Genomic DNA, 54,056 nt, shown 5'->3' on the forward strand with positions numbered 1-54,056 from the left:
CTTCCAGGGACAGGAACGCGCCCAGGGCGGGGGTGCCGTCGGCGCCGTAGACCATGGTCTCTTCACACCCCTCCACAATCACGGAGTCATCGACCCGATACCGATCACACATCGCGGCGACCGCGATCAGTTTCGCGACCTCGATCGCGGTCTCCTGTTCATGAACATGCCGTAACGCCGCCGCGGCCTCGGCGTACCCGGGTGGAGCTTTTATCGAACTCATGTTCCCATTCAAACCGAGCCCACCGACAAAAATTGCCCGAAACCCGCCCAGCGACGGAACCTGATCAAAAAGCGGATGGGTGACCCAGCAATGTCACCAGCCGCGAGCGCGCCACTCGGCCAGGTGCGGCCGTTCCTCACCGAGGGTGGTGTCGTCCCCGTGGCCGGGATGCACAATCGTGCTGTCCGGGTACACGTTGAAGATCTTGGTCTCCAGGTCGCTCATCAGGGACGCGAAATCGTGGGCATTCCCGGTCTTCCCGGGCCCGCCGGGGAAGAGACAATCACCGGCGAAGATCCGTGCCGGCCCCTCATCCGGGGCGTACGCCAGCATGATCGCGCCCGGGGTGTGGCCGACCGCACCGACGACATCGAGGTGGGCCCCGGCGGGCAGCTCGATCCGGCTCCCGGTCCAGACCGGCTCCTGGGAGGTTCCGGTGGCGGCCTCGATCGAGTCCCGGTCGGGCTCGCCGCACACCAGCCGGGCGCCGGTGGCCGCAGCGATCTCGGACAGCGCCTGGATGTGGTCAGGATGGCGATGGGTGGTGACGATGGTCTGCACCGGATGGTCCCCGAGGAAGGACGCGATCCGGGGAGCGTCATTGGCGGCGTCGATCAGCACCGAACTGTCGGGGCCGGAGATCAGATAGACGTTGTTGTCGGCGGGGTTGACCGAGAACTTGGTCAGGCTCAACGGCCCGTCCAACGACTGGGTCCACGACCCGGTTCCGGGTTCCACATGTCCGTGCGGCATCGCTACCTCCTGAGTTGTGCCGGCTGAGCTCGAACGCAGCTGTGCAGAACTCAGGCCACCGGGCGTCCGGCCAGATCCGTATAGGCAACGTTAGCTTTCCCCCAAGCGAACTCCACCCGCGGCTGCTCACCCACCTGGTACACCATGATCGTCAGCCGGGCGGTATCGCTGATTCCGTGTTCCAGCCGGAACGAGTGGATCACCTCGTACAGGCTGTTCGGGTCGATCGTGTCGAACCCGATCGGGGTGACGTAGTTCAGCCGCGGCGTGACCGCGCGAGTGGCGATCGGTGCGTCCCGGTCGATCCGGGGCGTACGGCTCAACTCGAAGGCCGGGCAGTCGACGGAGTTCCCGCACTCGCCCGGCACTTCGATGCTCACCTGATCGCCCGTGCCGCCGTACTGGATCGCAAAGTTGTTGATCGTGGTGCTGCCGGCGACCCGCCGCAGGTCGGTGAGGGCGGTCTGCAGTCCCGCGGCCGAACGGATGTCGATGCCCTGCTGGTAGGGCTGCAGATCCGGGTCGAGCCACACGTGCACCGAGGTGTCCAGGCAGTAGAGGCGATAGTTCGGGTCACTGCGGGTGGCCACGGCCTCGATGTGCAGGCCGCGCTCGGTGCAGTTCTTCGGTGCCTCGCTGGCTGCCAACCGGGTCGCCAGGCCTTCGAAGTCGAGGTTGCTCGGGGTGAAGGGGCGGGCCGTCGCGGGCAGGTCATGCCGGATTCCGAATTGCTCGGGCCCCTGGTAGCCCTCCAACTGGGCCCATTGCTGGGTGACCTGTTTCTTCACCACTTGCACGGTGACCTCGCGCCGACCCAGATCGACCCGGATCGCGGAGTCCTCGGCAGCGTCGGTCACCCGCTTGACCGCCTTGCGGCCCTGAGCAGGTTGCAGATAGTCCGGCGGGGCGGGCTCGGTGCATCCGGCCAGCAGAACACCGGTGAGTGCAAGGAGCGCGACGCCGAAACGGGGAAGAGTCACCGCCACGCTGGCAGCGTAACCGAGTCCCCTCCGCGAACCCGGCCGCCACGCCCGGCGATCCAGCACAACAGATCCGCGGTGGTTCCGGTTACCTCGACGGTGTCGCCGTGGCCGGCGACCGTCTGGCGCAGGTCCGAACTGGTCGACACCAGCCGCAGCGCGGGCATCCGCTCGCTCTGCAACCGGGACAGCGTCCAGGCCAGGCCGGCCGCGGCGACATGCTCGGGGATCCGGTCGGGCCGAAAACCGATGTCCAGGTCGACGTGATGCACCACCACCTCGGTGAGCCGGGCCAGCGGCAGCGCCCGGACCGGGATCGCCGCGCCGGAGCGCAGGGACACCTGCTGGTTCCAGTGATCCTCACCCAGCGTGTGGAACGCGTTGAACAACTGGTCGGCGCTGGTGTCCAGGTCGACCTGCAACTGCATCCCGGAGCGACCGGCCCCGTTGTCGATCAGCGTGTCCCGATCCACGGTGTACATCTCGGCCGGTACGCCGACCCGGACCCCGTTCACCAGCCGGGTGAAGGCGTCGGCGTTGCGGGCCAGATGGGTGGCGACATGGCCGCGGGACCAGCCGGGGAGCCGGGAGGGGCCCCGCCACTGGTCGTCGGTCACCGAGATCGTGTCCCGCAGCAGGACCGTGGTCGCCCGGTGCATCTCCTGCCGAACGGCCGTTACGTCTCTGGTGGCCGCCTCGAGTCGAGATGTCATAGCCCCCACGGTATGGGAGATGTCAATAACTGTCAGCGCCACCCCGTACTCTCGAACGCGTGGATGATCGCCTGATTGTACGGGGAGCGCGGGAGAACAACCTGCGCAATGTCTCCCTCGACCTGCCCCGAGACTCGCTGATCGTGTTCACCGGCCTGTCGGGTTCGGGCAAGTCCTCGCTGGCCTTCGACACGATCTTCGCCGAGGGGCAGCGGCGCTATGTGGAGTCGCTGTCCTCCTATGCGCGCCAGTTCCTCGATCAGGCCGACAAGCCCGACGTCGACTTCATCGAGGGCCTCTCCCCGGCGGTGTCGATCGATCAGAAATCGACCAGCCGGAATCCGCGCTCGACGGTGGGCACGATCACCGAGGTGCACGACTACCTCCGCCTGCTGTACGCCCGGGCCGGGCGGCCGCACTGCCCGGTCTGTGGGGAACCGATCGCGCGACAGACCCCGCAGCAGATCGTGGACCGGCTGATGGCGCTGCCGGAGGGCACCCGGTTCCAGGTGCTGGCCCCGGTGGTCCGCGGGCGCAAGGGCGAGCATCTCGAAGTCTTCTCCCAACTGGCCGGCGACGGTTTCGCCCGGGTCCGGGTCGACGGGACGGTGCACCAGCTCACCCATCCGCCGACGCTGAACAAACAGCAGAAGCACCAGATCGACGCGGTGGTGGACCGCATCGCGATCAAGCCCACCGCGAAGCAGCGGCTCACCGATTCGGTGGAGACCGCGCTGCGGCTGGCCAATGGGGTGGTCGGGGTCGAGTTCGTCGATCGGCCCGCCGACGATCCCGAGCGCGAGCGCCGCTATTCGGAGAAGATGGCCTGCCCCAACGAGCACGACATCTCGATCGAGGAACTCGAACCGCGTCAGTTCTCCTTCAACGCGCCCTGGGGGGCCTGCCCCGAGTGCACCGGCCTGGGCACCAAGATGGAGGTCGACCCGGATCTGGTCATCCCGGATCGGTCCAAGTCGTTGGCCGAGGGAGCGGTCGCGCCCTGGGCCGGTGCCCACGTGGCCGACTACTTCGGCAAGCTGCTGACCGCGATGGGCCAGGCTCGCGACTTCTCCATGGACACCCCCTGGGAGGCATTGCCGGCCACCATCCAGGACCTCATCCTGAACGGGGAGGAGGAACCGCTGGTCGTGCGCTACCGCAACCGGTACGGCCGGGAACGCTCCTACTCCGCCAACTTCGAGGGTGCGATCCATTTCGTGCACCGGCGCCACAACGAGGCCGACAGCGACGCGGCCCGGGAACGGTTCGCCGGCTACATGCGCGAGGTTCCGTGTTCGGCCTGCCACGGGGCCCGGCTCAAGCCGACCTCCCTGGCGGTCACCGTCGGCGGTCGCAACATCGCCGAGCTCAGTGACCTGTCGATCGAGGAGGCCGCCACGTTCCTGGGCGAGCTGGAGCTGTCCCAGCGGGAGGAGGCGATCGCCGCCCGGGTGCTCAAGGAGATCCGGGCGCGGCTGAAGTTCCTGCTCGACGTCGGCCTGGACTACCTGACGCTGTCCCGGTCGGCCGGCTCCCTGTCCGGCGGTGAGGCGCAGCGGATCCGGCTGGCCACCCAGATCGGATCCGGGCTGGTCGGGGTGCTGTACGTGCTCGACGAGCCCAGCATCGGCCTGCACCAGCGGGACAATCACCGGCTGATCGAGACGCTGGTGCGGCTGCGGGACATGGGCAACACCCTGATCGTCGTCGAACACGACGAGGACACCATCCGGGCCGCCGACTGGGCCGTCGATATCGGGCCCGGCGCCGGCGAGCACGGGGGGCACGTGGTGTATTCGGGTCCGGTCGCCGACCTGCTCACCTCGACCGAGTCCCTCACCGGCGCCTACCTGTCGGGGCGCCGCGAGATTGCGCTGCCGGCGTACCGGCGACGGGGGACGGGCAAGCAGATCACCGTGCACGGGGCGTACGAGAACAACCTGCGCGACGTCGACGTGTCCTTCCCGATGGGGAAGCTGATCGCCGTCACCGGGGTCTCCGGATCGGGCAAGTCCACCCTGGTGAACAAGATTCTCTACACCGCCCTGGCCAAGCAGATCTACCACGCCAAGGCCGTGCCCGGGCACCACCGGTCGCTGTCGGGGACCGAACTGGTCGACAAGATCATCCATGTCGACCAGTCCCCGATCGGGCGGACCCCGCGGTCGAACCCGGCCACCTACACCGGCGTGTTCGATCGGATCCGCAAACTGTTCGCCGAGACGCCCGAGGCGAAGGTCCGCGGCTACCAGCCCGGCCGGTTCTCCTTCAACGTGAAGGGCGGCCGCTGCGAGAACTGCATGGGCGACGGCACGATCAAGATCGAGATGAACTTCCTGCCCGATGTGTACGTGCCCTGCGAGGTGTGCCACGGGGCGCGCTACAACCGGGAGACCCTCGAGGTGCACTACAAGGGCAAGTCGATCGCCGAGGTGCTCGACATGCCGATCGAGGAGGCGGCGCACTTCTTCGATGCGTTCCAGTTGATCTCCCGGCACCTCAAGACCCTCAACGAGGTCGGCCTCGGCTATGTCCGGCTGGGGCAGCCGGCCACCACGCTGTCCGGCGGTGAGGCGCAGCGGGTCAAGCTGGCCGCCGAACTGCAGCGGCGGGCGACCGGGCGGACGATCTATGTGCTCGACGAGCCGACCACCGGGTTGCACTTCGAGGACATCCGGCGCCTGCTGGCCGTGCTGCAGAAACTGGTCGACCAGGGCAACACCGTGGTGGTGATCGAGCACAACCTCGATGTGATCAAGGCCGCCGACTGGATCATCGACATGGGTCCCGAAGGGGGCCGGGGCGGTGGCCAGGTGGTGGTCGAGGGCACCCCGGAGCAGGTCGCCGACTGTGCCGAGTCCTACACCGGCCAGTACCTCAGACCCCTGCTCGAGGGCCGTCGGGTGCCGCTGGCCGAGCCGGCCGAGGAATTGCCGCTGGAGGTCGCCGCGCCGCGCAACGGGGCGACGCGGAAGGCGACGACCACCGCGAAGAAGACCCCCGCAAAGAAGACCGCCGCGAAGAAGACGACCACCGGGAAGAAGGCGACCGCCGCGAAGAAGACGACGACCGCCCGGAAGACCACGGCAGCGAAGAAGACGACGACCGCCACGTAGCAGCGGCCGTCGCCGGTCAACCGACCTTGAGGTTGTCCCCGTCGACCACCACGGGGACGCTGGTCAGTCCCCTGGTGGCGGGTCCGAGCGTCCGGTGCCCATCGGTGATCGCGAACTCCGACCCGTGGCAGGCGCACACGATCGACTGACCCCGGACGAAGGTCACCATGCAGCCCATGTGCGGGCAGGTCTTGCTGAACGCCTTGAAATCACCCGAGGTCGGCTGGGTCACCACGTACGGGGATTGCAGCAGTACGCCGCCGCCGACCGGAACATCCGCCTTCGGGATCTCCACGGTCCCGGCCGGCGGAGTGCTGCCGTAGTCCACCGGGGGAGTGGGCTGGCGCCCCGCACAGGCCGTCAGCGCCACCCCGGCGGTCGCCACGGTAGCGATGCCGACCCCGCGCAGCACGGTACGCCGGCTCGGTCCGGTCCGCTCCGGTCCCTGCGGCGCCGCAGCGTCGGTGGTCGGTGCGGACTCGGGTACCTCGGACATCTGGACCTCCAGGGGGCTGACAACGATGCCGGTCCAGGCTACGTCGTGCCCCCAGCCGGAACGGACCGAAACCGTCTGTCGAGCCGCCTACTCTGGTGGGCATGGCTGATCCGAGTACCTATCGCCCCGCGCCCGGGGCGATCCCGACCTCGCCCGGGGTCTACCGGTTCCGCGACGAACACGGCGTGGTGATCTACGTCGGCAAGGCGATCAACCTGCGCTCCCGACTGAACTCGTACTTCGCCGATCTGTCCTCGCTGCACGAGCGGACCCGCCGGATGGTCACCACCGCCGCCAAGGTCGAATGGACCGTCGTCGGCAACGAGGTCGAGGCGCTGCAGCTGGAGTACTCCTGGATCAAGGAGTACGACCCGCGGTTCAACGTGAAGTATCGCGACGACAAGTCCTATCCGTGGCTGGCGATCACCTGGTCGGAGGAGTTCCCGCGGGTGTTCGTCGGCCGCGGCGCCAAACGCAAGGGCACCCGCTACTTCGGACCCTACGGACAGGCCTGGGCGATCCGGGAAACCGTCGATCTGCTGCTGCGGGTGTTTCCGATGCGCTCGTGCTCCAAGGGCACCTTCAACAACGCCCAACGCAGCGGCCGGCCCTGCCTGCTCGGCTACATCGACAAGTGCTCGGCCCCCTGTGTCGGCCGGATCAGTGCCGAGGACCATCGCGCGATCGTGGAGGACTTCAGCCAGTTCATGGGCGGGCATGCCACCCACCTGATCCGGCGGCTGGAGACCCGGATGCAGCTGGCCGCCGACGACCTCAACTTCGAACTCGCCGCCAAGTATCGCGACGACATCGCCGCCCTGACCAAGGCCATGGAACGCAACGCGGTCGTCCTCGGCGACGGGACCGATGCCGATGTGATCGCCCTGGCGGAGGACCCGCTGGAGGCCGCCGTGCAGATCTTCCACGTCCGCGGCGGCCGGATCCGGGGCGAACGCGGCTGGGTCGCCGACCGGGTCGACGACGCCGGCACCGCCGAACTGATCGAGACCTTCCTGGCCCAGCTCTACGTCGACGCCGAACCCGCCGCGATCCCGCGCGAGGTCCTGCTGCCCGAACTGCCCGCCAGCGCCGAGGCGATCGCCGACATGCTCAGCGAGCGGCGCGGCGGCCGGGTCCAGCTCCGTGCTCCGCAGCGCGGCGACAAACGGACCCTGCTCGACACGGTCGCCCGCAATGCCGCTGAGACGCTGATCCGGCACAAGACCAAACGGGCCTCCGACCTCACCACCCGGAACCGGGCCCTGGCCGAGATCGCGGAGGCGTTGGGGCTGCCCGAGGCCCCGCTGCGGATCGAGTGCTACGACATCTCGCACCTGCAGGGCACCGAGGTGGTGGCGTCCATGGTCGTCTTCGAGGACGGACTGCCCCGCAAGAGCGAGTACCGCCGCTTCATCATCAAGGGCTTCGAGGGCCAGAACGATGTCGCGGCCATGCACGAGGTGATCACCCGTCGGTTCCGCCGGCTGCACGACGACCGGGCTGCGCTGGCCGCCCGGGCCGATCTGGACGCTGCCGCCGCGCCCACCGGGGAGACGGGGGCCGACACCGCGCTGCTGGTCGACCCGCAGACCGGTAAACCGATCAAGTTCGCGTACGCCCCGGCGCTGGTCGTCGTCGACGGGGCCCAATCCCAGGCCGCCGCCGCACAGGACGCGCTGGACGAACTCGGCATCAGCAAGGTCGCGGTCTGCGGCCTGGCCAAACGCCTGGAGGAGGTGTGGCTGCCCGACGACGAATACCCGGTGATCCTGCCGCGCACCAGCGAGGGCCTCTACCTGCTGCAGCGCGTCCGCGACGAGGCGCACCGGTTCGCGATCACCCACCACCGGGGCCGCCGGTCCAGGGCCATGGTCGAGTCCGCGCTCGACGACGTGCCCGGCCTGGGCGAGGTCCGCCGCAAGGCCCTGCTCAAGGAGTTCGGCTCGCTGAAGAAGCTGCGCGCCGCGACCGCCGAGGAGATCGCCGCCCTGCCCGGATTCGGCCCCCGGACCGCCGAAGCGGTCGTCGCGGCCCTGGCCGGTCAGCAGCCCCAGCCCGCGGTCAACGTGACCACCGGGGAGGTCCTCGGATGAGCCGAGTCCATAATGGGCCTGTGACCCGACCCGACCCGCACCCGGTGGTGTCCGACCCCGCCGGACCCGATGCCCTCGCCGAGAATCCGCTGCCCGCCCCGCAGGTGCCGCCGGCCGCGGAACCGGCCCCGGATGACATTCGCGTCGTGGTGGTCACCGGCATGTCGGGCGCCGGCCGGCGTACGGCTGCCCACGCGCTGGAGGATCTCGGCTGGTACGTGGTGGACAATCTGCCGCCGGCGATGCTCGCGACGCTGTATCAGGTGGCCCGGGACGAGGGATTCACCCGGATCGCCACCGTGCTCGACGTGCGCAGCCGGGGCCTGTTCGACCAACTGCCCGATGTGTTCGCCGAACTGGAGGAGGCCGGGACCGTTCCCGAGATCCTGTTCGTCGAGGCGACCGATCAGATCATCGTGCAGCGCCAGGAATCCTCGCGTCGACCGCACCCGCTGCAGGGCGACGGGCGGCTGCTCGACGGGATCCGCGCCGAGCGCCAGCTGCTGGCCACGCTGCGGGCGGCCGCCGACCTCGTGATCGACACCTCGTCGATGAATGTGCACCAGCTCAATGCTCGCGTCTCGCACGCCTACGAGGGGGAGTCCTCCGAACGGCTGCGGGTGACGATCATGAGCTTCGGGTTCAAGAACGGGTTGCCGATCGACGCCGACATGGTGATCGACGTCCGGTTCCTGCCGAACCCGCACTGGGTGCCCGAACTGCGGCCGCATTCGGGGCTGACCGAGCCGGTCCGCGAGTACGTGCTCACCCAACCGGCGGCCGGGCCCTTCCTGGTGCAACTGGAGGCGCTGCTGCTGACCGTCGCCGAGGGCTACCTGAACGAGGGCAAGCGGTTCGCGACCATCGCGATCGGCTGCACCGGCGGCAAGCATCGCTCGACCGCGATGGCCGAGGAGCTGGGCCGCAAGCTGCGCGCGCGGGGAATGCCGACCAAGGTGCTGCACCGGGATGTGGGGAAAGAGTGAGACGACGTTTCGACCTGGCATTCGACCGGCTGCCGCCGGTCACCGCCTTCGGTGGGGGCCATGGCCTGTACGCGTCGCTGAGTGCGCTGCGACGGGTCACCGACCGGCTGACCGCCGTGGTCACCGTCGCCGATGACGGCGGCTCCTCGGGCCGGCTGCGCAAGGAGTTCAACTGCCTGCCGCCGGGCGATCTGCGGATGGCGCTGGCCGCCCTGTGCGGCGACGACAAGGACGGCCGGACCTGGGCCGATGTGCTGCAGTCCCGCTTCGTCAGCGACGGCCCGCTGGCCGGCCACGCGATCGGGAACCTGCTGATCGCCGGGCTGTGGCAGAAGTTCGACGACCCGGTCGAGGGTCTGGACATGGTGGCCGAACTGCTGAACGCGCGCGGCCGGGTGCTGCCGATGGCGTCGGTGCCGTTGGAGATCGTCGCGGAGGTGCTCGGGCTGGACCCGCTGCATCCCGATGAGATCTCCACCATCCGGGGCCAGTACAAGGTGGCGACCACCGCCGCCGAAGTGCGGGCGGTGCGGCTGGAGCCGAAGGATCCGCCGGCGCACCCGGAGGCGATCAAGGCGGTGCACGAGGCCGAGTTCATCGTGCTCGGTCCGGGGTCGTGGTTCACCTCGGTGCTGCCGCACCTGCTGGTCCCGGAGCTGGCCGACGCGATCGTCACCACTCGGGCCAAGCGCATCCTGAACCTCAATCTGACCCAGGCCGGTGAGACCCAGGGATTCACCCCGGCCCAGCACATCGAACTGCTGGCCGAACACGCGCCGACCCTGCGGCTGGACTATGTGGTCGCCGACACCCACTTCGTCGGCAACGACCGGCACCTGCAGTCGTACGCCGCCTCCTTCGGGGCCGAACTGGTGATCGCCGATCTGGCGATGCGCGACGGCACCGCCCGACACGATCCGCTGCGCCTGGCGTCGATCATGGCCGAAATCATGGGGGTGTGATTCGAGCCGCTAGGCTGAACGGCGGTGCGCCGCCGGGACGATCGAGAACAATGACTGGCCACGCAGGGAGGACTGACATGGCACTCACACAGCAGGTGAAAACCGAACTGGCCGCGCTGGAGGTCACCCTGCCGCACTGCCGCGCGGCCGAGGTCGCGGCGACCCTGCGGTACGCCGGCGGCCTGCACATCGCCGGCGGCCGGCTGGTGATCGAGGCCGAACTCGACCACGGGGCCGCCGCCCGCCGGCTGCGGACCGCGATCAGCGAAATGTACGGCCACGAGTCGGAAATGGTCGTGGTGAATGCCTCCGGCCTGCGCCGCGGCACCCGTTACGTCGTTCGGGTGATCAAGGACGGGGAGTCGTTGGCCCGGCAGACTGGGCTGATCGATTCCCATGGCCGGCCGGTCCGCGGTCTGCCGCCGCATGTGGTCGCCGGCGGCACCTGCGACTGCGTGTCCGCCTGGCGCGGGGCCTTCCTCGCGCACGGCTCGTTGACCGAACCCGGTCGCTCGATGTCGCTGGAGGTGACCTGCCCCGGGGCCGAGGCGGCCCTCGCCCTGGTGGGCGCCGCGCGTCGGCTGAACGTGGTCGCCAAGACCCGCGAGGTGCGTAACGTCGACCGGGCCGTGGTCCGCGACGGCGACGCGATTGCCTCGCTGCTGAAACAGATGGGCGTGGTCGACACCCTCAAGGTGTGGGAGGAACGCCGCACCCGGCGCGAGGTGCGCGCCTCGGCGAACCGGCTGGCGAACTTCGACGACGCCAACCTGCGCCGCTCCGCCCGCGCCGCGGTCACCGCCGGTGCCCGGGTGCAGCGCGCCCTGGAGATCCTCGGCGACGACGTTCCGGACCATCTGCTCGCCGCCGGCCGACTCCGGGTGGAACACAAGCAGGCCTCCCTGGAGGAGCTCGGGCAGCTGCACCAGCCGCCGCTCACCAAGGACGCCGTCGCCGGCCGGATCCGGCGGTTGCTGGCCACCGCCGATCGGCGCGCCGACGAACTCGGCATCCCCAACACCGAGGCCGGGCTGAGCCCGGAGCTGCTCGAGGACAACTGAGGGTTCCGCGCCCGGGCCCGGTCGACCCCGGCGCGGTCGGCGTCCCAGCAGGTGTCTCGCATCACACTTGCCACCCCCACCCAAAATGCGCACACCGGCTCGATAAAGTTGGCCCTGCCGAGACAATCGCAGAACCGGAGTCGTCTCCGGAACTCCCTCTCACAAGGAGCACAGCAGTATGACCGTTAAGGTTGGCATCAACGGATTCGGCCGCATCGGCCGCAACTTCTACCGCGCGCTCGTCGCCTCCGGGGCCGATGTCCAGGTGGTCGGGGTCAACGACCTGACCGACAACGCCACCCTCGCCCATCTGCTCAAGTACGACTCGATTCTGGGCAGGTTCGACGGCGAGATCAGCCACGACGACGAGTCGATCACCGTCAACGGCAACAAGATCATGGCGTACGCCGAGAAGGACCCCGCCCAGCTGCCGTGGGGAGCGATCGGCGCCGACATCGTGATCGAGTCGACCGGCCGCTTCACCGACGCCACCAAGGCCCAGGCCCATATCGAGGCGGGTGCGAAGAAGGTCATCATCTCCGCGCCGGGCAAGAACGAGGACATTACCATCGTGATCGGCGTCAATGACGGCGAATACGATCCGGCCAAGCACAACATCGTGTCGAATGCCTCCTGCACCACCAACTGCCTCGCCCCGATCGCGAAGGTGCTCAACGACGAGTTCGGCATCGTCAAGGGCCTGATGACCACCATCCACGCCTACACCGCCGACCAGAACCTGCAGGACGGCCCGCACAAGGATCTGCGCCGCGCCCGCGCCGCCGCCCTGAACATCGTCCCGACCAAGACCGGTGCCGCCGCCGCGGTCGCCCTGGTGCTGCCGGAGTTGAAGGGCAAGTTCGACGGGTACGCCTTGCGCGTGCCGACCCCGACCGGCTCGGTCGTCGACCTGACCTTCGAGGCCAGCCGCGAGACCACCGTCGAGGAGGTCAACGCCGCGGTCAAGAAGGCCGCCGAGGCCAACCCGCGGGTGATCGCGTACACCGAGGATCCGATCGTCTCCAAGGACATCGAGACCGATCCGCACTCGACCATCTTCGACTCCGGCCTGACCAAGGTCATCGGCAACATGGTCAAGATCGTCACCTGGTACGACAACGAGTGGGGCTACTCCAACCGGCTGGTCGACCTGGCCGTGCTGATGGGCGAGAAGCTCTGAGCGATTCGTTCGCGCACACCGTGAACCCATCAGAGCGGGGTCGTACGCCGTCCGGCGGCGGCCCCGTTCTGCTGTATCCGACAACCCCACACAGGAAGGCTGCACCGTGAAGTCCATCTCCGATCTCGGCGATCTCCAGGGCAAGAAGGTCCTGATCCGCTGTGACCTGAACGTCCCGCTCAAGGATGGGGTCGTCACCGACGACCTGCGCATCAAGTCCTCGGTCCCCACCCTCACCCAGCTCCGCGACGCCGGCGCGGCCGTGATCGTGCTGGCCCACCTCGGCCGGCCCAAGGGCCAGGTCAAGCCGGAGTTCTCCCTGGCCCCCGCCGCGAAGCTGCTGGGCGCCGAGCTCGGCACCGAGGTGAAGCTGGCCGACGACGTGGTGGGCGAGTCCGCCCGGGCCCTGGCCGCCGCGCTGCAGCCGGGCGAGCTGATGATGTGTGAGAACGTCCGGTTCGAGCCCGCCGAGGAGTCCAAGGACGAGGCCGAGCGCACCGAGCTCGCGCAGAAGTACGCCGCTCTCGGCGCCGACGTGTTCATCTCCGACGGCTTCGGTGTGGTGCACCGCAAGCAGGCCTCGGTCTACGACGTCGCCAAGCTGCTTCCGAACGCGGCCGGGCTGCTGGTGGAGAAGGAAGTGCAGGTCCTCAAGCAGCTCACCACCGAGACGAAGTCCCCGTACGTGGTGGTGCTGGGCGGCGCGAAGGTCTCCGACAAGCTCAAGGTGATCGACAACCTGCTGCAGAAGGCCGACACCCTGGTCATCGGTGGCGGCATGCTGTTCACCTTCCTCAAGGCGCAGGGGCTGGAGGTCGGCAAGTCGCTGCTGGAGGCCGACCAGGTGGACGCCTGCCGCGGCTACCTCGCCGAGGCGGAGAAGCTGGGCAAGCAGATCGTGCTGCCCACCGACATCATCGTGGCCCCCGAGTTCGCCGCCGACGCGACCCCGACCGTGGTGGCCGCCGATCAGATCCCGGCCGACCAGATGGGCATGGACATCGGCCCGGACACGGCCAAGGCGTTCGCCGAGATCGTGGCCGGGGCGCACACCGTGTTCTGGAACGGCCCGATGGGCGTGTTCGAGATGGCCGCCTTCGCCGGCGGCACCAAGGCCGTCGCCGAGGCGCTGACCAAGGTGCAGGGGCTGTCGGTGGTCGGCGGCGGGGACTCCGCCTCCGCGGTCCGCTCGATGGGCTTCACCGACGCCGACTTCGGTCACATCTCCACCGGCGGCGGCGCCTCGCTGGAGTACCTCGAGGGCAAGGAACTGCCCGGCCTGGCCGTCCTGGAAGGAAAGTGAGCCGATGACCGAACGCATGCCGATCCTGGCCGGCAACTGGAAGATGAACCTCGACCACGCCGAGGCGACCGTGTTGGTGCAGAAGCTGGCCTGGGACCTCAAGGACCATCGTTTCGACCCGGCGAAGGCCGAGGCCGTGGTGATCCCGCCGTTCACCGCCCTGCGTACCGTCCAGTCGCTGGTCGAGGGCGACCGGCTGCCGCTGAAATGGGGCGCCCAGGACGTGTCGCAGCATGACGACGGCGCCTACACCGGTGAGGTGTCGGCGACCATGCTGACCAAGCTGGGCTGCAGCTATGTGGTCGTCGGTCACTCCGAGCGCCGGCAATACCATGCCGAGACCAACGAGATCGTGCTGGCGAAGGCGCAGAAGGCGCTGGCGAACGGTCTCACCCCGATCGTGTGTGTCGGCGAAGGTCTGGACGTCCGCAAGGAGGGCCGGCACGTCGAGTACACCCTGGAACAGGTCGCCGGCAGCCTGCAGGGGATCATCAACGAGGATCTGGCCAAGGTGGTGATCGCGTACGAACCGGTGTGGGCGATCGGCACCGGCGAGGTGGCGACCCCCGAGGACGCCCAGGAGGTGTGTGGCGCGATCCGGCAGTTCATCGCCGAGGCGTTCCACCTGGACATCGCCAACGCGCTGCGGATCCAGTACGGCGGCTCGGTCAAGGGCAGCAACGTGGGCGAGATCATGGCCCAGCCCGACATCGACGGGGCCCTGGTCGGCGGGGCCAGCCTGAAGTACGAGGACTTCTCCAGCATCGTCCGCTTCTATCAGGACGCCTGACCCGTCCGACCCGCACCAACCGCACAGGGGCGCCCGAGAAATCGGGCGCCCCTGTGTGCTCCCCGGACGAATTTCTGTCGGAGCCGGTTGGCAGAATCAGCCCATGCGGCGATTCCTCAGCAGGTCCGACGGTCGATGGATCGCCGGTGGCGCGGCAGTGGTGGTGCTCGGCCTGGTCGTCGGGCAACTGATCGCCGGGGCACTCAGCAACGCGCTGGCGGTCCGGTTCGTCGACAAACAGGTGCCCGCCGAGCAGCCGACGGTCACCGACGCGCTCGAAGTCACCCCGCTGGCTCCGCTGGCCGGGGTGGAACTGCCGGAGAGCCTGATCGCCCGCCCCCGGCTCACTCTGGCCGACCGGCTCGTGCGGCAGGCCGTCGCCGGGCGTACGCCGGACCCGGCCCGGGCCCCGGTCACCGTCTCGGTGCGGTTCACCGACGCGGCGGCCGACGACGAGGGGTACGCCGTCGCGGTCACCGGGGACCGGATCACCGTGACCGGCAGCGAACTCGGCGCCGGCAACGGCCTGTTCCGGATCGCCGATCAACTCGCCGCGGGGCATCCGTGGTCGGCGCTCGGCACCGCGGGGGTGGTCCGCCCGGCGCTGGCCGACCGGTTCGTCGACACCGGCGCGGTCGGCGTACGCCCGGACCCGGCCGCCTACCGCCTGCAGCAGGACTACCAGCACGCCTCCGGGGCGCTGGAGGACGTGGTGCTGGCCGAAGCCCCCTATGTCGACGAGGCCGCCCTGGCCCGGGTCGACGCCGAGTGGCGCGACTACATCGACCACGTGGTTGCCTACGGCTACAACGGGGTGGTGATCGGCGGCTTCCTGGAGTACGTCAACTTCGACCGACTCGGCGACGGGCAGCAGATCTACCCCGCCGACAGCCCGTACCGGGCCCGGCACAACGCGATGAAGCACCGGGTCGGGGCGATGTGGCGCTACGCCCACGAGATGGGCCTACGGGTGGTGTTCAAGTCCGACATGTTGGCACTGACCGGGCCGCTGCAGGCGTACCTGGAGCGGGAGACCGGGATGAATCCGAGCGACCCAAGGTTATGGGCGGTCTACCGGGCCGGGCTCGACGAATTCTTCGCCGACTTCGACTGGGTGGACGGGTTCATGATCCGGATCGGGGAGGGCGGCTCGATCTACAACCACCCCGGCTGGGACTACTTCTCCCGGCTCGCGGTCACCGACGCGGCCGGCGTCCGCACCATGCTGGACACCTTCACCGGGGTCGCCGCCGAACACGGGGCGACCATCTACTTCCGCACCTGGTCGGTCGGGGTCGGCGACATCGGTGACATGCACACCAACCCCGCGACCTATCAGCGCCTGCTCGGGGACTTCCAGCGGGACAATCTGGTCGTCTCGACGAAGTTCGTGAGCGGGGACTTCGACTCCTGGCTGCCGCTGAACCCGACCCTGCGGGTGGGGCAGCAGCGCCGCCTGATCGAAATGCAGGGCCGCCGGGAGTTCGAGACCTTCAGCGCCGTCCCCGACGACATGGGCCCCGCGCATCAGCAGGCGCTGCGGGAACTGGGGGCCGCGAACCCGCACATCGACGGGTTGTGGCTGTGGACCCAGGACGGCGGGCCGTGGCGCGCCGGGCCGATGTCGCTGTACCTGAAGGACGGCAACTGGAAGCTGTACGACCACAACGTCTACACCGCCGCCCGGCTGGCCTGGGACCCGGACACCGACCTGGGCCGGGCCAGTAGCGACTGGATCCACCGCAGCTATTCCCACGACCCCGCGACCGTGGCCGCGATCGGGTCGGTGCTGCACGATTCCCGCGCCGCGATCCTGGACGGGCTCTATCTGCGCCCGTACGCCGAGAAGCAGGTCTTCGCCCTCGGCCTGGAACCCCCGCCGATGATGTGGATCTTCAAATGGGACATCGTCTCCGGGGACGCCGCGGCCCTGTCGGCGGTCTATGTCGGCTCCCGCGGGCGGGTGGACGAGGCGATCGCGGCGGGGGAGGGGGCCGTCACGACCGCCGAACGGATGCGGGCGGCGTACGCCCGGGCGGACCGGGCCACCTTCACCGACCCGGCCGACCACGACCGGCTCGCCGCCGCGCTGGACTACGAGGTGGATCTGCTCCGTACGCTGCAGACCTGGCGGGTGCTGTTCCTGCGCCACTACGAATGGCTGGACACCGGCTCCCCGGCCGCCCAGCGGGCCTGGCAGGACGCCGTCCCGGCCTACCGGGCCGCGGTCGCCGCCCACGAAGCCCGCTGGGGCGGCAACCTGGATCTGCCGCCGTACAACTTCTTCGCTGCCGACATCGGGCTGACCCACCTCGAGCGGACCCCACCGGCCCGGTTCGCGGCGGTGGCCCTGCTCGCGCTGGGCATCGGCGCGCTGCTCGTGGTGCCGTCGCTGCGCCGCGGCGCGTTCACTCCGTGGCGGGTCGCCGGACCGGCACCGGGCCGGGCCGAGCGGATCGCCACCTGGGCGGTCCCGGCGGTGCTCGCGATCGGCAGCCAACTCGTGTTCAGCGCCGCGGCGTCGCCGTGGTACCTGGTGGTCAGTCTCGGCTTCCTCGGCTGCACCGCGCTCGTCCCGCGGCTGCTGGTCGCCCGGACCGGGGCGGACCCGCACGCGCTGTGGAGCGCCCTGGGCGGGTCCTGGCTGCTCGGCGCACTGTTCTTCCTCGGCGCCCTCGCCTGGCGCGGCCCCGGCGGCTACTGGCTGCGCCTGTTCACCGCCGACACCGTCCGCAGCAGCTACGTCACCCTCGCCACGGCCCTGGTCGCGTGGTGGCTGTACGCCATCGTGGCCGGGCTGCACACGGCGTACGGGCTCCGGGTCCGGCAGGGGATCGGGGCGATCCTGGGCGGCTTCGGGCTACCGGTGGCCCTGGTCGGGGCGCTGCTGGCCGCCGTCGGCCTGGAACGGGGCCTGACCACGCTCAACGACGAGATGGCGATCCTGCCGCTGGGGCTGTCCCGGATCCTCGGGCTGACCGTGCACCTGGGGATTCCGTCGGCGCTGCCGACCTGGCTGGTGGGAACCGGTGCCGGGCTGCTGATTCTCGGCGCCGCGCTGGCGGTGGGCCGGACCGGAAATCGGCGGGGCGCGGCCCGCGGCCGGAAGGGAGAAAACGCCCGTCACAGCGGGCCCGGCGCGTTTGGTTCTGCGGGAGTGCAGGGTTAAAGTTGCGCCGTGATTCTTGTGCCCATGATGAGCTGGCCGGTGCTGACGGTGTCGATCGTAGTGGTCGTCCTCAGTGTGATTCTGGCCCTGATGATCCTGTTGCACAAGGGCCGCGGCGGCGGTCTGTCCGATCTGTTCGGTGGCGGCATGTCAACCTCGCTCGGCGGCACCTCGATTGCCGAACGCAACCTGGACCGGATCACCACGATCATCGGGGTGCTCTGGGTCCTGGCCATTATCGGGCTGCTGCTGCTGTATCGCTACTACCCCAACGCGGTCTGAGTACAACCCAGTTCCAAACCGTGCCCGCAGACCCGGGGCACGCGTCCCTCGTGCCCGATCGGGCCCCTTCACACTAGGAGAAAAATGGCAGGTGGTAGCGCCATCCGTGGCTCGCGCGTAGGTGCCGGACCGATGGGCGAGGCCGAGCGCGGTGATGTCGCCCCCCGGCTGTACGTCTCGTACTTCTGCGCCAACGGCCACGAGACCACGCCCGCATTCGCCGCCGACGTGCAGGTGCCCGAGTCCTGGGACTGCCCCCGCTGCGGCCTGCCGGCCAACACCGACTCCAGCAACCCGCCGCCGCCCCCGCGGACCACGCCGTACAAGACGCACCTGGCGTACGTGAAGGAACGGCGCAGCGACGCCGAGGCAGCCGACATCCTCTCCGAGGCGCTCGATGCGCTCCGGGCCCGCCGCGCCCGCGGCGACGTCATCTACTGAGCGTCGGCCGCACCCCCGAAGCCACCACAGGCCCGTCCGGATCATTCCGGGCGGGCCTGTCGCTGTTCGAGGACTCGGCTGCGGGCTCAGTCGGGCAGCTGGGCGGCCGCCTCGATGTCGACCCACCACCGGGTCTGGTTCCGGCCCCGGACCACACCGGCCGGCACACTCGGATCGGCGGCCACCGAGCGGGCCACGGCGTCGGCCTTCTCGGCCCCCGCGGCCACGAACCACACCTCGGACGACTCGTTCAGCACCGGGAGGGTCAGGCTGATCCGCTCCGGGGGCGGCTTCGGCGAGTTGCGTACGCCGATCACCCGCTGGGTCGAGGACTGCTCGAACGACGGATGATCGGGGAAGATCGAGGCGACGTGGCCGTCGGGCCCGATCCCGAGCAGACAGATGTCGAAGACCGTATCGCCGAGCTCCTCGGCGTACGCGGTCGCCGAGGCAAGCAGGTTGAGCGATTCGGGGGCACCGTCCGCGGCCGGCATCGGATGCACCAGCGCCGGGTTGAAGGTCACCGACCCGCCCAGCGCCACCAACGTCTGGCCCGCATTGCGGTCGGGGTCGTCGGTGGGGACGAAGCGTTCGTCACCCCACCAGAACTCCACCCGGCCGGAGTCCATCCGGCCGGCGTGCTGCGCCAGTTTGATGTAGAGCCGGTTCGCGATCCGGCCGCCGGTGAGGCACAACTGCACCACCCGGTCCGGATCCTGCTGGAGCTTGGCGATCCGATCGACCAGCTTCTCCGCGGCCGCCTCGGCCACCGCGTCGGGATCGGGATATCTGAGCACCTTCTCGCTCACAATTCTCCTGGGACTAGGCGGGCCGGCCCGCAGGACGCGGGCCGACCCGGTGTTGGGAAGCAGGCCGCTCAGGCCTGTTCGAGTGCCTTCTCGACGGTGTCGACCAGTTCGTTCCAGGAGACCACGAACTTGTCCACCCCCTCGTCCTCGAGCACCTGGACGACATCGTCCATGTCGATCCCGGCGGTCTTCAGATCGGCCATCACGGCGCGGGCGTCGGCCAGGTTCGGGGTGATCTGGTCCCCGCGGGTGGCGCCGTGGTCGGCGAAGGCCTTCATGGTCTTCTCCGGCATGGTGTTCACGGTGTCCTGGGCGACCAGTTCGGTCACGTACAGCGTGTCCGGGTAGGTCGGATTCTTCACCCCGGTGGAGGCCCACAGCGGCCGCTGGACGTTCGCGCCGGCCCCCAGCAGGGCCTGGTACCGCTCGGTCTCCACCGCGTTCAGGTGCATCTCGTAGGCCAGCCGGGCGTTCGCGACGGCCGCCTTGCCCCGGAGGTGTTCGTACTTGGTGCCCTCCAGCCGCTTGTCGACCTCGGTGTCCACCCGGGAGACGAAGAAGGACGCGACCGAACGGATCTTCGCCAGGTCCAGGCCGGCCGCCTTGGCCTGCTCCAGCCCGGCCAGGTAGGCGTCGATGACCTCCTGGTAGCGCTGCAGGGAGAAGATCAGGGTCACGTTCACGCTGATCCCGGCCCCGATCACCGCAGTGATCGCCGGCAGGCCCTCCCGGGTCGCCGGGATCTTGATGAACACATTGGCCCGATCGACCTTCTCGGCCAGGAACTTCGCCTGGGCGATGGTGGCGTCGGTGTCGCGGGCCAGGTCGGGGTCGACCTCGATCGAGACCCGGCCGTCCTCGCCCTCGGTCTCGGCCGCCACGCTGTCGAACACGTCGCAGGCGTTGCGGACATCGTCGGTGGTCAATTCCTTGATCACCGCGGCCACGTCCAGGCCCTCGGCCTTGAGCCGGCCGATCTGCTCGGAATAGGCCTGACCGTTCTTCAGCGCCGCGGCGAAGATGGTCGGGTTGGTGGTCACGCCGACGACCGAGTAGTTCTCGATCAGGTCGGCCAGGTTGCCGGAGTTGATCCGGTCGCGGGAGAGGTCGTCGAGCCAGATGGACACTCCGGCGTCAGCCAGAGCGCGGAGTCGCTGTTCCATGATTCCTACTTTCGAAGGTTCAGTTGTCCGGAAAGGGGCAGCTCAGTGGGGGCGGACGGCCGGGCCGACGGGGCCGTGCGCCGCGCGGGGGAGGGTGGGGGCCAGTTCGCCGTTGGCCGCCGCGATCGATTCCTTCGCCGCGGCGACGACCGCCGCGGTGCTGAAGCCGAACTTCGTGAAGAGGTCGGCGCCCTTGGCCGACGCCCCGTAGTGGTCGATCGCGACCGGGCGTCCGGCTTCGCCGAGCAGGTCGTACCAGCTCATCGCGATCCCGGCCTCGACGCTGACCCGGGCCTTCACCTGGGGCGGGATGACCGAGGTGCGGTACGCGTCGTCCTGCTCGTCGAACCATTCCCGGCACGGCATCGAGACCACCCGGGCCGCGATGCCCTCGGTGGCGAGCTGTGCCTGGGCCTCGACGGCGTACTGGACCTCCGAGCCGGTGGCGATCAGGACCACGTCGGGGGTGCCCTCGGCGTCCTTGAGGATGTAGCCGCCCTTGGCGACCCCGTCGACGGAGGCGAAGCCGTCGGTGCCGCGCGGGAAGGTCGGGATGTTCTGCCGGGTCAGGGCCAGGGCCGCGGGCCGGTCGGTGTGCGCCAGCAGGGCCTTCCAGGCGGCCACTGTCTCGTTCGCGTCACCGGGGCGGATCACGTCGAGGCCGGGGATGGCGCGCAGGGCCGAGACATGCTCGATCGGCTGGTGGGTCGGTCCGTCCTCGCCGACACCGATGGAGTCATGGGTCCACACGTAGGTGACCGGAATCTCCATCAGCGCCGCCAGCCGCACCGAGGCCCGCATGTAGTCGGAGAACACCAGGAAGGTGCCGCCGTACACCCGGGTGGGGCCGTGCACGGTGATCCCGTTCATGATCGCGCCCATGCCGTGCTCGCGGATGCCGAAGTGCAGCACGCGGCCGAACTCGCTGCCGGTGAACATCTTCGACTGGCGGTCCTCGGGCAGGAAGCTCGGTTCGCCCTTCGGGGTGGTGTTGTTCGAGCCGGCCAGGTCGGCCGAGCCGCCCCACAGTTCGGGGAGCTTCGGCGCGGCGGCGGTGAGGAAGTTGCCGCTGGCGGCGCGGGTGGCGACCCCCTTGGCGTCGGCCTCGAAGACCGGCAGATCGGCGTCCCAGCCCGCAGGCAGTTCCCGCTTCTGGAGCCGGTCGAACAGAGCCGCATTGTCCGGATTGGCGGCGCGCCAGGCGTCGTAGCGCTCCGACCAGGCCGCCTCCAGGGCTTTGCCGCGCTCGACCAGACCGCGGGTGTGGGCGATCACCGCGTCGGCGACCTGGAAGGTCTGCGCCGGATCGAACCCGAGGATCTTCTTGGTCGCGGCGACCTCCTCCTCACCCAGTGCGGCACCGTGCGCCTTACCGGTGCCCTGCAGGGTCGGGGCGGGCCAGCCGATGATCGTGCGCAGCCGGATGAAGCTCGGCTTGTCAGTGACCCGGTGGGCCTCCTGCAGCGCGGCGTACAGCGCCTGGACGTCCTCGTGGTAGTCGCCGTTGTTCACCCAGTCCACGGTCTGGACGTGCCAGCCGTACGCCGCGTACCGGCCGGGGACGTCCTCGTTGAAGGCGATGTTGGTGTCGTCCTCGATCGAGATCCGGTTGTCGTCCCAGATCAGGGTGAGGTTGCCCAGCTGCTGGGTTCCCGCCAGCGAGGAGGCCTCGCCGGAGACGCCCTCTTCGAGGTCACCGTCGGAGGCCAGGGCGTACACCCGGTGATCGAAGACCGACTCGCCGGCCGGCGCCTCGGGATCGAACAGACCCCGCTCGCGGCGGGCGGCCATCGCCATCCCGACGGCGTTGCCGATGCCCTGACCCAGCGGGCCGGTGGAGGTCTCCACGCCCGGGGTCAGGCCGTACTCGGGGTGCCCCGGGGTCTGCGAGCCGTAGGTGCGCAGCGCCTTGAGGTCATCGAGTTCGAGGCCGAACCCGCCGAGGTAGAGCTGGCAGTACAGCGTCAGCGAGGAGTGTCCGCAGGAGAGCACGAAGCGATCGCGATCGACCCAGTGCGGGTTGGCCGGGTTGTGTCGCATGACCTTCTGGAAGAGCAGGTACGCCGCCGGTGCGAGGCTCATCGCGGTCCCGGGGTGACCGTTGCCGACCTTCTGCACCGCATCGGCGGCCAGCAGCCGGGCGGTGTCCACTGCTTGGGAATCCAGTTCGGTCCATTCCAGCGGGGAGGCGGAATCAGTCATCTACGGTCCTTCCGTTCGCGAGAGGCTCGGGACCGACGAACAATGTCCGGTCCGGCTGGTTCGAGCCTACTCACTCGCGACTGTGCCGGTGCCACCGCCTGCCAATAGTTGCCACGGCCCCGCGCAGGGTCAGAACAGAATCGGGTCGATCGCCATCGCGAGGAAGAGGATCGCGAGGTAGGAGTTGGAGAAGTGGAACAGCCGCATCGGGCGCAGTTCGGCGTCCCGCAGCCCGGCCCGGGCGCGGCGCAGCAGGCCCACCGCCTCGATCAGGAACCAGATCCCGCCGACGATCGCCACCCCGGCGTACAGCCACCCGGTATGGGCGACCGGCCACAGCAGCAGCGAGGTGATCACCGTGAGCACGGTGTAGATCAGGATCCGCACCGCCACCCGCGGCGCCTCCATCACCACCGGCAGCATCGGGACGCCGGCATTCGCGTAGTCCTCGCGGTAGCGGAAGGCCAGCGCCCAGGTGTGCGGCGGGGTCCAGAAGAACACGATCGCGAACATGATCAGCGGCGGCCAGTCCACCGAACCGGTGACCGCGGTCCACCCGATCAGGGGCGGGAAGCAACCCGCGATACCGCCCCAGACGATGTTCTGCGACTGCCGGCGCTTGAGCCACATCGTGTAGATGAACACGTAGTACGCGTTCGCCGCCAGGGTCAGGATCGCCGAGAGCGGGTTGACCCAGATCAGGAAGACCGCCGTCGAGACGATCGCCAGCACGAAGCCGAAGATCGTGCCCGCCAGCGGGCTCACCTTGTGCCGCGGGATCGCCCGGCGGCGGGTCCGGCGCATCTTCTCGTCGATGTCGCGGTCCAGAACACAGTTGAACGTGTTCGCTGAGGCCGAGCCGAGCCCACCGGCGACCAGCGTCGCCACCACCAGGCCCAGGTCCGGCAGCCCGCGCGCGGCGAGGAACATCGCCGGGAGGGTGGTCACCAGCAGCAGCTCGATCACCCGCGGCTTGGTCAGCCCCACGTACGCCCGAACCACGTCCAACCAGCCGGCCCGCGGGGTCGACTCGACCGACGCCGGCTCGACGACCTGCCGGACAACCGGTGGGGGAGCCACCTCCGGGGTCGACGCGGACGCCTGGGGCTGGACTTCAATTCGGGACACGGAACCTCATTCGCTCGTTCGGGCGTGGTCGGCTGATCGACCTCCGTCCGATCGGATTCCCGGGCAGTTTACGCCAAAGTCACCCGATGGTGGTCGATCCGTCCGCGGGCTACCGCAGGCTCACTCGCCGGACCGCGAACAGCATGTTTGCCGCCAGGGCGGCGATCACCGAAACGCCGATCATGTGCAGCATGATGATCCAGGCCGGCAGGCCGTTGAAGTACTGCAGGTAGCCGACCAGGCCCTGCGCCAGGGTGGCCACCGCGAGCCAGATCGCCTGCGTGGTCCGGGCCTTCCAGATCACCAGCGCCAGCAGGATCAGCAGCAGCCACACCGTCCAGGCATGGGCCTTGGCGATCCCCTCCAGCAGCAGGCCGTTGCGGGCCACCACGTTCGCGTCGCCACTGTGCGGTGCGGCGCCGGTCACCATCGTGCCCAGCACCATGGCCAGCATGCTCACCACGAACGCGGCCAGGGTCAGGGCGTACCCGGTCGGCGGGACCGGGACGGCGGTCCGGCGGTACGCCCGGCGCACCAGCGCCACCAGGACCACGATCATCGCCACCGAGACCAGCAGATGGGAGGCGACCACGAACGGGTTCAACTGGGTGAGCACGGTGATCCCGCCGAGCACCGCCTGCAGCGGCACCCCCATCGCGCCCCAGAACGCCAACTGGCGGATGTCGCTGCGCGGGCGGCCGCGGTCGCGGACCCGCACCGCGGCGACGAAGGCGCCGATCGCCAGGGCGACCAGCACGAAGGTGAGGGTCCGGTTGCCGAACTCGATCACCCCGTGCAGACCCATCCCCTGCGGAATCAGCGAGTCATTGGTGCACTTGGGCCAGGTCGGGCAGCCCAACCCGGACTTGGTCAACCGGACCAGGGCGCCGGTCACGATCAGGGCCATGTTCCCGGCCAGGCTGCCCACCGCCCAGCCGCGCAGCGCGGACCAGCCCCGGTCCGCGCCCTCGACGGGGGCCGGGTGTTCGGCGGGTCGGGGTTGGGTCACGGCATCCATCGGAATCCCTTTCGTGCAAGCAAGATGCCGACCAGCGCCCAGCCGGCGAGGACGGCGAGCGGCCAGGCGGCGACCTGACCGAGGGCGGCATTGCGCAGGGCCTCGCCGAGGGCCGCGCTGGGCAGCCCGGCCAGGACCGGCTGCAGTGCGGCCGGGTACGCCGACAGCGGCAGAATGACCGCGCCGGCGGAGATGAGCAGCAGGTAGATCAGGTTGGCCAGCCCGAGGGTGGCCTCCGCCCGCAGCGTACCGGCGAGCAGCAACGCCCATGCGGCGAACGCCAGGACGGCCAGGGCCGCGGCCAGGACCGCGATCAGCCAGGGCAGTGGTGCCGTGGCCGGGCGCCACCCGAGAATCAGCGCCAGGCCGACCAGGACCACCAACTGCAGCGCCACGGTCAACCCGACCGCCAGCGCCTTGCTCAGCAGCAGTCCGGTCCGGGTGAGCGGGGTGGCGGCCAGGCGTTCCAGGACGCCGTAGCGCCGGTCGAAGCCGGTCGAGATCGCCAGCGAGGTGAAGCTGGTCGACAGCAGCGCCATCGCCAGCACCGACGGCGCCAGGGTCCGCAGTTCCAGGCCCAGCCCGCGGCCGAGGAAATGACCGCCGAGCAGCACCAGGATCGGGATCACCAGCGCCAGCAGGATCTGCTCGCCGTTGCGCAGCAACAGCCGGGTCTCCAGCAGGCCGGTACGCCGGATCCGCTGCCCGGCGGGGGCAACCCCCGGCGCGGGGGAGAAGTCCAACTCGGCACTCACAGATTCATCCCCGCATCGGTATGGGCCAGGAAGACGTCCTCCAGGCTGGCCTCGGCGGTCAGTTCGGCGACCGTCCCGTTGATCCGGGCCCGGCCGTGGTCGACGATCCAGATCCGGTCGGCCAGTTCGGCGGCCTCGTCCATCGCGTGGGTGGTCAGCACCACGCTCACCCCGCTGCTGCGCAGTCGCCCGATCAGCGTCCAGACCGCGTGTTTGGCGTGCGGGTCCATCCCGGCGGTCGGTTCGTCGAGGAACACCAGTTCGGGGCGCCCGATCAGCGCTCCGGCCAGGTTCACCGCCTGCTTCTGCCCGCCCGAGAGGCGGCGGTACGGCGTACCGGCGAAGCGGTGCAGGCCGAGCAGGTCGGCGAGCTGGTCGACATCGAGCGGATGGGCGTACAGGCCGGCCAGGTAGCGCAGCAGTTCCAGCGGGCGCACCCCCGACCAGGCTCCGGCACTCTGCGGCATGACCCCGACCCGGCCGCTCTCGACCGCGTCGCGGGCGGTGTCGCCGAGCACGGCGATCGAGCCGGTGTCGGGTCGCAGCAGCGCGGTGCAGCAGCGGATCAAAGTGGTTTTGCCGGCTCCGTTGGGACCCAGGATCGCGGTCACCTCACCGGCGCCGGCCTGCAGACTGAGGCCGTCGAGGATCCGGGTCGTGCCCCGGGTCAGGCCGACCGAGTCGACCAGAAGGGCTGGTTCGTGCACCGGGTCATTCTACGATCGGATCTTCCGAAACCCGCCGCGCGACCGCAACGACTCGTGTGACCCCCGCCACCCCCTGAGCATTCCCGGGCTGACAGGCCGATTTGCGATATCGGGGATTTTGGAAACAATGGTGTTGTGAAAAGAACGCAGGAGTCCACCCGGCCACAGCCGGTCGACCCTGCCGTCGTGGACCCGACCGAAGAAGGCGGGACCCGGCAGCGGGTCGTCGATTCGATCCTGCACCACGGGCCCTCCACCACCGCGGAATTGGCCGAACGGTTGGACCTGACCCAGGCCGCGATCCGGCGTCACCTCGCCGGTCTCACCGAGTCCGGGCGGGTGGCCGCCCGGGAGCAGCGGGTGTACGGTTCCCGGGGCCGGGGCAGGCCCGCCAAGGTGTACGCCCTGACCGACACCGGCCGCGAGTCACTGCCGCAGGCCTATGACGAGTTGGCGGTCCAGGCACTCAGCTATCTCGCCAAAGCCGCCGGCGACAGTGCCGTCGACACGTTTGCCGCCGAGCGGGCCCAGCGGGTCGAACCGCACTTCCGTCGGTTGCGCGCCGAAGCGCCCGAACGGGACACCGCGGAGGTGCTCGCCGAGGCCTTGCGGCGCAGCGGGTACGTCGCCTCGACCCAACCGGTGCGCAGCGGCACCCAGTTGTGTTTCAACCAGTGCCCGGTCGCCCACGTGGCCGAGCGGTTCCCCCAGTTGTGCGAGGCGGAGGCGAAGGTGTTCAGCGAACTCCTCGATGCGCACGTGCAGCAGCTGGCGACCATCGCCCACGGCGACGGCGTCTGCACCACGTTCATTCCCAATATTCCTGTCCGATACCCCGAACAATCCACAGACCGAGAAGGGGCTTGAGATGACCCAGATTGACGACACCAGCACCAATGATCAGCTGGAGGGCCTCGGTAGCTACCGGTTCGGCTGGCACGACTCCGACGATGCCGGCGCCGCCGCCCGGCGTGGCCTGTCCGAGGCGGTGGTGACCAACATCTCCGAGCTGAAGTCCGAGCCGGAGTGGATGCTGAAGCGTCGGCTCAAGGGCCTCAAGCTGTTCGGGCGCAAGCCGATGCCGACCTGGGGCGCCGACCTCTCCGAGATCGACTTCGACAACATCAAATACTTCGTCCGCTCCACCGAGAAGCAGGCGGCGTCCTGGGAGGACCTGCCCGAGGACATCAAGAACACCTACGACAAGCTGGGCATCCCCGAGGCCGAGAAGGCCCGTCTGGTCGCCGGGGTCGCCGCCCAGTACGAGTCCGAGGTGGTCTACCACCAGATCAACGAGGAGCTCGAGCGCCAGGGCGTCCTGTTCCTGGACACCGACACCGCGCTGAAGGAACACCCGGAGCTGTTCGAGGAGTACTTCGGCACCGTGATCCCCGCCGGGGACAACAAGTTCGCCGCGCTGAACACCGCGGTCTGGTCGGGTGGCTCGTTCATCTACGTCCCCAAGGGCGTCCATGTCGAGATCCCGCTGCAGGCGTACTTCCGGATCAACACCGAGAACATGGGCCAGTTCGAGCGGACCCTGATCATCGTCGACGAGGGCGCCTACGTGCACTACGTCGAGGGCTGCACCGCGCCCATCTACAAGTCGGACTCGCTGCACTCCGCGGTGGTCGAGATCATCGTGAAGAAGGGCGGCCGCTGCCGCTACACGACGATCCAGAACTGGTCGAACAACGTGTACAACCTGGTCACCAAGCGCGCCACCTGCGAGGAGGGCGCCACCATGGAGTGGATCGATGGCAACATCGGTTCGAAGGTCACCATGAAGTACCCGGCGGTCTACCTGATGGGCGAGCACGCCAAGGGCGAGACCCTGTCGATCGCGTTCGCCGGGGCCGGCCAGCACCAGGACGCCGGCTCGAAGATGGTGCACTGCGCGCCGCACACCTCCAGCTCGATCGTGTCCAAGTCGGTCGCCCGCGGCGGTGGCCGGTCCTCCTACCGCGGCCTGGTCGAGGTCCAGGAGGGGGCGCACCACTCCGCCTCGTCGGTGAAGTGTGACGCGCTGCTGGTCGACACCATCTCCCGGTCCGACACCTACCCCTACGTCGATGTCCGCGAGGACGACGTGTCGATGGCCCACGAGGCGACCGTCTCGAAGGTCTCGGAGGATCAGCTGTTCTACCTGATGTCGCGTGGCCTGGGTGAGGACGAGGCGATGGCGATGATCGTGCGCGGTTTCGTCGAGCCGATCGCCAAGGAGCTCCCGATGGAGTACGCCCTGGAGCTGAACCGGCTGATCGAACTGCAGATGGAGGGCGCGGTCGGCTGACCGACTGCCCCGTTCCACTCGTCTCACACTGTTTTTCTGAAAGGGATTGATGTCCACCGATACCGCGCCTGCGTTCGTGCCCGGCGAGCGCACCGAGATCGCGTCCCACCTGCACGCCGTACCGTCCTGGGACGTGACCGATTTCCCGGTCCCGACCGGACGCGAGGAAATCTGGCGGTTCACCCCGCTGGCCCGGCTGCGCGGGCTGCTCGAAGCTCCGGCCGGCGAGGCCCGGCTGACCCGGTCCGGGAGCGTCCCGGCCGGGGTCACCGAGCGCATCGTCACCGGGGAGCAGGCCCGGACGCTCGCCGGCCGCCCGCCGATGGACCGGCTCGCGGTGCTCGCCGCCGCCCGGGCTCCCGAGGCGCTGCACCTCGACATTCCGGCGAACGCCGAACTGAGCGAGCCGGTGATCATCCGGCTGCACGGGGAAGGGGCCGAGCAGACCGTCCACGGCAGCACCGTGATCACCGTCGGGGCGCACGCCAAGGCGCTGATCGTGCTCGAACACACCGGGTCGGCGACCTACTCCGCGTACACCTCGGTCGTGGTCGGCGACGGTGCCCAGGTCGGCCTGGTCGAACTGCAATTGTGGGACGACGACGCGGTCCACACCGGGCAGACCTCGGTACGGATCGGCCGCGACGCGAAGGTGAACGCGGTGACCGCGACCTTCGGTGGTGATCTGGTCCGGCTGACCGAGACCACTGACTACGCCAGCACCGGTGGCGAACTGGTCAAGCACGGGCTCTACTTCGCCGACGCGGGCCAGCACCTGGAGCACCGCCTGTTCGTCGATCACGGGACGCCCCGGGCGACGAGCCTGGTCGACTACCGCGGCGCGCTGCAGGGGGAGAAGGCCCACACCGTGTGGATCGGCGATGTGCTGATCCGGGCCGCCGCCACCGACATCGACACCTACGAGTCGAACAAGAACCTGGTGCTGACCGACGGCTGCCGGGCCGACTCGGTACCGAACCTGGAGATCGAGACCGGCGAGATCGCCGGCGCCGGTCACTCCTCGACCACCGGCCGCTTCGACGATGAGCAGTTGTTCTACCTCATGTCGCGCGGCATCGATGAGGTCGAGGCCCGTCGCCTGGTCGTCTACGGCTTCCTCAGCGACATCATCCGCCGCATCGGCGTACCCGAGATCGAATCGCACCTGATCGCGATCGTCGAGGACGAACTCGCCCGCACCATCGGCGCACCCACCAACCTGGACCACCGTGGTCCCGACACCGAGGAGAACTGACCATGGCCAAGCTCGAGATCACCGACCTGCATGTGTCCGTCCAGACCGACGCCGGCCCGAAGCAGATCCTCAAGGGTGTCAACCTGACCATCAACGACGGTGAGGTGCACGCGATCATGGGCCCGAACGGTTCGGGCAAGTCGACGCTGGCCTACACCCTGGCCGGGCATCCGAAGTACACCGTGGATTCCGGCTCGGTCACCCTGGACGGTCGGGACGTGCTCGCGATGAGCGTCGACGAGCGTGCCAAGGCCGGACTGTTCCTGGCGATGCAGTATCCGGTCGAGGTGCCCGGCGTCTCGGTGGCGAACTTCCTGCGGACCGCGAAGACCGCGATCGACGGGAAGGCCCCGAGCATCCGGACCTGGGTCAAGCAGGTCAACGAGGCGATGGGCAAGATGGACCTCGACCCGACCTTCGGGCAGCGTTCGGTCAACGAGGGCTTCTCCGGTGGGGAGAAGAAGCGACACGAGATCGCCCAACTGGAACTGCTGAACCCGAAGGTAGCGATCCTCGACGAGACCGACTCCGGCCTCGACATCGACGCCCTGCGGGTGGTCTCCGAGGGCGTCAACCGGTACGTGGCCCAGGGGAACCGCGGCGTCCTGCTGATCACCCACTACACGCGGATCCTGAACTACATCAAGCCCGACTTCGTCCACGTGTTCGTCGACGGCCGCCTGGTCGCCAACGGCGGCCCGGAGCTGGCCGCCGAACTCGAGGCCGAGGGCTACGACAAGTACGTCAAGGCAGCGAAGGCGGGTGCGCGGTGACTCTGGCAGCGGACAAGACCTCGGCCGGCTACGACGTGGCGGCGCTGCGCGCCGACTTCCCGATCCTGCGTCGTGAGGTCAACGGCAAGCCGATCGTCTACCTGGATTCGGCGAACACCTCGCAGAAGCCGCAGGTCGTCATCGACGCGCTGACCGAGCACTACACCCACCACAATGCGAACGTGGCCCGGGCGATGCATCTGCTCGGGGCCGAGGCGACCGAGGCCTTCGAGGGGGCCCGGCAGAAGCTGGCGACCTTCGTCGGCGCGGCCCGCCCCGAGGAGATCGTCTTCACCAAGAACGCCTCCGAGGCGCTCAACCTGACCGCGCACACCCTCGGTGCCGACCTGAAGCCGGGCGACGAGATCGTCACCACCGTGATGGAGCATCACTCCAACATCGTGCCGTGGCAGATGCTGGCCGAGCGGACCGGGGCCACCCTGCGCTGGTTCGACATCACCGAGGACGGCCGGCTGGACCTGGCCGCCGCCGAACGCGACGGGCTGATCAACGAGAAGACCCGGATCGTCACGCTGACCCTGGTCTCGAACGTGCTCGGCACCATCAACCCGGTGCGGCAGATCGCCGATCAGGCCCACGCGGTGGGTGCGAAGGTGGTCGTGGACGCGTCCCAGGGGGTCCCGCAGATGCCGGTCGACATGGCCGCGCTCGGGGCCGACCTGGTTGCCTTCACCGGACACAAGATGGTCGGGCCGACCGGCGTGGGGGTGCTGTGGGGCAACTATGATGTGCTGGCCGCGCTGCCGCCGTTCCTGGGCGGTGGCGAGATGATCGAGATCGTCCGGATGACCGGTTCGACGTACGCCAAGCCGCCGCACCGCTTCGAGGCCGGAACCCCGCCGATCGCCCAGGCGATCGGGCTGGGGGTCGCGGTGGACTACCTGACCGGGGTCGGGATGGAGGCCATTGCGCAGCACGAGCGGGAGATCACCGCGTACCTGCTGCAGGGGCTGCAGACCATCGACGGGCTGCGGATCCTCGGGCCGACCGAGGTCGTCGACCGTGGCGGCGCGGTGTCCTTCGATCTGGGCGACATCCACCCGCACGACGTCTCGCAGATGCTGGACGCCAAGGGGGTGGCCGTCCGTGGTGGCCATCACTGCGCCCGCCCGCTGCACGAGCGGCTGGGGATCCAGTCCTCCACCCGGGCCTCCGGCTATCTGTACACCACCACCGGTGAGGTGGATGCGCTGATCGACGCACTCGGTTACACCATCAAGTTCTTCCGAGGAAAGTGAGGCCGGCCATGGATGTGGAGGAGATGTACCAGGAGATCATCCTGGACCACTACCGGCAGAAGCATCACAGCGGACTGCGCGAACCCTTCGACGCCCAGGTGGTGCAGGTGAACCCGTCATGCGGCGATGAAGTGATGCTGCGGGTCACCCTCGACGGCGACACTGTCAAGGACGTGTCCTACGACGGCGTCGGCTGCTCGATCTCGCAGGCGGCGACCTCGGTGATGACCGATCTGGTGATCGGCAAGAGCGTCGAGAACGCCCGGGAGCGGTACGCCGAGTTCCACGAAATGATGCACTCCAAGGGCCGGATGGAGCCCAACGAGGAGACCCTGGAGGACGGCATCGCCTTCGTCGGCGTGGCCAAGTTCGTGAACCGGGTGAAGTGCGCCCTGCTGGGCTGGGAGGCCCTGCGCGAGGCGCTCGATCAGACCGCCGCCGAACCCGGCGGCGCCACCGCGACCATGACCCAGGAGAAGTGATGGAAACCACGCAACAGACTCCGGCGGACCTGGTCCGCGACGACCTGCCCGCCGATGACGAGGAGCTCGGTACGCCGGCTCCCGCCGGCGACACCCCCGAAACCCCCGCTGCCGATGCGGTCCAACTGGAGCAACTCACCGAGGCGCTCAAGGACGTCGTCGACCCCGAACTCGGGATCAATGTGGTCGATCTGGGCCTGGTCTACGGGATCCACGTGGACGACGACGCCGGCGTCACCATCGACATGACCTTGACCAGCGCGGCCTGCCCGCTGACCGACGTGATCGAGGATCAGACCGAGGCGGCGTTGGAGGGCCTGGTCACCCGCAGCACCATCAACTGGGTGTGGATGCCGCCGTGGTCGCCGGCCAAGATTACCGACGACGGGCGCGAGCAGTTGCGGGCGATCGGCTTCAACGTCTGACGCCCACCCCCGCAGCACAACCGGCCGAGGGCTCTTCGCACACTGGCGAAGAGCCCTCGGCCGTTCGGTTCGGACCGTCGGATCAGGAGAACTGATAGTTCCGGTAGCCGGCGTCCTTGTCCGCGTCCCACTGGCCGAAGTAGCTGCCCAGACCACCGCAGTAGTTCAGCATCTGCCGCGGCTTGCCGGGAACGTTGGCGCCCCAGTACCAGGACTTGGCCTTCGGGAACATCGAGGCCTCGAAGATCTCATCGAGGTGATCGGTCCACGCGACCTCCGACTCGCGGGTGTTCTCGAAGCGGGTGTAGCCGTGCTCCTTCAGGTGTTCCAGGAAGTCGACCACGATCTTGCCCTGCTCCTCCGCCGAGGTGGGGCCGTTGCAGAAGCCGGCCGGGCTCTGCGGGCCGTACAGGAAGATCATGTTCGGGAAGCCGTTGCTGGTCAGGCCGAAGTTGGTGTGTACGCGGTGCTCCCACTTCTCCTCCAGCTTGGCCCCGTCGACACCGGTGATGTCGATGGCCATGATGCCGCCCCGGTTGGAGTCGAAGCCGGTGGCCAGCACGAACAGATCGGCCTCGTGCAGCCCCGCGGTGGTGCGGATGCCCTCGGGGGTGACCTCGATGATCGGATGCTTGTTGTAATCGACCACGTTGACGTTGTCCTGGTTGAACACGTCGAAGTAGTCCTGCTCCAGCGAGGGACGCTTCACACCGAAGGGGTGCGGCGGCTCCTTCGGGGCCAGGATCTCGGCCTTGACCGGATCGCTGACCCGCTCGTGCACCTTGGACCGCCAGAAGTCGTAGAAGGTCCGGTTGGCCGCGTCGTCCAGCAGGATGTCCTGGAAGTTGCCCAGCCACAGCTCGAAGCCGCCGGCCTCCCACATCCGCTCGTACATCAGTTCGCGCTCGTGCTCGGAGAGGTCGACCGCGTTCATCGGGACGAAATCGAAGTCGAAGCCGGCGAAGGCGCGGGAGCGGATCTTGAAGCGCTCGGGCAGGTCATGGCGCAGTTCGTCGTTGTCGTGCGGGGTCAGTTGGCGCTGGCGCATCGGCAGGGCCAGGTTCGGGGTGCGCTGCAGCACGGTCACTTCCTTGGCGACCTTGGCGGCCTCCTGGACCACCTGGATGCCGCTGGAACCGGTGCCCAGGACGACGACCTTCTTGCCGGTCATGTCCACGCCCTCCTGCGGCCAGCGGGCGGTGTGGTAGACCTCGCCGGCGAAGGTGTCCAGGCCGGGCAGGTCGGGGTAGAGCGGCTTGGCGCCGAACCCGGTGGCGACGATCACGTTCTTGGCGCGCTGGGTGTTCCCTTCCGAATCGGTGACCGTCCAGGTCTTGCTCGCCTCGTCCCAGGCCGCCTCGGTGGCGGTGGTGTTGAAGGAGATGTCCTTGCGCAGGTCGAGCTTCTCGCCCACGAAGCTGATGTAGTCACGTACCCCCTCGTGACCGGGGAACAGCTCGGTGAAGTTGTATTCCTTCCACAGGTCCTTGTGGGAGAACTGGTACACCTGCCCGGTGGAGTCGGTACGGGCGCCGGGGTAGCAGTTCCACCACCAGATGCCGCCGAAGTCTCCTGCGGCGTCCCAGACCTTGACCGAGTACCCGCGGTCCCGGAACTGGTCCAGCGCGTACAGGCCCGAGAACCCGCCGCCGATCACGAGGATGTCCAAGGTATCGGTGGCCACGGTGTCGGTGGGTGCGGCGGTCGACGTCGTTGTCATGTCGTCTCCTGACTGGGTGCTTGCCGGCCGACGATCGGCTCGGAACGTGTCAGGAACGTATGGCGCCGGGACCGGCGCGAAGTGTCCCACTTTGAGCCACCGGTCCCGGCGTGCGGCACGGGCCCTTGGGAACACTGGGGTCGGCGGTTCGCGGTGTTTCATTTCGAGTCACCGGCGGTCCACCTCTGGTCTGGGCCAGCGGCGGGGCATGACACTCATCACCATGAGCCGATACCGCACCACCAACCCCGCCACCGGCGAGTTGTTGCAGACTTTTCCGACCCTGACCGACGAGGAGTTGGAACAGCGCGTCCGGGCCGCCGTCGAGGCGTACCGGTCGTGGCGTACGACCACTCCGGAGGAGCGGGCCGCCATTCTCGCGCGTGCCGCCGAACTGTACGAGGAGCGCGCCGAGCACCTGGCCCAGACGATCACCCGGGAGATGGGCAAGCCGATCACCGCTGCCCGCGGCGAGATCAAGACCGTTACCGGGATCTTCCAGTACTACGCCACCGAGGGCCCCGCGGCGCTGCTGCCCGAGCCGATCGAGGTGCGCGGCACCGGCAGCGCGTACATCCGCCGCGAGCCGTTGGGCGTCCTGCTCGGTGTGATGCCGTGGAACTTCCCGCATTACCAGGTGGCCCGGTTCGTGGCCCCCAGCCTGCTGGTCGGCAATGCGGTGATGTTGAAGCACGCCAGCAACTGTGCCGCCTCGGCGCTGGAGATCGAGCAGTTGCTGCACGATGCCGGCGTACCCGAGGGCGTCTACACCAACCTGTTCGCCGACCACCAGCACGTGGAGGCACTGGTCGCCGACGACCGGATCCAGGGCGTGTCGCTGACCGGTTCGGACGCCGTCGGGGCACGGATCGGCCGGGTGGCCGGGGAGAACGTGAAGAAGGCAGTGCTCGAACTGGGCGGCTCGGATCCGTTCGTCGTTCTCGACGACGCCGACGTGGAGAAGGCGGCCGCCGGCGCGGTGCAGGGTCGACTGGTCAACGGAGGTCAGACCTGCACCTCCTCCAAGCGGATCATCGTGGTCGATGCGATCTATGACCGCTTCATGGAGCACTTCCTGGAGAAGATGGGGGCGGTGGCCTTCGGCGATCCGCTGCACGAGGACACCCTGGTCGGGCCGCTGTCGTCGGCCTCGGCGGTGGAAGAGGTCGACGAACTGGTCCGCGATGCCGTCGACAAGGGCGCCGAAGTGCTGCTGGGCGGCAAGCCCCGCGCGGGCGAGGGCGCCTACTACGAGCCCACCGTGCTGACCGGCGTCGGTCGGGAGGCGCGTGCGTTCAGCGAGGAGATCTTCGGCCCGGTCGCGGTGGTCTACCGCGCCGGTGACGAGCAGCAGGCCATCGACATGGCCAACGACTCCCCGTACGGGCTGTCCTCCTCGGTCTACTCCGAGGACCCCAACCACGCCCAGCGCGTGGGCGCGGAACTGGAGACCGGCATGGTCTGGGTCAACAGCACCTCCAAGTCCTCGGCGGAACTGCCCTTCGGCGGGGTGAAGAAGTCCGGCTTCGGTCGGGAACTGGGCCGTCTGGGCCTCGAAGAATTCGCCAACCGCAAGCTGATCCGCATCCCCTGACACCCGTCCCACCCACTGATCAAAGGAGATCATCCATGACCGCGGTCACCAGTTACGCCCTCGCCTCGTCCGAGGACCACAACATCGAGGAGATGCCCCTCGAGATCCCCACCCCGCAGGGGCATGAGGTCGTCGTCAAGGTCACCCATTCGGGGGTGTGCCACACCGATATCCACGTCCGCGAGGGCGGCTACGACCTGGGCTCCGCCGGCCGACTGACCATGGTCGCCCGCGGCGTGAAGTACCCCTTGGTGATGGGCCACGAGATCGCCGGCACGATCATCGCCATCGGTCCCGACGTCACCGACCGCAAGGTCGGCGATGACGTCGTGGTCTACCCGTGGCTCGGCTGCGGGGAATGCTCGGTCTGCGCGACCGGCAATGAGAACCTCTGTGTTTCGGGCAGCCGAGTCCTCGGGATCATGCGCCCCGGCGGGTACGCCCAGCAGGTCCTGGTTCCGCACGAGAAGTACGCCGTGGCGCTGGACGGGGTCGACCCGGCCTGGGGCGCCACCACCGCCTGCTCCGGCATCACCGCGGTCTCGGCGGTGGCGAAGGTGACTGCCATGGAGGGCATCGCCAAGGACGCGCCGGTGGTCGTGCTCGGTACCGGCGGGGTGGGCCTGATGTGCATTGCCGCGCTGCGCGCCGCCGGAATGACCCGGATCATCGCCCTGGACCGGTCCGAGGCCACGTTCGAGAAGGCCAAAGAGCTGGGTGCCACCGTCACCGCGGTGGTCACCGATGACACCACCCCGGCCGACATCGTCGAGATCGTCGGCGAGGCCCCGCAGGCCTGGATAGACGTGGTCAACTCCGGCCGGACCTTCAAGCTGGGCTTCGACTCCCTGCGCAAGGGCGGCCGGCTGGTGCCGGTGGGCCTGTTCGGCGGGGAAGTGGTCCTGCCGACCGCCGTCCTGGCACTGCAGCAGAAGTCGGTCACGGGTAACTATGTCGGCGGCCTGCAGCACCTGCACCAGGCACTGCAGTTGGCGCGCGACGGACTGCTGCCCCGGGTCCCGCTGATCACCCAGCCGCTGAGTGTCGAGGCGCTGCAGACCACGCTGGACGATCTCGAGGCCGGCCGTTCGCGCGGTCGGGTCGTGCTCACGCAGGTGTGAACCCGAACCCTGGATCACCGGCCCCATCGCCCTCACCCGGCGGTGGGGTCGGTCTGTTTTTCGGGCGTTGGGGGGCGTCCGGGGCCTGGGTGTGGCTGCGGGGGAGTGTGGCGCGGGCCGAGTTAGGTAGCGCGGGCCGGGTTCGGTGGCGCGGGTCCTGCAGGGGCTGCGTACCGGATGTGGGCCCGCGGGCCGGCACGAACGCCCGCGAGCAGGGGGAGCACCCGCGCAACGCCATGCCCGCTACCGCGGTTAGGGCCCCGGACTGCGCGGAGCACTGGGGTACGCGGGCCGAGGCCGGTGGCGCGGGTCTGCAGGGGCGGCGTACCGGATGTGGACCAGCGGGCCGGCACGAGCACCCGCGACCCGGCACGAACGCCCGCGACCTGGAGGAGCACCCGCGCAACGCCACTGCCGTCACGGTGACTAGGGCTCAGTACGCGGGCTGCTTTCGGGTACGCGGGCCGGGTTCGGTGGCGCGGGTCCTGCAGGGGCTGCGGGCCGGATGTGGACCAGCGGGCCGGCAGCCAGCGACGAGCACCCGCGAACAGGGGGAGCACCCGCGCAACGCCATGCCCGCTACCGCGGTTAGGGCCCCGGACTGCGCGGGCCGGCACGAACGCCCGCGAACAGGGGGAGCACCCGCGCAACGCCACTGCCGTTACCGTGATCAGGGCTCAGTACGCGGGCTACTTTCGGCTACGCGGGCCGAGTTCGGTGGCGCGGGTCCTGCAGGGGCTGCGGGCCGGATGTGGACCAGCGGGCCGGCCTGAGCACCCGCGAACTGGAGGAGCACCCGCGCAACGCCATGCCCGCTACCGCGGTTGGGGCCCCGGACTGCGCGGGTTGAGTTTGGCTGCGCGGGCCGGGTTCGGTGGCGCGGGTCCTGCAGGGACCGCGTACCGGATGTGGCCCCGCGACCCGGCACGAACGCCCGCGACCTGGAGGAGAACCCGCGAAGTGGTGAAAGACCCGCGCATCGCCAGGGCCACCCGCGGCAGCCACCACCCCGCGCGCCGCCACCGCCACTCGCGACCCCACCGAGGACGCCGTCGGCCCCACCGCCGCACCGGCGATGGGGCCGAACAACCCGCGCGCAGCCGGCTCAGGAACCGGTGTGCCCGAACGCTCCGTGACCGGTCAGGTGGCGACCGATAGTCAACTGATGCACCTCGTCGGTGCCCTCATAGGTACGCACTGATTCCAGGTTGTTGGCGTGGCGCAGGGGTGAGTGGTCCAGGCTGATGCCGTTGCCGCCGAGCATTTCCCGGGCATCCCGGGCGATCCCGATCGCGATCCGGCAGTTGTCCAGTTTGCCGGCCGAGATCATCGACGGCGTCAGGGCCGCGGGGTCGGCGTCCTTGAGCCGGCCGATCTGGTGGGCCAGCAGGTACCCCCGATTGATCGCCACGGCCATGTCGGCCAGCTTGGTCTGGGTGATCTGGTAGGACGACAGCGGCGCGCCGAACTGGGTCCGGTTGCCGGTGTAGTCGAGCACGGTGTCGAAGCTGTCCCGGGCAGCGCCCAGGACACCCCAGATGATCCCGTAGCGCGCCTCGTTCAGGCACTGGAACGCGCCCTTCAGGCCGGCCGCGGAGTCCGCCGGCAGGATCGCGTCGGCCGGGAGGCGTACGTTGTCCAGGGTGATCTCGCACTGGACCGAGGCCCGCATCGACAGCTTCCGGGTGATCGCCTCGGCCCGGAAACCGGGCGTATCGGTCGGGACGACGAAGCCGCGCACACCGCGCCCGTCGCCGGGCTCCCCGGTCTGCGCCCAGATGATCGCGACGCTGGCCAGGGTGGCCAGGCCGATCCACCGCTTGCTGCCGTTCAGGATCCAGTCCCCGCCCGGTTCCTGGGTGGCGACCGTACGCATCGACGACGGGTCGGATCCGGCGGTCGGCTCGGTCAGGCCGAAGCAGCCCACTGCCTCCCCGGCGGCCATCCGGGGCAGCCACTCCTGCTTCTGCTCGGCCGACCCGTGCTTGTAGATCGCCGCCATCGCCAGCGAGCCCTGCACCGAGACGAACGTACGCAGGCCCGAGTCACCCGCCTCGAGCTCCTGGGCGGCCAGCCCGTACTCCACGCAGGAGCGGCCGGGACACCCGTAGCCGGACAGATACATGCCCAACAGGCCCAGCCGGCCGAACTCCGGCACGATCTCGGTGGGGAAGACCGCGCGCTCGTACCAGTCGGCGATGTTGGGCCGGATCACCTCATCGACGAGGGCGCGCACCCGCAGGGTGATGGCCTTCTCCTCCGCGCTGAACAGGCGGTCGAGATCGACCAGGTCCACCGGTCCGAAAATGCTCGAGCCGGCCGGTCGCGCGGGGGACTGCGGTGGCGCGGCGGACTGCGCGGGCGTGCCGCGCCGCTGCGAGGTCTGGGTCATGTCATTGTCCTTTCCGGAAACTTCGATCGGGGCGCAGGTCAGGCGTCTTCGGCCAGCCAGCGGGTCACGGCCTCGGTGTCGCGGCCGAGCGGCGGCGGGGCCAGCCGGGGATGCTCCAACGGCGGATCCCACAGCGCCGGATGGCGCAGCTGTTTTCCCACGACCGCGCCGTCGGGGTCGGTCACTTCGACCACGGGATCCAGCCCCAGGCTCTCGGCCAGCTCGATGCCCTCATCGATGCCGGCCACCAGCGAGACCGGCAGCCCGGCTGCCAGGATCAGATCGCGCCAGTGCGCGGCATGGCCGTGCGCCAGCGCGTTCTCCAGTTCGGTCCGTAACTCCTCCCGGTGAACCACCCGCTGCGGATTGGTGACGAACCGCTCGTCATCGGCCAAGTCGGGGACCTCGAGCACCTCGACGAACCGCCGGAATTGGCCGTCATTGCCGATGGCGACCGCCAGGTGACCGTCGGCGCACTGCAGCAACTGGTAGGGCACGATCGAGGGATGGTCGTTGCCGATCCGGGTGGGCAGTTGCCCCGCGCCGAGCCACGCCTGCCCCTGATTGGCCAGAGCGCCCTGCAGCGAGGAGAGCAGGTTCAGCTTGACGTGCGATCCCCGTCCGGTGGAGCGGCGCAGGGTCAGCGCCGCCAGAATGGCGATCGTGGCGTCCTTGGCGGTGATCACGTCGACCAGGGCGACGCCGACCTTCATCGGCATCTCGGGCGTCCCGGTGATGCTCATCAGGCCACCGGCGGCCTGGACCACGAAGTCGTAGCCGGGCAGGTGGGCGCCGCCGGCATCGCCGAATCCGGAGATCGAGGCGTACACCAGGCCGGGGTTCTCCGCCGACATCTCGCGGTAGCCCAGCCCGAGGGCAGCCATGCCACCGGGCTTGAAGTTCTCCACCAGCACATCGGCGCGCCGGATCAGCCGTCGGGCCTGCTCCACGTGCTCGGGATCGCGCAGGTCCCAGCAGACCGACTCCTTGTTCCGGTTGGCCGACTCGAAGTACGTCGCCCCGGTGGCCGAGACCGGCGGGGACCAGGCCCGGGTGTCATCCCCGGTGCCCGGCCGCTCCACCTTGATCACCCGGGCACCGAGATCGGCCAGCGTCATCGTCGCCAACGGGCCGGCCAGCACCCGGCTGAAGTCGGCGACGACGATTCCCTTCAGCGGAAGGCGGCTTTCTTCGGTGCCGCTCATCACGGGGTACCCGCGTGCGGGACGCTCACCTCGGTGGCCGCCACCAGCGCCTCGCGAGCAGCGGTACGCGCGGTCTCGTCGAAGTCGGGGGCCAGGGACAGGAACAGGCTGTGCCCGGTCCGGCCACCCAGCGCGACCGCGAAGACACCCATCGGGGTCTTGACCTCTTCGAGGATCTCGCCGCCCTCGGCGATCCGGGCGGCGCGGTTGTGAATGCAGTCGGCGACCCAGACCGCACCGGAGGCGTCCAGCGCGAGGCCGTCGGGAGCGATCACCGCATCGGCGATCCGCTTCTCCCACTTCGGCTCGTCCCCAGGATCGCCGTACGCCGCGAAGTCGCGCCGCGGGCCCAGGGTGCCGTCCTCGAGGATGTCGAACTGGGAGACCCGGTTGCCGAACAGCTCGTTGACGATCAGTCGGTTCTCATCGGGGGTGATCACCATGCCGTTGGGGAACGACAGGTGCTCGGCCACGACGGTCGCGGTGCCGTCGGGGCGGACCAGCGCGACATTGCCGAACTCATGGTCGGCCCCACCCATCAGATCGAAGCCGAAGTTGCCGACGTAGGCGTTGCCGTTGGGGGCGACGACCATGTCATTGGCGTGTCCGGTGAACAGGTCGTACAGGTTGGCGTGCTCGACCAGGCTGCCGTCGGCCTCCTGCCGCAGGACGCGGCGATCCTTCATCGAGACCACGAGCATGCGGCCGTCGGGCAGCCAGCCCAGGCCGGAGGGCTGACCCTCGACCACACAGACCTGGTGGATCTGTCCGTCGTCGTCCACCTTGTTGACGGTCTTGGTGTAGAAATCCACGAACCAGAGCTGGTCGTTGTGCCAGCGCGGTCCTTCGGTGTAGCTCATCCCGGCGGCAACGGTGCTGAGCGCCTGATCTGTCATCTCGTCTCCAATGTCGAGTGCGTACGAATCGCGAGGGCCGAGCACGCAGTTGTGATCGGCCGCTGGGAACACTGTGGCCCACCGGGCGGCACGACTGGTGTCCCAAAGTGACACAACCGGGTAGGCGGTCGGCGCGGATAAACTGGCTGTCGGCACACACCGGCGTGTAACCCGTCACCCAGTCTGCGGTGGTGAGTTTCGGTCGCGGGCAAGGAAGCCTTCGGCGGCGTGAGGAGAGACATGACTGATAGCGCGGACCTGGTTGCCTGGCACGCCCGCGAGCAGCGGCTGCGCGGGAGCGACCCATCACCGGCGCTCGATCGGTTGATCCGGGAAGAGATCCAGAACTCGTGGCGCCGCTGCCAGGTGATGGGGCTGTCCCCGGAGATCGACGATCTGCCCTACGTACCCGATCTGCCGAACGACAGCCGGCTGTTGCGCGCGGCCGCCCCGGTCATGGAGCGGATGGCGGTGGACTTTGCCGGGGGCCGGATGACCGCGCTGCTGGCCGACAACACCGCCCGCATCCTGGACCGGCGGACCGGCAATTCGGCGCTGTCGAATCGACTCGACGGGGCGCTGATCGCGCCCGGGTTCTCCTTCGCCGAGGAGGATTCCGGCACCAACGGGATCGGCACCGCGCTGGAGGAGCGCAAGATCTTCTCCGTCCGGGGCGGCGAACATTTCCGTGAGTCGTTGCAGGACATGGCCTGTGTCGGGCTGCCGATCGTGCATCCGATCAGCCGGACCGTCGAGGGAATCCTGGACTTCACCTGTGCGGTGCGCGACGTCAACGACCTGATGGGGCCGCTGTGCCAGGCTGCGGTCCGCGAGATCCAGCAGCGGCTGTACGAGATGGGGTCCCGGGGCGAACGGGAACTGCTCAATGAGTTCCTGCGGATCCCGCGGCGCAGTGGGACCGCCGCGATCGCCCTCGGCGGCGACCTGGTGCTGACCACCCCGGCTGCCGCCCGGCTGCTGCGCCCGGCCGATCAGACCCTGTTGTGGAACTGGGCGGAGCAGTCCACCGGCCCGACCCGCCCGGAGTTCATCGGGTCGCTGCGGCTGTCCGCCGGGACCGAGGTCCTGGTCCGGGCCCGCCGGCTGGCCGAGGGGCGGCGCACGCTCGGCTATGTGATCGAGTTGCGCCCCCAGGAGAAGCAGGTCCGGGCGCGCTCGGCCGGGAAGCCGGACGCCGGGGATCCGGCCCAGGGACGCACTCGTCCCGCCGCGGCGAGCCTGTCCGGCCGGGGCGCGAGCAGCCGTCGGCTGGATCAGGAGCTGGACGTGGCGGCCCGCGACAGCGGTCCCACACTGATCACCGGCGAGCCCGGCGCCGGGAAGCGGTACACCGCGCGCCGGCTCCATGCGCGGTGGGCCGGTGCCGGGGCGCAACTGCACGAGGTCGACCTGGCGCTGCTCCAGCCGGGCGACACAGCCTGGGTGACCGGGATCGCAGAGTCCCTGGCCAACGATGACACGGTGCTGCTGCGCAACGTGGACGGCCTGGACGCCGGGCACCTGGCTCGCCTGACCTCGCTGCTGGAGCAGGCCGAGACCGCCGGTCGGCACCTGATCGTGGTGGGTGCCGACACCCCGACCACCGCGTCGGCCGTCCGGCTGTACACCTACTTCCGCCGCCGGCTGTCGGTCGAACCCCTGAACCGGCGGATCGAGGAGATCGACGACATCGCGCGCGCGGTGCTCGCCGATCAGGCCCGGTCGCACCCCGTCGCGGGGGCCAGGCTCCGGCTGCAGGCTGCGACCCTGCGGGCGCTGGCGGCGCATTCCTGGCCCGGGAACGTCCGCGAACTGGAATCGGTGCTGCGGGCGGCGGCGGTGGCGTCACGCTGCGGTGAGATCCGGTTGGAGCACCTGCCGGCCGGCTACCGGGAAGCGACCTCCTCCCGGCAGATGGCCTCCCTGGAGCGCGCGGAGTATTCGGCGTTGCTGACCGCGCTGCGGGAGTCCGACGGCAACAAGTCGGTCGCCGCGGACCGGCTCGGGGTCTCCCGGTCGACCCTCTACCGCAAGATCCGCCAGTACGGCATCGACACCAATCGTCTCGTCGGGAGCTGAGCGCGACCTCGCGCCACTTCCACCTGCCGTTTTGTCCGCCAGATTGATCCTGCAGCCGTTCAGCCGAGGGGCGCCCTGGTACGGATGGTCAGAAGGCGAACGCGTCCTCCTGCACTTCGCAATATGCGGGATTTGATCTATTCGTAAGGAGTTCGAAGATGAACTGAGGCAAGACTGATGCAGCACCGGTGTGCCATCGCCGCTGCTCAGGCCCGGAACCGGAATCCGACCAGGTCCCCGGGGCGGGCCTGCGCGATCAGATCGGTCGCCTCGGGGGTGAGTACGCCGATCACGGGATAGCCGCCGGTCACCGGATGATCGGCGAGGAAGACCACAGGCTGCCCGCTCGGCGGCACCTGGATCGCGCCGCGGACCAGGGGCTCGCTGGGCAACTCGCCCAGATGCGCGGGGTCGCGCCGCAGCGCGGTTCCCTGCAGGCGTACGCCGACCCGGTTGCTGTCGCTCGACACGGTCCACCGGGTGCGGGTCAACTGGGTCGGATCGGCGAACCAGTCGAGCCGTGGCCCGGGCCCGGTCGCCAACTCTGTTGGCTCCGGTCGCGCCGGCGCGGTCACGGCGAAATCGACCGGCGCGAAGGCGAGTTCCGCCGGCACCGGGCCGATCGGCAGCCGGTCGCCGCGGCGTACCGGCGGTGGGCCCAGGCCACTGAGCAGATCGGTGGATCGGGACCCGAGGACGGCCGGCACCCCGAACCCGCCCCGCACCGAGAGGTAGGTACGCAACCCGGCCCGCGGTCGGCCCAGCCGCAACAGTTGCCCGGGCTGCAGCACGAACGGCGCCCCCGCCGCGACCGGCCGGCCGTCCACCGTGGCGCCGGTCTCGGCGCCGGTCAGGGCCACCCAGACCAGTCCGGAACTGCGTACGCTCAGCCCGCCCAGGGTGACCTCGAGGGCGGCGGCATCGTAGGACTGGCCCAACAACCTCTGCCCGAGTCGGTACGCCCCGCGATCGGCGGCCCCGGAGGGGCTGACCCCCACGGTGGCGTAGCCCGGCCGGCCGAGATCACACAGTACGGTGAGCGGCCCGGTGGCGAGTACGTCGAACTCGGTCATCGGGTCCTCGACACCGACACGGCCCGGAAGCGCACCTGGGTGCCGGGGGACAGCAGGGCCGGCGGCACGGCGTCCGGATTCCACAGCACGACATCGCTCACCCCGAGGACCTGCCACCCGCCGGGTGATTCCCGGGGGTAGACCCCGCTGAACCGGCCGGCCAGACCGACCGCTCCCTGCGGCACCCGGGTCCGGGGTTCGGTACGACGGGGTACCGCGAGTCGCGGATCGCCGCCGATCAGGTAGGCGAAGCCGGGAGCGAACCCGCCGAAGGCCACCTGCCAGGGGGTTGCGGTATGGGCGTGGATCACCTCGCTGCGGCTCAGCCCGGTCAGGTCGGCCACCTCGGCGAGATCCCAGCCGCCGTACTCCACCTCGATCGTCACGGTGCGCTGCGGCGGAGTGGGATCGCCCGGATCCAACCGGTCGGCCAGCGCCACGACCCGCTGCCGGAGCCGATCCGGCGCCACGCCGGGACGGGCGGTCAGCAACAGGGTCCGGGCAGCCGGGACCAGGTCGACGAGATCCCCGGCCAGCGGGTCCCGGCGTACGGCCGCGGCCAGGGCCAGCACCGCGCGCAGCGCCCGGTCCGGGTCCGGTTCGGTGATCTCCACCAGCACCCCGCCGGTCCCGCAGGGCAGCAGGCGCAGCGGCAGGGTCATCCGAACGCCTCGATACTGACCCCGGCCTCGGCGAGCGCGGTCCGCACGGCGCGGGCGATTCCGACGGCGTCGGGGGAATCGCCGTGCACACAGATGGAATCGGCCTGCAGCACCAGCCTGGTGCCGTCCACCGCGGTGAGTTCGCCGGTGGTAGCCAGCGCCACCATCCGCTCCGCGATCGTGGCGGCGTCCAGCAGTACCGCTCCGGGTTCGCGCCGGGAGACCAGGCTCCCGTCTGGCTGGTACGCCCGGTCGGCGAACGCCTCGGCCACCCCACGCCGGCCCCGCTCCCCGGCCAACCCGAGCAGCGCCGACCCGGGCAACCCCAGAATCGGCAACTCCGGATCGAAGGCGTCCAGCGCGTCCAGCACCGCCCCGGCCTGGACCCGGTCGGCGACGACCCGGTTGTACAGCGCGCCATGCGGTTTCACGTACGCGATCCGGGTCCCGGCCGCCCGGCACATTCCGTCCAGGGCGCCCAATTGATAGAGCACGTCGGCAGCCAATTCGTCGGCGGACAGATCCATGAACCGCCGGCCGAAACCGGCCAGATCCGGATAGCTCACCTGCGCCCCCACGCGTACACCCAGGCGCGCGGCCTCGACCACCGTCCGGCGGATCGTCAACGGATCCCCGGCATGGAAGCCGCAGGCGACATTCGCGCTGGTGACCACCGTGAGCATCGCGGTGTCATCACCCAATTGCCAGGCGCCGTAGGCCTCCCCGAGGTCAGCGTTGAGATCGATTCGCACCCATCAAGCCTAGTCCGGCGCGACTGGTTCGCGGTGCGGACAGGTTCTGTCCGGGTCATCGGGCAGGCTGGGACCATGACCGACACCACCCATCGCCTGTTGCGGCTGCTGAGCATGCTGGAATCCCGCTCGGTGTGGTCGGGGCCCGAACTGGCCGAACGGCTCGGGGTGACCACGCGTACGGTGCGCCGGGACATGGAGCGGCTGCGCGACCTGGGCTACCCGGTGACCGGCGAACACGGCGCCGACGGCGGCTATCGGCTGGGCGCCGGCCGGAAGCTGCCACCCCTGGTGCTCGACGACGATGAGGCGGTCGCGGTGGCGGTGAGCCTGCGGCTGGGGGCGATCGGACCGGTGGCCGGCATCTCGGAGCCGGCCGTGCGGGCGCTGGCCAAACTCGACCAGGTGCTGCCGGCGCGACTGCGCGGCCAGGTGACCGCGATCGACCAGGCCACCGCGGCGCTGCCCACCCGGACCGGGCCCCGGGTGGATGCGACCCTGTTGTCCGCGCTGGCCACCGCGCAGCGCGATCATGTCCGGGTCCGGTTCGCCTATCGGGCCCGCGACGGCGCGGAGACCCAGCGGCACGTGGAGCCCTACCGGCTGGTGACCACCGGTTTCGTGTGGTACTTGGTGTGCTACGACCTCGACCGGGACGACTGGCGGACCTTTCGGGCCGACCGGATCGCCGAGCATCACGTGACCACCTTCCGGTTCACCCCACGGCCGGCGCCGGACCCGCTCGAGCTCGTCCAGGCCGCGCGGCAGCACCATGAGCCGTGGCCGATCACCGCGACCGTACTTCTGAGCGCCGATGTCGACGCGGTCCGCGGCCGCATTCCGGAGCGGTACGCCCGGGCCCGCGAGATCGAGCCCGGCCTGACCGAGGTCCGGATCGGGGCGGAGAAACTGGAAGATCTGGCCTGGCATCTGGGCTGGGCGGCGGTCGACCTGTCCGCCGAGCTGACCGTGCTCGACCATCCCGAACTCGCGGCCCAGCTGGCCCGGCTGGGGGAGCAGTTCACCCGCTTCGGGAAATCGGGGCCCGGCCGAACCCTGGGGTAGCCTTGCCCGGTGCTCAGCGTCCACGATCTCGAAGTCCGTGCCGGTTCCCGGCTGTTGCTGGAACCGGTTTCCTTCCAGGTCGCCAACAGCGACAAGATCGGGCTGGTCGGCCGCAACGGTGCCGGCAAGACGACGCTGACCCGGATCCTGGCCGGGGAGGGCCAGCCCGCCGGTGGGACGGTCACCTGGTCCGGTTCGATCGGCTATCTGCCCCAGGATCCGCGCTCGGGTGATCCCGACCAGCTGGCCCAGGATCGCATCCTCGGCGCCCGCGGGCTGGACAAGATCATCGCCCGGATGCGGGCCCAGGAACAGTTGATGGCCACCGAGACCGGGGAGGCCCGGGACAAGGCGATGAACGCGTACGCCCGGGCAGAGGGGGAAATGGTCGCCGCCGGGGGCTATGCGGCCGAGGCCGAGGCGCACCGGATCGCGGCCAACCTGGCGTTGCCGGACCGGGTGCTGGGGCAACCGTTGCGGACCCTGTCCGGTGGTCAGCGCCGCCGCGTGGAGCTGGCCCGGATTCTCTACTCCGACGCCGACACCCTGCTGCTGGACGAGCCGACCAACCACCTGGACGCCGACTCGATCGTGTGGCTGCGCGGGTTCATCCAGACCTATCCCGGCGCGGTGCTGATGATCTCCCACGACACCGATCTGCTCGAGGCGACCGTCAACAAGGTCTTCCACCTCGACGCGAACCGGGCCGCGCTCGACGTGTACGCGATGAACTGGAAGCGCTACCTGCAGCAGCGCGAAACCGACGAGAAGCGTCGGCGCCGGGAGCGGCTGAACGCCGAACGCAAGGCCGACCAGTTGCTGACCCAGGCCGCCAAGATGGGCGCGAAGGCGACCAAGGCGACCGCCGCGCACAACATGGCCAAGCGGGCGGAGAAACTGCTGTCCGGGATCGAGGGCGAGCGGGTCAGCGACAAGGTGGCCAAGATCCGGTTCCCCGAGCCCGCGTCCTGCGGCAAGACTCCGCTGATGGGCGAGGAACTGTCCAAGTCCTACGGCTCGCTGGAGGTCTTCACCGCCGTCGATCTGGCTATCGACAAGGGCTCCCGGGTGGTCATCCTGGGTCTCAACGGTGCCGGCAAGACGACGATGCTGCGGATCCTGGCCGGGGAGGAGAAGCCCGATACCGGTGAGGTCATCCACGGCCACGGCGCCAAGATCGGCTACTACGCCCAGGAACACGAGAACATCGACATGGACCGGACCGTGCTGCAGAACATGCTGAGCGCCTCCCCGGATCTCAATGATGTGGAGAACCGGAAGATCCTCGGGTCCTTCCTGTTCACCGGCGATGATGTGGACAAGCCCGCCAAGGTGCTCTCCGGTGGGGAGAAGACCCGCCTGTCGCTGGCGATGCTGGTCGTCTCGCGGGCCAACGTCCTGTTGCTGGACGAGCCGACCAACAACCTCGATCCGGCGTCACGGCACGAGGTCCTGGAGGCGATCGCCAACTACGCCGGGGCGGTCGTTCTGGTCACCCACGACGAGGGCGCGGTCGAGGCGTTGGAACCGGATCGGGTGCTGCTGCTGCCCGACGGCGATGAGGACCTGTGGAGTGCGGAGTACCAGGAGCTGATCTCCCTGGCGTGAGGGGCGAGTGCGGAACAAACCGCGCTGGTACCGGGTTGTCCGGAGGCGGCGTCGGTCCGGTGCGGGGAAGGTGAAGCCAGATGGCAATGGGCATGGGGATGGGCGGTCCCGGCGGCGGCATGATGCGCGGCTTCCGCAAGGATCGCTCGGTGGTCGAGCACAAGCTCGGCGAGGGGGTGGTACGCCGCGTACTCGGCTATGCCCGGCCGTTCCGGGGCCTGATCCTGGTCTTTCTGGTGCTGATCGTGATCTCGGCGGTGCTCGGGGTGGTCCCGCCGCTGCTGTTCAAGGACATCATCGACCGGGGCGTACTCGGGCAGGATCGGCAACTGATCGTGATCCTGGCGCTGGTCCTGGCCGGGGTGGCGATCGCCGATGCGGTGCTGAGCCTGGTGCAGCGGTGGTTCTCCGCCCGGATCGGGGAGGGCCTGATCTACAACCTGCGGACCCAGGTCTTCGACCATGTGCAGTCGATGCCGGTGTCCTTCTTCACCCGGACCCAGACCGGCATGCTGGTCTCGCGGTTGAACAATGACGTGATCGGGGCGCAGCAGGCGTTCACCTCGACGCTGTCCACGGCGGTGTCGAACATCATCTCCCTGGTGCTGACGCTGATCGCCATGATCAGCCTGTCCCCGCTGTTGACCCTGGCGGCGCTGGTGCTGGTGCCGATCTTCCTGATCCCGGCCCGGATCATGGGCTCGAAACTGGCCGACCTGACCCGGCGGCAGATGCAGGGCAATGCCGACATGTCGGCGACGATGACCGAGCGGTTCTCGGTCTCCGGCGCGCTGCTGGTGAAGCTGTTCGGCCGCAAGGACTACGAGCACGACTCCTTCGCCGAGAAGGCGGACTCGGTGCGCGGCGTCTCGGTCTCGATCGCGATGAACCAGCGCTTCTTCATGGCCCTGATGGGGCTGCTGGCCGCGCTGGCGACTGCCATGGTGTACGGCGTGGGCGGCTGGTTCGCCGTCGGCGGCGCGCTGAGTGTGGGTACGCTGACCGCGCTGGCCGGCCTGCTCACCCGGCTCTACGGGCCGCTGACCCAGCTGACCAACCTGCGGGTGGATGTGATGTCGGCGCTGGTCAGTTTCGAGCGGGTCTTCGAAATCCTGGATCTGAAACCGGCGATCGCGGACAAGCCGGACGCCAAGGAGGCCTCGGGAATCGCCTCGGTGGAGTTCGACAACGTCACCTTCAGCTATCCCAGCGGGGCCGATGCCTCGCTGGCCTCGCTGGAGAAGATCTCGGTGGGGGACCGGGCCCGGCCCAACGAACCGGTGCTGAACGGGATCTCGCTGTCGGTCGAGCCGGGGCACACGGTGGCCCTGGTCGGTCCGTCCGGCGGTGGGAAGACGACCACGACCCATCTGATCGCCCGGCTGTACGACGTGACTGGCGGCGTGGTCCGGGTCGGTGGCGACGATGTGCGCGACCTGAAGCTGGCTTCGCTGCAGCACCAGATCGGGTACGTGACCCAGGACGCGCACATGTTCCACGACACGATCCGGGCGAACCTGCTGTACGCCCGCCCCGACGCCACCGAGGACCAGATGTGGCAGGCGATGGCGGCCGCGCAGATCGATGAACTGGTGCGCGGCCTGCCCGACGGGCTGGACACCGTGGTCGGCGAGCGCGGCTACCGGTTGTCCGGTGGTGAGCGGCAGCGGCTGGCGATCTCCCGACTGCTGTTGAAGGCGCCGCCGATCGTGGTGCTGGACGAGGCGACCGCCCACCTGGATTCCGAATCCGAGGTCGCGGTGCAGCATGCCCTGGACACCGCGATGACCGGGCGTACCGCGCTGGTGATCGCGCACCGGCTCTCCACGGTCCGCAACGCCGATCAGATCGTGGTGCTGCAGCACGGCCGGATCGTCGAGCGCGGCAAGCACGCCGAACTGCTGGCCCGGGGCGGGGTGTACGCCGAGCTGTACCGCACCCAACTCGGCGGTACCGACTGAGGCTGATCCGGCGGTGGTGCCCGCGCGGTGGATCAGGGACACTGGGAGAAACCTGCAGAAAGTGTCAGCGGCGATGGTCAGACTGTGAAGCAACGAGGGAGGACCGCCATGGGAACCGCAACAGTTGTCACACTCACCCCGCAACAGGCACGAGATGAGCGAGCCCAGTTGCTCCGCGAAATGGGGATGACCTTTGAGGAGGCCCGCGAGCGGGCCGAGGAGTATCAGCTGACAATCCGGGAGGTCATCCGGTGGCGACGTATTGAGGAACTGACTTGGCTGTTGGGTGAGTGACGGTTGCCGATGGCGCAAGCGGAGCCGGCCCGCAGGCTCAGTGCCTGCCGAACACCGACACCTCGACCGAGACCTCCACGGTGCCGGGCCGGGCAGCGGCGTGGGTGTGCAGGGCGTTCGGGCCCATCCCGATCAGGTGCCCGACCTGCTCGGCGGAGGCGTCGAAGGCGTACTCGACCCGCTCCCGCGACTGCAGCGTGAGGTGCGGTTCGGCCGCGGCGTCGAGGCGGCCGAGCTTGTCCGGCTCGACCTCGATCAGCTTGTGCCGGGCCCGCACCGAGGCCAGGTGCTGCTGGGACGGGGTGACCACGATCAGGTGCCCTGACGGCCGCAGCAGCCGGGCGAACTCGGCCATGTTCCGCGGCGCGAACACACACAGGACCACATCGGCGCAGTCACTGCGTACCGGCAGCCCGGCCCAGGTGTCGGCGACCACCGCACCGATCCGGTCCAGTTTGGCTGCTCGCTTGGCCGCGGCCACCGAGATGTCACAGGCCACGCCCCGCGCCCCGGTCGGCAGGGCGTGGTCGAGGTAGTACCCGGTCCCCGCGCCGGCGTCCACGATCACCGCTGCCCCCCGGGTGTGCGCGGCGATGGCCGCGGCGATCGGGGCGTACGCGCCGGTGTCGAGGAAGGTGATCCGGTCGGCGACCATGGCGACGGTGTCGGCATTGGCCCCCGCGGGTCGGGTCAGCAGATTCACATAGCCCTGCTTGGCCACATCGAAGCTGTGCCCCGAGCCGCAGCGCAGCGTACGCCCGAGCTGTTCGAGCGGCTGCGAACAGTACGGGCAGGCGAGCAGGTCGACGACGTCGGCCAGCACACTCAGACCCGGTGGGGCTGTTCCGCGGCAGCTGCCGTCGCGGCCCGCCGCTTGCGCCGATCCTTCAGGTCGGAGCGGATGAAGTAGACCGCCCCGAACACCGCAATCGCGGAGAAGGTGAACCATTGCAACGCATAGGAGAAGTGGTTGCCCTCGCTCAATTCCGGGGTGACGAAGGGCTTCAGCGTGCCGTCGCCGGCCGGCACGATGTCGGTCTGGGCCACGTAGCCGTCCAGCACCGGCTGCCCCATCGCGGCGCCGATCGCCGGCGCGTTGATCAGCCGCATCCGGTGGTCGATCGGATTGATCGCGTTGTCGTTGCCGTGTTCACTGCGCCGCAGATATCCGGTGACGGTGACCTGGCCGGTCGGCGCGGCCGGCAGGGTGTCCGGCAGGCGCTCGCCCGAGGGCACCGGGGCCAGTCCCCGGTCCACCAGGATCAGGTCACCCTGGGTGGTACGCAGCGGCGCGACCACCTCGTAACCGTCCTCCCCGTTGACCACCCGGTAGCGGATCTGGAACTGTTCGCCGGTGAACGTGCCGGTCGCGGTTACCCGCTGCCACTGCATCTGGTCGGTGACCTCGCCGCCCATCACGTCCCGGTAGGAGATCGGCGGATTGTTCGAGTTGGTGACGACGACCTGGTTCGCCGCCCGTCGCTCGTCCAGCCGCCGTAACTGCCACTCGCCGAGATTGATCATGGCGATCACCAGCACGGTGGCGAAAAGGATCAGGGCGACCCAGCGTCGAACGGTTCTGCTCACCGCCCCAGCGTACTCACCGGTGGGGAGGATCAGTCGCCCTCGTCGAAGTCCGGTCCGGCGACCGGCTGGGCCAGTTCGGTGATCCGCGCCGCGGTGGCCCCCAGCGAGGCGCCCCGGCCGACGGCCACGCCGAGCAGGAACGTCGTCAGCGGTCCGGCCGCCCGGTTCACGTGGTGCGCGGCATCACGGGAGAGGTCCAGCACGATATGTACGGTGTCCTCGTCGAGGGTGAAGCCGCCGGTGTCGAGTTCGGTCAACAGCTGATCGAACCAGGCCTGAAGGCCTACGGTCGGTTCGGACATGGATTCCCTTCCTTGCTCGGGTCCTGGGCGCTTTCGATCATGGCACGCGGGCTGCCCCGGCTTGTGGGGGACCGGTCGGCGTACGGCGCAGGGAAGGGTTTAGGCTGGCCGGTCGCCGGAGGCCGACTCGGGGGCGGCGTCGAGGGCCCGATCCGGCTTCGGATCAACGACCACCTGGCCCCGGATCACCACGGTTTCGGCGGGTGCCTCGAGTTCGGGGCGGACCGCGGCCGGCGCGGCCGCCTGAGCGGATTCGGTGGTCCCCTTGTTGGTCCGCAGGTCGACCGCGTTCGCCAGCAGCACCGCGATCCCGGGGAGGATGGCCGCGGCGGCGATCAGGACCCAGCGCCACGGGTTGGGGATGAAGATCGCGGCGGCGAAGGCGACAACGCGGATACTCATGGTGATCACGTACCGGACCTCGCGGTGCCGGCGGTCCTTGGAGCGGGCGGTGGGCAGCTCGGTGATGATGGCAGGCGTGTCCTTGCGGCGGGGATGTCCCGCGCCGGTGGGGGACGGGCCCGTGGCCGGGCCGGGTGCGGATGCTGCCACACGGTCCAATCTAGCTCGCTTCGGGGATTCGGGAACCGTGGTGCCTCACATGCAAGTCCCCGGATGGTGGGGGTCGTGCCTCACGTGGTTTTCCCCCGGATGGTGGGGGTCGTGCCTCACATGGTTTTCCCCGCGAAACAGTTAGCCGGCACGGGTCTTCAGGGCGGCGATGTCGGGGGCACGCCAGGTGACGTGCTGCCCGAGGCGTTGCGTCTTGCCGCCGGCGAGCCGGGTGAGGTCGTGCTGGATCGCGGCGATCTCGTGCGCGATCGCGGTCGGTTTCAACGTGGCCTTGTACGCGGCCAACTCGGCTTGTTGGGCCGGACTCAGCACCCCGGCAGCCAGGAGCCGCTGGTATGGGGACCGGGGCTGGTCA

The 54,056-nt window shown here is 69.3% G+C and carries 48 protein-coding genes and 1 pseudogene; 25 read left to right on the forward strand and 24 right to left on the reverse strand.

Features of this window, described 5'->3' with window-relative positions; genetic code table 11:
- The 4 genes from G531_RS22350 to G531_RS0112490 form a co-directional block, all read right to left on the reverse strand.
- The coding region (locus tag G531_RS22350) for a hypothetical protein (protein ID WP_035758798.1) at nucleotides 1–223 on the reverse strand (223 nt) is incomplete at its 3' end.
- Nucleotides 224–316: 93 nt separating this feature from the next.
- Complete coding sequence (locus G531_RS0112480) at nucleotides 317–976, reverse strand: MBL fold metallo-hydrolase (RefSeq protein WP_026927506.1); 660 nt, start codon at nucleotides 974–976, stop codon at nucleotides 317–319.
- A gap of 50 nt (nucleotides 977–1,026) precedes the next feature.
- Nucleotides 1,027–1,962: a hypothetical protein gene (locus tag G531_RS0112485; protein ID WP_026927507.1), complete on the reverse strand. Its 936-nt coding sequence runs from the start codon at nucleotides 1,960–1,962 to the stop codon at nucleotides 1,027–1,029.
- Nucleotides 1,953–2,669, reverse strand: a complete 717-nt coding sequence (locus G531_RS0112490) for a maleylpyruvate isomerase family mycothiol-dependent enzyme (RefSeq protein WP_081684093.1) — start codon at nucleotides 2,667–2,669, stop codon at nucleotides 1,953–1,955. The genes G531_RS0112485 and G531_RS0112490 overlap by 10 nt, the downstream gene beginning before the upstream one ends.
- Before the next feature lie 59 nt (nucleotides 2,670–2,728).
- Here G531_RS0112490 and uvrA point away from each other — a divergent pair, with 59 nt between their 5' ends.
- Nucleotides 2,729–5,785 carry an excinuclease ABC subunit UvrA gene (gene uvrA / locus G531_RS22355; protein WP_035758799.1) on the forward strand — a complete coding sequence of 1,019 codons (3,057 nt, stop codon included), beginning with the start codon at nucleotides 2,729–2,731 and terminating at the stop codon, nucleotides 5,783–5,785.
- A 16-nt stretch (nucleotides 5,786–5,801) separates the two neighbouring features.
- Here the strand turns inward: uvrA and G531_RS27010 are convergent, their stop codons facing one another.
- Nucleotides 5,802–6,281 (reverse strand): Rieske (2Fe-2S) protein, encoded by a 480-nt coding sequence (locus tag G531_RS27010; protein WP_081684094.1) that lies wholly within the window; start codon nucleotides 6,279–6,281, stop codon nucleotides 5,802–5,804.
- A 101-nt stretch (nucleotides 6,282–6,382) separates the two neighbouring features.
- On the opposite strand from G531_RS27010, the gene uvrC reads away from it, so the two are divergent.
- From uvrC to G531_RS0112550, 10 genes are all read left to right on the forward strand, one after another.
- Entirely contained in the window at nucleotides 6,383–8,374 is a 1,992-nt protein-coding gene (gene uvrC, locus G531_RS0112505) for an excinuclease ABC subunit UvrC (protein ID WP_026927509.1), read from the forward strand.
- Nucleotides 8,375–8,511: 137 nt separating this feature from the next.
- Nucleotides 8,512–9,360, forward strand: coding sequence for an RNase adapter RapZ (rapZ, locus tag G531_RS0112510; RefSeq protein WP_281177511.1), 849 nt, complete (start codon nucleotides 8,512–8,514; stop codon nucleotides 9,358–9,360).
- The gene (locus tag G531_RS0112515; protein WP_373277315.1) at nucleotides 9,357–10,322 is read left to right on the forward strand and encodes a gluconeogenesis factor YvcK family protein; all 966 of its coding nucleotides are present in this window, start codon (nucleotides 9,357–9,359) and stop codon (nucleotides 10,320–10,322) included. The genes rapZ and G531_RS0112515 overlap by 4 nt, the downstream gene beginning before the upstream one ends.
- 77 nt (nucleotides 10,323–10,399) lie before the next feature.
- Nucleotides 10,400–11,383, forward strand: coding sequence for a DNA-binding protein WhiA (gene whiA / locus G531_RS0112520; RefSeq protein ID WP_026927512.1), 984 nt, complete (start codon nucleotides 10,400–10,402; stop codon nucleotides 11,381–11,383).
- Between the two features lie 178 nt (nucleotides 11,384–11,561).
- Nucleotides 11,562–12,563, forward strand: coding sequence for a type I glyceraldehyde-3-phosphate dehydrogenase (gap, locus tag G531_RS0112525; protein ID WP_026927513.1), 1,002 nt, complete (start codon nucleotides 11,562–11,564; stop codon nucleotides 12,561–12,563).
- A 106-nt stretch (nucleotides 12,564–12,669) separates the two neighbouring features.
- Nucleotides 12,670–13,866 (forward strand): phosphoglycerate kinase, encoded by a 1,197-nt coding sequence (locus G531_RS0112530; RefSeq protein WP_026927514.1) that lies wholly within the window; start codon nucleotides 12,670–12,672, stop codon nucleotides 13,864–13,866.
- A 4-nt stretch (nucleotides 13,867–13,870) separates the two neighbouring features.
- The gene (gene tpiA, locus G531_RS0112535; RefSeq protein WP_026927515.1) at nucleotides 13,871–14,656 is read left to right on the forward strand and encodes a triose-phosphate isomerase; all 786 of its coding nucleotides are present in this window, start codon (nucleotides 13,871–13,873) and stop codon (nucleotides 14,654–14,656) included.
- Between the two features lie 103 nt (nucleotides 14,657–14,759).
- The gene (locus G531_RS22365) at nucleotides 14,760–17,825 is read left to right on the forward strand and encodes a hypothetical protein (RefSeq protein WP_145978713.1); all 3,066 of its coding nucleotides are present in this window, start codon (nucleotides 14,760–14,762) and stop codon (nucleotides 17,823–17,825) included.
- A 27-nt stretch (nucleotides 17,826–17,852) separates the two neighbouring features.
- Nucleotides 17,853–18,107, forward strand: a complete 255-nt coding sequence (secG, locus tag G531_RS0112545) for a preprotein translocase subunit SecG (protein WP_051215446.1) — start codon at nucleotides 17,853–17,855, stop codon at nucleotides 18,105–18,107.
- Between the two features lie 84 nt (nucleotides 18,108–18,191).
- Entirely contained in the window at nucleotides 18,192–18,548 is a 357-nt protein-coding gene (locus G531_RS0112550) for an RNA polymerase-binding protein RbpA (RefSeq protein ID WP_081684096.1), read from the forward strand.
- Between the two features lie 86 nt (nucleotides 18,549–18,634).
- On the opposite strand, the gene pgl is transcribed toward G531_RS0112550, so the two are convergent.
- The 7 genes from pgl to G531_RS0112585 all read right to left on the reverse strand — a co-directional run bounded on the left by pgl (nucleotide 18,635) and on the right by G531_RS0112585 (nucleotide 26,330).
- Nucleotides 18,635–19,357 carry a 6-phosphogluconolactonase gene (gene pgl, locus G531_RS0112555; protein ID WP_245630493.1) on the reverse strand — a complete coding sequence of 241 codons (723 nt, stop codon included), beginning with the start codon at nucleotides 19,355–19,357 and terminating at the stop codon, nucleotides 18,635–18,637.
- Nucleotides 19,358–19,425: 68 nt separating this feature from the next.
- Entirely contained in the window at nucleotides 19,426–20,520 is a 1,095-nt protein-coding gene (gene tal / locus G531_RS0112560) for a transaldolase (protein WP_026927519.1), read from the reverse strand.
- Between the two features lie 42 nt (nucleotides 20,521–20,562).
- Entirely contained in the window at nucleotides 20,563–22,722 is a 2,160-nt protein-coding gene (gene tkt / locus G531_RS0112565) for a transketolase (RefSeq protein WP_026927520.1), read from the reverse strand.
- Between the two features lie 129 nt (nucleotides 22,723–22,851).
- The gene (locus G531_RS0112570) at nucleotides 22,852–23,850 is read right to left on the reverse strand and encodes a heme o synthase (RefSeq protein WP_026927521.1); all 999 of its coding nucleotides are present in this window, start codon (nucleotides 23,848–23,850) and stop codon (nucleotides 22,852–22,854) included.
- 109 nt (nucleotides 23,851–23,959) lie between these two features.
- Nucleotides 23,960–24,868, reverse strand: coding sequence for a COX15/CtaA family protein (locus G531_RS0112575; RefSeq protein WP_026927522.1), 909 nt, complete (start codon nucleotides 24,866–24,868; stop codon nucleotides 23,960–23,962).
- Nucleotides 24,856–25,623 (reverse strand): ABC transporter permease, encoded by a 768-nt coding sequence (locus G531_RS0112580; RefSeq protein WP_026927523.1) that lies wholly within the window; start codon nucleotides 25,621–25,623, stop codon nucleotides 24,856–24,858. The genes G531_RS0112575 and G531_RS0112580 overlap by 13 nt, the downstream gene beginning before the upstream one ends.
- Nucleotides 25,620–26,330, reverse strand: a complete 711-nt coding sequence (locus G531_RS0112585; protein WP_026927524.1) for an ABC transporter ATP-binding protein — start codon at nucleotides 26,328–26,330, stop codon at nucleotides 25,620–25,622. Before G531_RS0112585 ends, G531_RS0112580 begins: the two co-directional genes overlap by 4 nt.
- Before the next feature lie 135 nt (nucleotides 26,331–26,465).
- Between G531_RS0112585 and G531_RS22370 the strand changes: the two genes are divergently transcribed.
- The 7 genes from G531_RS22370 to G531_RS0112620 are packed head-to-tail and all read left to right on the forward strand — an operon-like array spanning nucleotide 26,466 to nucleotide 32,817.
- The gene (locus G531_RS22370; RefSeq protein ID WP_081684097.1) at nucleotides 26,466–27,197 is read left to right on the forward strand and encodes a helix-turn-helix transcriptional regulator; all 732 of its coding nucleotides are present in this window, start codon (nucleotides 26,466–26,468) and stop codon (nucleotides 27,195–27,197) included.
- Between the two features lies 1 nt (nucleotide 27,198).
- Complete coding sequence (sufB, locus tag G531_RS0112595) at nucleotides 27,199–28,623, forward strand: Fe-S cluster assembly protein SufB (protein WP_026927525.1); 1,425 nt, start codon at nucleotides 27,199–27,201, stop codon at nucleotides 28,621–28,623.
- A gap of 49 nt (nucleotides 28,624–28,672) precedes the next feature.
- Nucleotides 28,673–29,878 (forward strand): Fe-S cluster assembly protein SufD, encoded by a 1,206-nt coding sequence (sufD, locus tag G531_RS22375; protein ID WP_051215442.1) that lies wholly within the window; start codon nucleotides 28,673–28,675, stop codon nucleotides 29,876–29,878.
- A gap of 2 nt (nucleotides 29,879–29,880) precedes the next feature.
- The gene (gene sufC / locus G531_RS0112605; RefSeq protein WP_026927526.1) at nucleotides 29,881–30,651 is read left to right on the forward strand and encodes a Fe-S cluster assembly ATPase SufC; all 771 of its coding nucleotides are present in this window, start codon (nucleotides 29,881–29,883) and stop codon (nucleotides 30,649–30,651) included.
- Between the two features lie 2 nt (nucleotides 30,652–30,653).
- Nucleotides 30,654–31,910 carry a cysteine desulfurase gene (locus G531_RS0112610; protein WP_035758820.1) on the forward strand — a complete coding sequence of 419 codons (1,257 nt, stop codon included), beginning with the start codon at nucleotides 30,654–30,656 and terminating at the stop codon, nucleotides 31,908–31,910.
- An 8-nt stretch (nucleotides 31,911–31,918) separates the two neighbouring features.
- Nucleotides 31,919–32,392 carry a Fe-S cluster assembly sulfur transfer protein SufU gene (sufU, locus tag G531_RS0112615; protein WP_026927528.1) on the forward strand — a complete coding sequence of 158 codons (474 nt, stop codon included), beginning with the start codon at nucleotides 31,919–31,921 and terminating at the stop codon, nucleotides 32,390–32,392.
- Entirely contained in the window at nucleotides 32,392–32,817 is a 426-nt protein-coding gene (locus G531_RS0112620; RefSeq protein WP_081684098.1) for a metal-sulfur cluster assembly factor, read from the forward strand. Before sufU ends, G531_RS0112620 begins: the two co-directional genes overlap by 1 nt.
- A gap of 82 nt (nucleotides 32,818–32,899) precedes the next feature.
- On the opposite strand, the gene G531_RS0112625 is transcribed toward G531_RS0112620, so the two are convergent.
- Nucleotides 32,900–34,537, reverse strand: a complete 1,638-nt coding sequence (locus tag G531_RS0112625) for a flavin-containing monooxygenase (protein ID WP_026927530.1) — start codon at nucleotides 34,535–34,537, stop codon at nucleotides 32,900–32,902.
- Between the two features lie 223 nt (nucleotides 34,538–34,760).
- Between G531_RS0112625 and G531_RS0112630 the strand changes: the two genes are divergently transcribed.
- Both G531_RS0112630 and G531_RS0112635 read left to right on the forward strand, forming a co-directional pair.
- Nucleotides 34,761–36,131, forward strand: coding sequence for an NAD-dependent succinate-semialdehyde dehydrogenase (locus G531_RS0112630; RefSeq protein ID WP_026927531.1), 1,371 nt, complete (start codon nucleotides 34,761–34,763; stop codon nucleotides 36,129–36,131).
- Between the two features lie 35 nt (nucleotides 36,132–36,166).
- On the forward strand, nucleotides 36,167–37,252 hold the full coding sequence (locus tag G531_RS0112635; protein WP_026927532.1) for an alcohol dehydrogenase catalytic domain-containing protein: 1,086 nt from the start codon (nucleotides 36,167–36,169) through the stop codon (nucleotides 37,250–37,252).
- Nucleotides 37,253–38,357: 1,105 nt separating this feature from the next.
- Here the strand turns inward: G531_RS0112635 and G531_RS0112640 are convergent.
- From G531_RS0112640 to G531_RS0112650, 3 genes are read right to left on the reverse strand one after another with little or no spacing between them, the layout of a single operon-like run.
- Nucleotides 38,358–39,644, reverse strand: coding sequence for an acyl-CoA dehydrogenase family protein (locus G531_RS0112640; protein WP_051215443.1), 1,287 nt, complete (start codon nucleotides 39,642–39,644; stop codon nucleotides 38,358–38,360).
- A gap of 38 nt (nucleotides 39,645–39,682) precedes the next feature.
- Entirely contained in the window at nucleotides 39,683–40,849 is a 1,167-nt protein-coding gene (locus G531_RS0112645; protein WP_035758801.1) for a CaiB/BaiF CoA transferase family protein, read from the reverse strand.
- Nucleotides 40,849–41,745 carry an SMP-30/gluconolactonase/LRE family protein gene (locus G531_RS0112650; protein WP_026927535.1) on the reverse strand — a complete coding sequence of 299 codons (897 nt, stop codon included), beginning with the start codon at nucleotides 41,743–41,745 and terminating at the stop codon, nucleotides 40,849–40,851. Before G531_RS0112650 ends, G531_RS0112645 begins: the two co-directional genes overlap by 1 nt.
- Before the next feature lie 240 nt (nucleotides 41,746–41,985).
- Between G531_RS0112650 and G531_RS0112655 the strand changes: the two genes are divergently transcribed.
- Nucleotides 41,986–43,824: a sigma-54-dependent Fis family transcriptional regulator gene (locus tag G531_RS0112655; protein ID WP_051215444.1), complete on the forward strand. Its 1,839-nt coding sequence runs from the start codon at nucleotides 41,986–41,988 to the stop codon at nucleotides 43,822–43,824.
- 206 nt (nucleotides 43,825–44,030) lie between these two features.
- On the opposite strand, the gene G531_RS0112660 is transcribed toward G531_RS0112655, so the two are convergent.
- Genes G531_RS0112660 through G531_RS0112670 form a run of 3 tightly spaced genes read right to left on the reverse strand, consistent with a single transcriptional unit; the run spans nucleotide 44,031 to nucleotide 46,311 of the window.
- Nucleotides 44,031–44,897, reverse strand: a complete 867-nt coding sequence (locus tag G531_RS0112660; protein ID WP_026927537.1) for a 5-oxoprolinase subunit C family protein — start codon at nucleotides 44,895–44,897, stop codon at nucleotides 44,031–44,033.
- Nucleotides 44,894–45,559 carry a 5-oxoprolinase subunit B family protein gene (locus G531_RS0112665; RefSeq protein ID WP_245630491.1) on the reverse strand — a complete coding sequence of 222 codons (666 nt, stop codon included), beginning with the start codon at nucleotides 45,557–45,559 and terminating at the stop codon, nucleotides 44,894–44,896. Before G531_RS0112665 ends, G531_RS0112660 begins: the two co-directional genes overlap by 4 nt.
- Nucleotides 45,556–46,311: a LamB/YcsF family protein gene (locus G531_RS0112670; RefSeq protein WP_026927539.1), complete on the reverse strand. Its 756-nt coding sequence runs from the start codon at nucleotides 46,309–46,311 to the stop codon at nucleotides 45,556–45,558. Before G531_RS0112670 ends, G531_RS0112665 begins: the two co-directional genes overlap by 4 nt.
- Before the next feature lie 75 nt (nucleotides 46,312–46,386).
- Between G531_RS0112670 and G531_RS0112675 the strand changes: the two genes are divergently transcribed.
- From G531_RS0112675 to G531_RS25750, 4 genes are all read left to right on the forward strand, one after another.
- Nucleotides 46,387–47,376, forward strand: coding sequence for a helix-turn-helix transcriptional regulator (locus G531_RS0112675; RefSeq protein ID WP_026927540.1), 990 nt, complete (start codon nucleotides 46,387–46,389; stop codon nucleotides 47,374–47,376).
- 9 nt (nucleotides 47,377–47,385) lie between these two features.
- Complete coding sequence (locus G531_RS0112680; RefSeq protein WP_026927541.1) at nucleotides 47,386–48,984, forward strand: ABC-F family ATP-binding cassette domain-containing protein; 1,599 nt, start codon at nucleotides 47,386–47,388, stop codon at nucleotides 48,982–48,984.
- Between the two features lie 80 nt (nucleotides 48,985–49,064).
- Nucleotides 49,065–50,945 carry an ABC transporter ATP-binding protein gene (locus G531_RS0112685; RefSeq protein ID WP_026927542.1) on the forward strand — a complete coding sequence of 627 codons (1,881 nt, stop codon included), beginning with the start codon at nucleotides 49,065–49,067 and terminating at the stop codon, nucleotides 50,943–50,945.
- 108 nt (nucleotides 50,946–51,053) lie between these two features.
- Entirely contained in the window at nucleotides 51,054–51,239 is a 186-nt protein-coding gene (locus tag G531_RS25750; protein ID WP_145978712.1) for a hypothetical protein, read from the forward strand.
- A gap of 37 nt (nucleotides 51,240–51,276) precedes the next feature.
- On the opposite strand, the gene G531_RS0112695 is transcribed toward G531_RS25750, so the two are convergent.
- The 5 genes and pseudogenes from G531_RS0112695 to G531_RS26160 all read right to left on the reverse strand — a co-directional run.
- Nucleotides 51,277–52,062, reverse strand: coding sequence for a putative RNA methyltransferase (locus G531_RS0112695; RefSeq protein WP_026927543.1), 786 nt, complete (start codon nucleotides 52,060–52,062; stop codon nucleotides 51,277–51,279).
- Nucleotides 52,063–52,064: 2 nt separating this feature from the next.
- Nucleotides 52,065–52,826: an SURF1 family cytochrome oxidase biogenesis protein gene (locus tag G531_RS22380; protein WP_051215445.1), complete on the reverse strand. Its 762-nt coding sequence runs from the start codon at nucleotides 52,824–52,826 to the stop codon at nucleotides 52,065–52,067.
- A 29-nt stretch (nucleotides 52,827–52,855) separates the two neighbouring features.
- Entirely contained in the window at nucleotides 52,856–53,128 is a 273-nt protein-coding gene (locus tag G531_RS0112705; RefSeq protein WP_035758803.1) for a DUF6457 domain-containing protein, read from the reverse strand.
- A 99-nt stretch (nucleotides 53,129–53,227) separates the two neighbouring features.
- The gene (locus tag G531_RS22385) at nucleotides 53,228–53,680 is read right to left on the reverse strand and encodes a DUF3099 domain-containing protein (protein WP_060930011.1); all 453 of its coding nucleotides are present in this window, start codon (nucleotides 53,678–53,680) and stop codon (nucleotides 53,228–53,230) included.
- Nucleotides 53,681–53,821: 141 nt separating this feature from the next.
- Nucleotides 53,822–54,056, reverse strand: a pseudogene (locus tag G531_RS26160) (hypothetical protein); the annotation flags it as partial.

Source organism: Granulicoccus phenolivorans DSM 17626 = NBRC 107789 = JCM 15570 (assembly GCF_000423085.1).
GTDB classification, from domain to species: domain Bacteria; phylum Actinomycetota; class Actinomycetes; order Propionibacteriales; family Propionibacteriaceae; genus Granulicoccus; species Granulicoccus phenolivorans.

What these genes read in the sequence shown, in the direction of transcription:
- G531_RS0112480 (WP_026927506.1), bottom strand. Translation starts at nt 976, where the DNA reads ATGCCGCACGGACATGTGGAACCCGGAACCGGGTCGTGGACCCAGTCG.
- G531_RS0112675 (WP_026927540.1), top strand. Translation starts at nt 46,387, where the DNA reads ATGACCGACACCACCCATCGCCTGTTGCGGCTGCTGAGCATGCTGGAA.
- G531_RS22365 (WP_145978713.1), top strand. Translation starts at nt 14,760, where the DNA reads ATGCGGCGATTCCTCAGCAGGTCCGACGGTCGATGGATCGCCGGTGGC.
- whiA (WP_026927512.1), top strand. Translation starts at nt 10,400, where the DNA reads ATGGCACTCACACAGCAGGTGAAAACCGAACTGGCCGCGCTGGAGGTC.
- G531_RS0112575 (WP_026927522.1), bottom strand. Translation starts at nt 24,868, where the DNA reads ATGGATGCCGTGACCCAACCCCGACCCGCCGAACACCCGGCCCCCGTC.
- sufU (WP_026927528.1), top strand. Translation starts at nt 31,919, where the DNA reads ATGGATGTGGAGGAGATGTACCAGGAGATCATCCTGGACCACTACCGG.
- G531_RS0112640 (WP_051215443.1), bottom strand. Translation starts at nt 39,644, where the DNA reads ATGACCCAGACCTCGCAGCGGCGCGGCACGCCCGCGCAGTCCGCCGCG.
- G531_RS0112645 (WP_035758801.1), bottom strand. Translation starts at nt 40,849, where the DNA reads ATGAGCGGCACCGAAGAAAGCCGCCTTCCGCTGAAGGGAATCGTCGTC.
- sufD (WP_051215442.1), top strand. Translation starts at nt 28,673, where the DNA reads ATGTCCACCGATACCGCGCCTGCGTTCGTGCCCGGCGAGCGCACCGAG.
- G531_RS0112625 (WP_026927530.1), bottom strand. Translation starts at nt 34,537, where the DNA reads ATGACAACGACGTCGACCGCCGCACCCACCGACACCGTGGCCACCGAT.
- G531_RS25750 (WP_145978712.1), top strand. Translation starts at nt 51,054, where the DNA reads ATGGGAACCGCAACAGTTGTCACACTCACCCCGCAACAGGCACGAGAT.
- sufB (WP_026927525.1), top strand. Translation starts at nt 27,199, where the DNA reads ATGACCCAGATTGACGACACCAGCACCAATGATCAGCTGGAGGGCCTC.
- tkt (WP_026927520.1), bottom strand. Translation starts at nt 22,722, where the DNA reads ATGACTGATTCCGCCTCCCCGCTGGAATGGACCGAACTGGATTCCCAA.
- G531_RS27010 (WP_081684094.1), bottom strand. Translation starts at nt 6,281, where the DNA reads ATGTCCGAGGTACCCGAGTCCGCACCGACCACCGACGCTGCGGCGCCG.
- G531_RS0112650 (WP_026927535.1), bottom strand. Translation starts at nt 41,745, where the DNA reads ATGACAGATCAGGCGCTCAGCACCGTTGCCGCCGGGATGAGCTACACC.
- sufC (WP_026927526.1), top strand. Translation starts at nt 29,881, where the DNA reads ATGGCCAAGCTCGAGATCACCGACCTGCATGTGTCCGTCCAGACCGAC.
- secG (WP_051215446.1), top strand. Translation starts at nt 17,853, where the DNA reads ATGAGCTGGCCGGTGCTGACGGTGTCGATCGTAGTGGTCGTCCTCAGT.
- G531_RS0112705 (WP_035758803.1), bottom strand. Translation starts at nt 53,128, where the DNA reads ATGTCCGAACCGACCGTAGGCCTTCAGGCCTGGTTCGATCAGCTGTTG.
- G531_RS0112550 (WP_081684096.1), top strand. Translation starts at nt 18,192, where the DNA reads ATGGCAGGTGGTAGCGCCATCCGTGGCTCGCGCGTAGGTGCCGGACCG.
- G531_RS0112665 (WP_245630491.1), bottom strand. Translation starts at nt 45,559, where the DNA reads ATGACCCTGCCGCTGCGCCTGCTGCCCTGCGGGACCGGCGGGGTGCTG.
- G531_RS0112635 (WP_026927532.1), top strand. Translation starts at nt 36,167, where the DNA reads ATGACCGCGGTCACCAGTTACGCCCTCGCCTCGTCCGAGGACCACAAC.
- tpiA (WP_026927515.1), top strand. Translation starts at nt 13,871, where the DNA reads ATGACCGAACGCATGCCGATCCTGGCCGGCAACTGGAAGATGAACCTC.
- G531_RS0112685 (WP_026927542.1), top strand. Translation starts at nt 49,065, where the DNA reads ATGGCAATGGGCATGGGGATGGGCGGTCCCGGCGGCGGCATGATGCGC.
- G531_RS0112630 (WP_026927531.1), top strand. Translation starts at nt 34,761, where the DNA reads ATGAGCCGATACCGCACCACCAACCCCGCCACCGGCGAGTTGTTGCAG.
- G531_RS0112660 (WP_026927537.1), bottom strand. Translation starts at nt 44,897, where the DNA reads ATGACCGAGTTCGACGTACTCGCCACCGGGCCGCTCACCGTACTGTGT.
- tal (WP_026927519.1), bottom strand. Translation starts at nt 20,520, where the DNA reads ATGGAACAGCGACTCCGCGCTCTGGCTGACGCCGGAGTGTCCATCTGG.
- G531_RS0112620 (WP_081684098.1), top strand. Translation starts at nt 32,392, where the DNA reads ATGGAAACCACGCAACAGACTCCGGCGGACCTGGTCCGCGACGACCTG.
- gap (WP_026927513.1), top strand. Translation starts at nt 11,562, where the DNA reads ATGACCGTTAAGGTTGGCATCAACGGATTCGGCCGCATCGGCCGCAAC.
- G531_RS0112490 (WP_081684093.1), bottom strand. Translation starts at nt 2,669, where the DNA reads ATGACATCTCGACTCGAGGCGGCCACCAGAGACGTAACGGCCGTTCGG.
- G531_RS0112655 (WP_051215444.1), top strand. Translation starts at nt 41,986, where the DNA reads ATGACTGATAGCGCGGACCTGGTTGCCTGGCACGCCCGCGAGCAGCGG.
- uvrC (WP_026927509.1), top strand. Translation starts at nt 6,383, where the DNA reads ATGGCTGATCCGAGTACCTATCGCCCCGCGCCCGGGGCGATCCCGACC.